Raw genomic sequence first — 57671 nt, 5'->3', positions numbered from 1 at the left:
CCATAAGGAGCTTGAAGAGGCCATTATTGAAGAAGTAATCAAGAAGGTAGTTGATCCAAAACATCTAAATGGCAATACCCAGTACTTCATCAACAGTACCGGAAGATTCGTAGTAGGTGGGCCACTTGCTGACTGTGGTATGACCGGTCGCAAGATCATAGTAGATACCTATGGTGGAAGAGGTCACCATGGAGGCGGGGCATTTTCTGGTAAAGATCCAACAAAAGTAGATAGAGGGCCTTCCTATATGGCTAGATATGTTGCTAAAAATATAGTTGCTGCAGGTCTGGCTAGAGAGTGTGAAGTTCAGGTCTCATATGCCATTGGAATAACCAAGCCCCTCGCTATCAATGTAAGAACCTATGGAACAGAGGCTATTCCACAGGAAAAGATAGTAGAGATCATTGAAAACAACTTCAGTTTCAAACCCAAAGATATCATTGATCACCTAGATCTTAGACGCCCCATATACAAAAAGACCGCAGCTTACGGACATTTTGGAAGGACAGAACCAGAATTTACCTGGGAACGCCTAGATATGGTAGAAAAACTAAAGTCTGATGCTGGGCTCTAAAACGGAAACTGAGAAAGGGAAAAAATTATGGATTATCATGTAAAATCGCTGGATCTTGCAGATAAGGGTAAACTCAGAATTGAGTGGGCATCCATGAGTATGCCCGTATTAAATAAGATTAAGGAACGATTTAGAAAAGAGCGCCCATTGGATGGAGTAGTACTTGGGGCATGTCTCCATGTTACTACAGAGACAGCGGCTCTCGTCCAGACTCTAAAGGCCGGAGGTGCTTCAGTATATCTTTGTGCCTCAAATCCTCTTAGCACTCAGGACGACGTTGCTGCAAGCCTCGTCAAACACGACGAGATCCCTGTATTTGCCATCAAAGGCGAAGACAACGAGACCTATTATGAACACCTGAGGGCAGTACTGGATGCGAAGCCAACCATCACCATGGATGATGGTGCTGACCTTGTATCTACCCTTCATAAAGAAAGAAAAGAACTCCTGGACAAAATCATAGGTGGAACTGAAGAGACCACTACCGGCGTTATAAGGCTTAAGGCCATGGCCGAAGACGGAGTACTACGCTACCCCATTATCGCTGTAAATGACGCCAATACAAAACACCTTTTTGACAACCGCTATGGCACGGGGCAATCAACTCTTGACGGCATAATCCGAGCCACAAACAGGCTCATAGCCGGAAGTATATTCGTTGTTTGCGGTTATGGATGGTGTGGCCGTGGCGTTGCCATGCGGGCAAAAGGCCTAGGAGCACGGGTTATAGTAACTGAGGTCGATCCTTTAAAGGCCCTAGAAGCGGTCATGGATGGCTATGAGGTCATGCCCTTAGAGGAGGCATCGCGCATCGGAGACTTCTTCTGCACTGTAACCGGGGATATTCACGTTATTAGGAAAGAACATTTCTTAAACATGAAAGATGGTGCAATTGTGGCAAATTCCGGTCATTTCAATGTTGAATTAGATCTTGAGGGACTAGAAGACGTTACCAAGGAAAAGCGCATCATCAGAGACTTTGTAGAAGAATATACCCTCAATAACGAAAGAAGGATCTATGTCTTAGGTCAAGGTCGCTTAGTAAACCTTGCTGCTGCAGAGGGACATCCTTCAAGCGTTATGGATATGAGTTTTGCCAACCAGGCCCTTTGTGCTGAATACATGGTGAAACAAGGAAGCGCCTTAGAGAAAAAAGTCTATGGTGTGCCCGAAGAAATCGATAAAGAGATTGCTCGGTTGAAACTAGAGAGTATGGGAATCAGAATTGATACCCTTACTGAAGAGCAAGCAAAATACCTTTCAAGTTGGGAGATGGGCACCTGAGGAAGAGTTTTGAGTGTTGAGTTTTGAGTTCAACAATTAGGAAGAAGGGACAAGAGTCACTACCTGCTCCCTTCTTCCTGCTTCCTATTGCCTTCTTCCTGCTCCCTTCAACTCAAAACTCAACACTTTCAGACCTCTTTCTTCCCCCTAAAAAAATTTATTCTTTAACTGAATATTTCATTTGAATTCAAAATCCGAATATCGAAACGATCACTTGTAGACATTCTGCTAAATTAAGTAAAAACAGATGTGAATTTGTTTCGGGTTTCGTGCTTCCCTTTTTCTTCTTCCTTCTCCCTTCTCCCTTAAAAAATCCTTGACACCGATACCAATATCCGATATGTAGTCCCACGCATTTAAAACAATACAATATCTTGTATTCATAAGAGGGGGAAATATGAAAAAAGACTCTATAAACGAATTGCCACAAACAAACCTTCCACTCACTGACAATGCACTGATTGTTCTCGCAAAAAGATATTTAAAAAAGGATAAACAAGGCAGGGTTGCTGAGAAACCAGAAGAGATGTTTGAACGAGTAGCAGGGGCCATTGCAGAGGCAGATCTTCTCTATGACAAAGGAGCTGACATTGAGAGTCTCAAAGAAAAATTCTATGAACTCATGACTACCTTTAAATTCATGCCAAACTCCCCCACCTTAATGAATGCAGGAAGGGAATTGGGTCAGCTATCAGCTTGCTTTGTACTCCCAATAGAAGACTCCATTGAAAGTATTTTCGAAGCGGTAAAACACACTGCAATGATCCACAAAAGTGGTGGAGGCACAGGATTTTCCTTTTCAAGAATCAGACCAGAGGGAGACAGGGTTAAGACTACTCATGGAGTAGCAAGTGGACCCATCTCCTTTATGACCATATTCGATGTGGCCACAGAGACAATCAAACAGGGTGGGACAAGACGTGGCGCCAATATGGGCATACTTAGAGTTGACCATCCAGACATAGAAAAATTCATTACTGCAAAGACCCAAACAGACCGGCTAAACAACTTTAATATTAGTGTTGCCCTCACTGAAAAGTTTATGGAAGCAGTGGAAAAAGGGGGGGACTACTCTCTCATTAATCCGCGTACAGGTGAAGAGGTAAAAAAGATTTCTGCTTCATACATATTTGACAAGATCGTAGCATCTGCATGGGCAAGCGGTGAGCCAGGTATAGTATTCCTTGACAGGATAAATCGGTCAAACCCAACGCCTCACCTTGGCGATATCGAAAGTACTAATCCTTGTGGCGAACAACCACTTCTTCCCTATGAGTCATGCAATCTCGGTTCCATCAACCTAGGACGTTTTGTCAATAATGGGGAAATTGACTACGAAGACCTTAAAGAAACTGTTTGGTATGCAGTTCACTTTTTAGACAACGTAATAGATGTAAACAAGTTCCCCATAAAAAAGATTGAAGAGATGACAAAAAGGACGAGAAAAATCGGCCTTGGTGTAATGGGCTTTGCCGATATGCTTATCAAGCTAGGTATCCCTTACAATTCAAAAGAAGCGGTTCAGGTGGCAGAAGAGGTAATGGATTTTATAGATAGGGAGTCTAAAGAGGCCTCAGCAGAGCTCGCAAAAATCAGGGGAAACTTTCCTGCCTATAAAGGGAGCATATATGACAATCCCGAAACTCCCTACATGCGTAATGCAACAACCACAACCATTGCTCCTACTGGGACCATAAGCATAATTGCTGGTGCATCTTCTGGAATTGAACCCCTGTTTGCAGTCTCTTTTATTAGAAGGGTCCTAGACGGGACTGAACTTATAGAGGCACATCCAGAATTCGTCAATGCATTGAAGGAACGAGGACTTTACAGCCATGAACTCATGGAAAAAATCGCTGGTTCTGGTTCACTGCAGGATATTGATGAAGTACCAGAGGATCTTAAAAAGATATTTGTAACCTCTATGGATGTATCTCCTAGGGAGCATATTGAAATTCAGGCAGCATTTCAACGACATACTGATAATGCCGTGTCAAAGACTATCAACTTCCCTGAAAAGGCTACTGAAGAAGACATTCGTACAGCATATATCCTAGCGTGGAAGGAAGGCCTCAAGGGGCTTACCATCTATCGCTACGGAAGTAGACCAGTACAGGTTCTCCAACTCAAAAAGAAGGAAGAAAAGGAAAAAGTATCTCACCCCCATGTGCATGGACCAAATGGTAAAATTGCACCAAGGCCAAGGCCAACGGTTACTCGTGGTGTAACCCAGAGGGTAAAGACAGGTTGTGGTAACCTATATGTGACTGTCAATTGGGATGACAGAGACATGTGTGAAGTGTTTGCCCAGATGGGTAAGGCTGGAGGATGCGCAGCCTGCCAGATGGAAGCAGAAAGTAGGCTTATTTCCCTGGCACTCCGTTCTGGAATAAGGGTTCAGGCAATAGTAAAACAATTAGCAGGCATCAGGTGTCCATCGCCAAGCTGGCAGGAAGGTGGTCAGATTCTGTCTTGCCCAGATGCCATGGCAAAAGTCCTTGCAAAGGCCGCAAATGTTGAGATAATTAAAGATGATAAGCAATATAGATCATGTCCAGAGTGTGGCGCAGTGCTCGAACCTGAAGGAGGTTGCTTTGTATGTCATTCATGTGGCTTTTCAAAGTGTGATTAAGCCATTACAGACTCCCTAGGAGGAACCGTATATGACTCCTACCCTATATACCTTTAATTATGTGTGCGCTCGATGTGGCATCAGCCCAAAGACATTAAGAAGATACATAAAAGAAGGGCTCATATCGCCCACGTACACTGAAGAAGGCACAATGGTGTTCGACGAAGTAGTCCTTGAACGACTGGAGATCATAAGAAGATTGAGGTGTGACCTTGGGGTAAATATCGCCGGCATTGATATAATATTGCGGCTAATCTCAAGGATTCGTGAACTTCAAGATGAGCTCGACCGTTCAGAAAAGGAGCTTCGTAAAAGGACAACCAGTGATAGAGATCATGAGGGTCATGGTATAACAATTATGGGTAAAGAGATAATCAGTATAGACATTTCACAGGGTTGAATTGGATCTACCCTATCTCATAGTCTATCTTTTTCCATTTCTTGGAGGAATACTCTGGGGGCTTAAAGGCCCCCTTTTATTTTCATTTCTCGCTGCTCTGGCCCCCTTATTTATAAGAATGTATGGGTTGACCTTCCCTTCAAAGGGCAACGGACCTTATAAATCATCGCCCCTATCTTCCCTATTCCAGGCCCTAATTGTATCAGGCATGTTCTTTTTCCTTGGACTGTTTCATGTAATTGCACATGATTTCCTGCTTAAACTTAAAAACAAAGGGCTTTTAGAGCTTTCTACCCAAAATGGCTCTGTAGTCCTCCAAGGGGTTATAGACAAGGTGCCTGTCCCATCAATAGACGGAATTAGAACGGAGATTGAAATCCATGGGCTAGGACGACTCTGCCTCTACATTAAAGGTGCAACAGAATCGGACTTCCCACCAGGAGAATTGATCCGTTTTTCCGCAAGACTAAGACCCATTGTGAATGTTAAAACACCTGGCACCTTTGACAGGGAGCTTTGGTGGAAACAACGAGGCATAATGTTTCAGGCATACACTGAATACCCACTAAAATGCATTTGTCTTGGAAAGATCCATCCAACCCCTATAGAGGATTTGAGAGTTATTGTACTTCATCGCCTACAAAAAATGATTGGAACGCAAAATGCCGGTATCGCAACTGCAATGGTCCTTGGTGAAAAGTCATGGATAGATTTTTCAACTAAAGAGGCATTTTTCAAGGCAGGCATTGGTCATATACTTGCAGTATCAGGCCTACACTTGGCAATCGTAGCAACTTTTTTCGGTATTTTAATCAAATATCTTCTCTCTTTTTCGGACCGGTTACTTCTAACATTACCTGTTAAAAAGATTTCAATTGCAGTTGGATGTGCTTTTGCACTTTTATACGTGGCCCTGGCCGGATTTTCTCCGTCAGCCCAAAGGGCCTTTTTAATGGTCTTTTCATTTGGATTGGCATTCTTTTTAAAAAGGGAACTCAGTGCAGTATGCGCCCTCAGTCTTTCAGCCTGGCTGATAGTCCTATTTAATCCATACTCGTTAAAAAATCCTGGTTTTTTACTTTCTTTTTTCGCCGTCTTCTTTCTCATCTGGTATTCACCCTGGATCAATACTGGTAACTCTTTTGAAAAGCTTATAAAACTTACTATTATTGCATGGCTTTCAACTGTTCCTCTCTCTTCTGTGTTCTTTCACCAGACATCCCTGATAGCAATCCCTTTAAATATCATAATTATTCCAGTGCTAGGGACGATCCTTTTACCTGGACTGATATTGACCCTTCTTTTGGACATTAGCCTGTGGTTGTTCAATTGTGCCCCGTCCTCAGTGATGTGGTATCCTATTTCTTTTTTGATCAACCTCTTGAACTCAGTGGTCCAGAATGCTTCAAAACTCGCCATAAGCACACTTCATATCTACAGTCCAACCTATTTTGAGGTCCTGTGCTTTTATCTCATACTATTTTTTATAGGCCTACTATTAAGAGGTGAACCAGAGAGGAGATTTTCAATAGGCGCTGTCACAGTTACCTTGATATTTATGTTATCGTTTCATTGGTATCAAGCATACCACGGGAAAGACATCGAATTTTACACATTAGATGTAGGCCAAGGACTGAGCCAAGTCATCTTCACTCCTAAAAAAGTCGTTTTAGTTGATGCAGGGGGTGGCACCTTTCCATATGACCGCGGTAGCTTTGTTGTAAGCCCGTTCCTTTTATCAAAAAATAGAGATGTGATAGACTATCTTATAATATCCCACTATGAGACAGACCATGCTGGTGGAGTCCTTGGAGTCTTAGAGAAGCTAAAGGTTAAAAAGGTCATCGGTCCAAAACCAGCTCATCACCAAAAAATCTTCAAACGGATCAAAAGTCTTCTTAATGAAAAAGGGATTCCGTTTAGGATCATAAATTCGTATGAAACCATTTCTCTTGGAGAAAACTCTATGCTTTTTATTTACCCAGGATCTACTTATAAAGATTTAACCAAGACAAATGACAAGGGGTTGGTAACTGTCTTTTGGTCCAAAGGCCGATCAATATTGATGCCTGCTGACATTGAAGAAAAAAGGGAAATGTGTCTGACAAAATCCTTTACACAAAATGTGGATCTATTGGTGGCACCGCATCACGGAAGTGTAACGTCGAGCAGCATAAATTTTGTAGAGAGCTTTAGACCGAAATTTGTAGTATTTTCTTATGGATTGGGAAATGGCTTTGGCCTACCAGACCCAAAGGTCAAAATGCGATATCTCCGAATTGGATCAACCATCCTGGAAACCCCTATTCATGGCACAATAAAGGCCTCCATTGACCAAAAGGGAAATTTTACAATAAGTACCTACGAAAATTAGCTATTAAACGCAACTTCTATGACGAATTTTCCTGCGTCGGTATCAAATGGTACTGCGATTTTGGGACCGTTGTGTATGTGGGTAATTGTGTGATTTGCTCCAGACACTATGGTTGGTGTCCCGGCCTGCAGATGGATATTTTCAGCTTCAAGCCTTCTCCTCGCATCTCCACAAATCATATTGGTTATTTCACCGACTGCATCTCTGACCTCGTCATTTATTTCTTCTATTGGCATACCAAACAAATTTTTTACAATGGCCTTAATACAGGAAGCAGAAAAAGAAATTGACATGGACCCCTGTGCATCACCAGTAATACCTATTATGCCTGACACATCACCATGGGCCAGATGATCCTTTTTTAAAAAGGCCTTACCTGGTTTGGGATCGACCATGGCCATAGTCTTCAAGACATTTATCGCTGCCTCAAGAAAGGGATTTATGATTTTGGCATCCATGGTCTTTTTTTTCATGCCCCACCTATCCTTTCAATATCTCATCTATCCAACCCATTATTGACTTATAAATTTCTTCTACCTCAGTTTCACTACATCCAGCCCCCCTAGCAACATTATACGCATATTCCCGACTCATAAAATCACCCGGTGCATGACCATCAGAGTTGATGACAAGCTTGGCTCCGGTTTTCCTAGCCATTTGTAGTACGTGGCCATTTGACAGGCTATGACCTTTCCTTCCAGATAATTCAAGAAATATCCCTCTCTCAGCAGCTTTTCTCGCCTCTTCTTCGCTGATTAAACCTGGATGCGCCAAAATATCTATATCAGCCTCCAGCGCAGCCTTATTGGTGCCTGGAGCAACAGGTTCCACTAAGGTTTCTCCATGGCATACTACAACCTTGGCCCCAAGCTCCCTTGCCTCCTTTGCTAGGGGCCCTATCAGTTCTGGATGAACGTGTGTAAGCTCTATCCCTGGAATGAGTTTAGTTGAGCTGTACTGATTTATCCTTTCTGCAGCCTTAATAATTCTCGGTATAATAAAATCCAGATTCGAGGCATCTGCATGATCCGTTATTGCCACTGCCCTATAGCCCTTGACCTCAAGACGTCTTACGAGCTCGGAGGGAATAAGCTCTCCGTCGCTCATAATGGAGTGACAATGAAGATCAATCATTACATCTTGTACTTGAGGCTCTGGGGATCCAATTCTTCCAAGAGTTCTGCCCATTTTTTCTTTTCCTTTGGTACATCTTCCTCGTAAATAGTCGTGGGTTCCTGAGGAACCGCACTATTCATAACCTCTTCAGATACAAATATTTGTGCTCCAGTCCTTAGAGCAATGGCGATGGCATCACTTGGCCTTGCATCTACCTCTACTTCTTCATCACCATTTTTCAAGGTTATAACCGCATAAAATGTATTGTCTTTAAGGTCTGTGACCGCAACACGGGTGACCTGTACACCCACTGCCTCCAGCAAATTAACTGTGAGATCATGGGTCATTGGACGCACAAAGCTAATTTTCTCCATCTCAGTAGCAATGGCTGTAGCCTCAAGAAGTCCTATCCAAATGGGCAGACTCCTCTCTCCCTGAGACTCCTTTAAAATCAAGACTGGAGAATTAGAGTCAGGATCCATCGTTATGGCATGGACCTTTACTTGCAAAAAATTCATCTATTACTTGATCCTCCCTCGCAAAGAATGGTAACAGGCACGTTCCACTACCACTTCAATAGTCTGTCCAATAAGATCTGGTGAGCCGCATAGATTGACCACATGGTTACCAGTTGTGCGGGCAATGAGCTCTCCCTGCCTAGATGGGTTTTCCGTCTCAACCAATACCTTAACCACTCTACCTTCAAAACGCGACAGGCGTTTGAGCCCAATTTCCTTTTGTAATTCTATAACGGCAGAAAGTCTCTCTTTCTTTAGTGTTTCATCTAGTTGATCAGAGAATGTAGCTGCCTTAGTATAGGGTCTTGGCGAATACTTAAAGGCAAATATCTGATCATATTGAACTTCTTTTATAAGCCTCAGAGTATCTTCAAAATCCTCATGCGTCTCGCCTGGGAATCCCACTATTATATCTGTTGTTATGCTGATCTCAGGCAGTCTTGAACGAACTTTTTCAACAATATCAAGATATTTTTCCCTGGTGTAACGTCGATTCATGCGTTCGAGCACACTATTTGACCCACTTTGAACTGGAAGATGTAAATGATCACAGATTGGAAGGCCTGAACACATGGCATCAATGACGTCGTCTGTAAAATCTTTTGGATGACTTGTAGTAAATCTAAGACGCTCAACTCCAGCTATCTTTGAAACCTCAATGAGGAGCTGAGAAAATGTCGTGCCATCTCCACGTTTTTTCCCATAAGAATTTACGTTTTGCCCCAAAAGGGTGATGTCCTTCACACCTGAATCCACTAGGGCCTTGACCTCTTTTAGTATATCATCTTTAGGTCTCGAGACTTCTCTGCCTCTTACATATGGAACTACACAATAGGTACAAAAGTTGTCGCAGCCCTGCATTATGGTGACAAAGGCCTTCACAGGACTTGGGGTAGGCATAGGAGAGTCCACAGGAGGGATATCAAAGGAATCTACCATTTCAGTACAAATGACTGGACCCTGCCCTTGTTCGATCTTTTTGATGGCTTCAGGTAATCTATAGATTCCTTGAGGGCCAAAAACAAGATCGAGATGAGGAAGTTTCTTTAATAGCCTTTCCCCTTCCTGCTGGGCCACACAGCCCCCAACCCCTATTATGAGCTCTGGTTTACGCCTTTTAAGAGACTTAAATCTCCCCACTAGGCTGTAAACCTTGTGTTCAGCCTTTTCCCTAATAGAACACGTATTTACAAGGATGAGATCTGCCAGATCAGGATTATCTACCCTGACATATTCAGGGTAGAGGATCTGTTCCATCCGTTTAGAATCGTATTCATTCATCTGACACCCAAAGGTGGCTATGTACAAATTTTTCTGGGTATTTTCCAACATGGCCTTTCCTGGAACTACCTCTTATTTCGTGTATTTTTTTTGCTGCGATGATTATAGGAATAATATAGATTTTGACAAGTCACGTTTTTCATTACTGGTAAAATACTAAAATTGTCCAATTTGTCCTTTTGCCTCAGGTTGGATAGCAGGGCTTGGGCCCTATCGTATCTTGATATTCAAGAAGGATCTTTAAAAGGATTCCTTCAGATCCCTTCATTGCAAGAACCCTGACAAGACCTAAATCTTGGTCTACAGTAGTCATTTGAAATTCATTATCATAGCCTTCAAATATAAACCTCAAAAAATGAGTTTTCGATGGATCTATACAAAACCAATACGCTCTAAAACATGCAGTATTACTCATAATTCAGTAGTCACTCCTGGATTTCAACAATGAAAACTTGATATTTTTCCTAATATGCAAAGATGGCATTGATCCATGTCAATTTCTCTATACATTGACATCAAGAGTTGCAGTTAGAAAAGCTACATATTTACATAATCCACCCTCAACAAGTAAGTGTCAAGGAGATGCGCACCTTTTCAATTATAATCACTCAATAAAAAACAACCATTCTTTGTTAGAAGATCCCCAATAGGCACTAGCACCTCAAACGCAGCTCTAAAAAGAATGTATGTCCTCTTATTGCTCACCCTTGAACAAGGCGCTGTAGCGTGCTAATTTAGCTAAAATGTTAAGCATTCAGAATCTACATGCACAATATGGGCCTATACCAATACTGAAAAACTGTTCCCTTCACATAGAACGGGGGGAAATAGTCACCCTCATTGGTGCAAATGGGGCTGGAAAATCTACCTTACTTTCTACCATATCTGGATTGCTCAGGCCTTCTAGTGGAAGTATACAGCTTGAAGGAAGTGAAATTGGCGGACTTTCTCCATCAAAAATAGTTTCACTTGGCATATGCCAAGTACCTGAAGGTAGAGAGATATTTAGTCCATTAACAGTAAAGGAGAATCTAGAACTCGGGGCCTTTTTGAGAAGGGGTAAAGACCAAAAAAAGAAGGTACAAGAGGACATGGACTATGTCCTACAGCTTTTTCCCAGACTAAAAGAACGATTCACTCAACCTGCAGGTACCCTTAGCGGTGGCGAACAACAAATGCTTGCCATAGGTAGGGCTATTATGGCAAGGCCCAAACTTCTTTTACTAGATGAGCCCAGCCTTGGATTAGCGCCAAAGCTCGTTAATGTAATCCTCGAGACCATAAAGGAACTCAATAAAGAGGGACTCACTATCTTACTTGTGGAACAAAATGCAAGAAAGGCCCTTGAGATAGCCCATAGGGGATATGTCATAGAGACCGGAAGGATAGTGCTTCAGGGTACCAGCTCCGAGCTCAAGGAAGATCCAGAGGTTAAGAGGGCCTACCTTGGCAAGGACTATAAAGAGATCTCAGAGAGGGCATAGGGATGGATCAAATAATCCAAATCCAGACTGAGCTACTGCAAAGTACTATTAATAGAGTCTATAAGAGGGTCCCTTTTTATAAAAATATCATGGACTCCGCCTGCTTGAGTCCTGAAGACATAAAGAGTATCGAGGACTTAAAAAAATTTCCATTCACCACTCGAGAGGTCCTTTCAGAAAACTATCCATATGGACTCTTTGCAGTCCCCCTACGAGACATCGTCAGAATCCACACGTTGAGGGGTATAAATGGTACACCGGTGGTTATTGGATATACTCGACAGGATGTAGAACACAGGGTCATGTTATCAAGACGCTTTCTAGAGGCCTGTTCAGTCTCCAGTGACGACATTGTTCAGATCTGTCTTGACCCGGGAATGAGTGTGGTGGGACAAGACCTTAAAGAAGGAGCTGAAGCCATAGGGGCTCTTGTAATTCCTCCTGATCCAATAAGTACAGAAGCTCGAATCAGGATACTTGTCGACTTTAAGACTACCACCCTCATCACTACTCCATCATATGGAGATTATCTCCTTTCAAAGATTAAGGAAGAAGGTCCACCAATTGCGGCCCTATCCCTAAAGCGGATGATTGTGGTTGGCGAGGCAGTGGATGTAAGTACTCGGGCAAAGTGGATGGAAGAATTTGGCATCGATACAAGGGCTGGCTACGGTATCACTGAGGTGATGGGCCCTGGAATGGCATATGAATGTGAGGCGCTATCAGGACTCCACATGGCACTTGATCATTTTATTGCCGAAATCATTGATCCTGATACTGGCGAGAATCTGGATATCGGAGAAGAAGGCGAACTGGTGGTAACCACCATTACCACCAGAGCAAATCCCCTTATTCGTTTTAGAACTGGCGACATTACGAAGATAATCCAAAAACCATGTCCATGCGGCCAGACCTTGTGGCGATTAGCCCCTGTAAAGAGTCGTTCAGATGATATGATCTCTATTCGAGGTGTAAAAATCGGCGAAAAGATCATTGAATACTTTTTAAAGGAACAATTAGGCAAAGTACCCTCATACTGTTTAAAGGTAAGGAAAGACAGGCCACTAGAACGACTCGAACTCAAGATTGCAATGAGCCCAGAGATCTTCACTGGCAGTCTTCCAGAACTACACGTTTTTTTAAGGCAACTCGAAGAGGCATTTCAAGAAAAAGTGGGCATTACTTGTTCAATCAGCCCAGGTGAAGAAAAGAGCCTTCAGGAACTTCTGCAAAGGGCTAAGGGACACATTCTGATTGAATAGAATATAGAAATTAACTTCAAATGTCTTAGACCCTTGAAGCCACAAGGGGCTCGCAATTTTACCGAATCTAATGTGTTGTAAAGGGCTTGAAGAATAGCAAGTACATCTGCGCCCCATCGGCCTTGCATCTTCTGCAAACTTTCAAGCTGCATAGGCTGGGATAAGAGCTCACCAGACAGCCCTTTTATTTTGCTGATGTGGCATCAACCTAGAGGGCTCCTGTGTGAGCTCTTACAGTAAATCTATTTTCATCCCTCTGCCCGCTCTGTCCGGTTAAAAATGTCAGTCTCTTGGGACCTCTAACATTCTCTCAACAGCTTTGAGGGCCTTTTTTCTTATATCTTCAGGGATGTGAGTTAGGGGAGATTCCTCTTTTAAGGCCCTAAGCACGTCTTCGAGCCGGGTCTTTTTCATTTCCTCACAGACCATCTCAGGGGATGCTGGATAAAAGCGTTTATCTGGATTCTGCTTCTCCAGTGGATAGATTAAGCCCACTTCTGTTGCTACAATAAATTCTTTTGCTGAAGACTCCTTTGCATATGCCAGCATTCCGCTTGTGCTCCTCACCACATCAGCTACCTCAATTACCTCTGGAGGACACTCTGGATGTGCCATTACCACAGCATCCGGATGTGCTGCCCTTGCCTCTTCTACTGCCTTTGTCGTCAATCTGTCATGGATCGGACAATAACCTGGCCAATATAGTATTTTCTTGTCAGTATGCCTTTCCACCCATTTGGCGAGGTTCTTATCAGGGGTCATTAAGACCGTATCAGATTCAAGGGACTGAACTACCTTTACTGCATTGGCAGACGTACAGCAGATGTCACTCTCTGCCTTTACTGCAGCAGTAGAATTGACATAGGTCACTACTGGGACCCCTGGATACTTCTCTTTTTCCTGTCGTAATTCGTCTGCATCTATCATATCAGCCATAGGGCATCCTGCGCCCTCTACCGACAATATTACCTTTTTATCAGGACAAACGATCTTTGCGGTCTCAGCCATAAAGCTGACTCCGCAAAATACTATCATATCTGCATCGGTTTTAGCTGCCTTCATACTAAGCTCTAGGGAATCTCCTGTAAGATCCGCTATCTCCTGAATCTCTGGCAGTTGATAATTGTGGGCCAATATAATGGCATTCTTTTCTTTTCTGAGCCTGTTTATCTCTTCAATTACTTTCTTCTGTTCCATCTTAATCCCCTCTTTTTCTAACAGTTATTCTTAATCCTGATAATAAACCTTAGCATCTTTAGGCACCTGGAATTGAAACATGCCCTCATCCAGATCCGGATTTATGACAACATCCTTAAATTCTATTTTGGTCTTTGTCCCCAGTACATCTTCAAATTCTATATCTTTTAGAAATCTTGAGTGGTCTGTAACTGTAAATTCAAATTCCTTTAAGGCACCTATGTTTTCTTTTGGTGTGCACTTGATTCTTACCATATCTTTAGTCTCTTCCACAATCTTCATGTTAAAATTCGCCTCTAATATTGAAACTGAGGGAAAAAACACCTTACCAAGTTCACCAGGAACAAATCTCTCTCTTTTAAACACCATAACCTGATTTGGCCGAACCTCCCACAGAAACACTGTTCTTCCATTTGCAATAATCAACTGCTTTTCAGGTTCTTTGTATTCCCAGCGCATGAAATTCGGCCTTTTAAACCAGGCTTCTCCCTGAGCTGAGACGGGATCCTTAATACCTTTTTTATAAATAGTCTGATAAAAATAAACCTTTATGCAATAAACATTTTTAATCTTATTTTCAAGCTCCTCTAAAACTGCCTTCAACTTGGAATCTTGCGCAGATACAGAGGATGCACCTACCAGTCGTGGCCAAAAGCTCCAGGAGCAAAAAAGAAATATTATGGATATGAACCAAAGTATTTTGAATCTCACAGGTTATCCTTCTTTTTTTTTAAAACGGCCTAATAGGCCGCTCAATTACATTCTTATTTTGGTATTGGTCTGGCATTGACGGGCTGAACAGGCCTGTTATTTGGATGGTGCATTACGTAACTAAACTTTTGTACCTGTTCATTCGACACCCCTACTGGTTCTTTCATAACAAGCCACCATACACCCTCACTACATGGGGTGTAGTAAGAGATCCATTAAATCTATAATAATCCTTACTCGCTGGCAATAGAAACAGAGGATTAATCTTTGAACCGTCAAGTTTCTCTTTTTCACCTGCATGAGCCGGCATGGACAAAATGGGCCTCCATTTTTATATTGGCGGTTTTCTTAATATGGTCTAAAATCACTTTCAACTCTCGAGGCTATTGAGTTTTCAATTTAGCAGGTTAAATTCACGGCTTATGGATGAATTTCTTTCAATTGTCGTACCAGCATATAATGAAAAGGAAAATCTCCCAATCCTGGTCCAGGAGATCAGAGAAGGAGCGAGTGCTACAGATCTGCCCTTTGAAATCATTATTGTAGATGACGGAAGTACAGATGGGACCACAGAAGAACTTTGTCGCCTAGCCAGGGAAATCCCAGAGCTAAAGGCAGTAATACTACGTAGAAACTTTGGCCAGACTGCCGCTATGAAGGCAGGATTCGATAAGGCCAAAGGTACCATTATATGTTCCATGGATGGTGATCTTCAAAATGATCCCAAAGACATACCGCTCCTGGTAAAAAAGATCCAAGAGGGCTATGATCTGGTTAGCGGTTGGCGAAAAGACAGAAAGGACCCTTTTTGGTCTAGGAAGCTACCTTCAAAAATAGCAAATTGGATTATTGGCCGGACAACAGGAGTGCTTCTCCATGACTATGGTTGTTCGCTAAAGGCCTATAGGCGAGATGTTGCCAAGAACCTCCTCCTCTATGGGGAATTACATAGGTTTATACCTGTCCTTGCTCAACAATATGGTGCCAAGATAACAGAGGTGCCTGTAAACCATAGACCAAGGATCAGGGGAAAGAGTAAATATGGAATAGGGCGCACTTACCGCGTTATTCTCGACTTACTCCTCATGCTTTTTTTCCAGAAATTCGCTACAAGACCACTCCAATTCTTTGGTCTAACTGGTGGATTAATGGCCATCCTTGGAGCAGGGCTTGAGGCCTATCTAGTATGGGTTAAGCTCGTCTCTGGAGAAGACATCGGCAATAGGCCCCTTTTAATATTTGGCATGTTATTCATAATCACTGGCGTTGTACTCTTAGGTATCGGCCTTTTAGCTGAACTAGTTATCAGGACATATTTTGAGGCCTCAGGGCGCTCCATTTACTCTGTCCGCGAAGAAATAGGTTAATCCCAAATGTCCAAAAGGGTTAAACGGTTCTCCAAATTTCTATTCCGCGTAGGAGTAAGTATTGCTCTCGTCTTTTGGCTCTTCACCCGTATGGATCCAAGCGCCATATTTTCTGCCTTTAAGGCCATCTCTTTAAAGGCATATTTAATAGCATTTTTAATGTACCTACTTTCTCAATTCATAAGCAGCCTTAGATGGTATATAATCTCAAAGTCCCTGGATTTTCCTGGGACTTTTTTAAAATATTTAAAGTATTATTTTGTGGGTATGTACTTTAATCTTTTTTTACCAACTGGAGTCGGAGGTGACCTTCTAAAAATTGTTTATCTCACAAAGGAAAAACCTCAGAAACTCAAAGCTACATATACAATTATTATGGATAGAACCCTCGGACTCGCAGCCATGTTTGTACTGGGAGGACTTTCTGTATACTTTATTCATCAAAGACTCCCTGGCCACATAGCACTATTTCTCAAATCCTCCGCAATTATAATCCTTTTGACTATACTAACTCTAAAGCCACTATATTATTTACTGAGAACTCTATTTTCAGATTTTGTCCTTAAGAATGAGACTCTTTTTTATTTTTTAAAAAACACCACTCCAACAATAAGTGCCTTTTCTCTATCTTTGATGCTCCAGGCCCTGGGTATGGGGGCTGTAGCTATACTTGGCAATGGGATGAATCTGGGTATTGAATCTAGCTACTATTTTTCAGTATTCCCCATTGTTGCCCTGGCCATAATACTGCCTATCAGCTTCAACGGTATAGGTGTAAGGGAAGGTGGTTTCATATACTTTTTAGGTCTAAGGGGCATCCCACAAGAAAAGGCCCTCACCCTAAGCCTGAGTTTTTTCAGCATCCAGGTCATTTCAAGTCTTCTGGGCGGCCTAGTTTATGGTCTTGGATTACATAAAAAGTAAGTCTTGATGAGGTTGCTTTGAGGCTAGATATGGTATTTAGGCAGCCAATTGTGCTATTAATCTTTATCATTGCATGTATAAGATTCGGTTTTCTCTTTGCATCACCTTTAGATCTCTCTCCTGATGAAGCCTATTACTGGGACTGGTCCAGGCAGCTTGCCTTTGGTTATTACAGTAAACCCCCTATGATTGCATGGATTATAAAGATTGGCACTACGCTCTTTGGTAATACGACCATTGGAGTAAGGCTTCCCGCAGCCATTCTCGGAACACTGAGCCTAATAATCGTTTACCTCTTTACAAAGGAAATTAAAGACAAAAACACTGCCCTCTGGGCCATAGGACTCACTGCCTTCAGTGTCGCCTCTAGCGTTGGTTCCTACATAATGACAATTGACTCTCCGTTGCTCTTTTTTTGGACACTTTCCATGTTTAGTTTCTGGAAGGCTATCAATAGTTCCAGGGATTCGGTAACTGCTTCAAGCCTTAAAGGCAATTACCAATCACATGATTGGTATTCAGCTGCATTTTGGTGGATACTTACAGGAATTTCTACGGGTCTGGGCTTGCTTAGTAAACAGACCATGATAGCCTTTCCAGCCTTAATATTTTTGTTTTTGGTTTATGAAAAAGGTGCGAGAAAACACCTTCTTACCCCATGGCCCTATTTTGCGTTTGCCATATCAATCTCCATGTTAATCCCTACATTAATATGGAATATGAACCATGATTGGATTACTCTCATCCATACTAAGCACCATTTTGAGCCAAATAAAAATGGTCTCATCGGAGGCCTAAAGACGTTTTTTGAGCTTTTTATTTCCCTCTTTGGTTTTCTCACCCCTTTAACATTTTGTCTGATACTCTGGAGTATGTTTCGAGGTATTAAGAGATTCTTTTTGCTTAGCCAAGAAGACAGATATCTATTCTTTCTGGGTTCTCTTCCACTTTTGATGATATTTCTTTTATCCTTTCATCAAAGAATTAATACCAACTGGCCAGCTCCATTTTTTGTAGGGGCCACTATACTCTGTGCAGCATGGGCAAAGGAAAATGCAAAGAGGCTCTTAAACAGTGCGATTTTGCTAGGGATTGTGATAACGACTATTGTTTACGCAAGCCCTTTTTTCTTTTCCAAACTCCCAATCGCTGGGACCAAACTAGATCCTTTTGTACGGCTTCGTGGCTGGAGTGAACTAGGGGCTGTGGTTGGAAAGATAGCTGCGGAATCTGGGTATCCAGAAGACATTAAATACATCATCTCCTATCCACGACAGACAGTAAGTGAACTTGCCTTTTATATGCCAGGGCAGCCTAGAGTGTACATGTTTAAGGCCTCAAAAAAGATAAAAAGCCAGTACGATCTTTGGGACACTCCCTGGGATTCTGATTCAGGGTGGAAAGCACTCATAGTAAAACCTGAGAATAAAAAGATCAAATTTTCTCAACTCAACTTGCTTGATGCCATTCATCCACTAAAACACATAGAAATCCCTGTTGGTGGATCGCATAAAAAGGGCTATTGGATCTTTATAGGGGAGCGACATAAAAAGGTGAGGACTCCCCAAGAGGAGTTGAGATAGTCTCGAACACTGGCGGACTTTATGAGGAATTTCATAGGAAGGAGTCTGTAACACCTTGAACCTGTTAGAGCTAGACAAAAAACTTTTTTTCCTAATAAACCATTCGAGGCACCCCGTTCTTGACCTCATAATGCCTTGGATGTCAGACTTTAAAACTATTTCTCCCATTTTATTCATATTCTTTATATGGCTATTAATTAAAGGCACTAAACGAGACAGGCTTTTCCTGATCTTTTTAATCATTGGGGTGATACTCACAGATGCAATATGTGCCAGGATCCTAAAACCACTTATTGGTAGACCAAGACCGTATCTTTCTCTAGATCATGTAATTCTCCTAAAACACGGGCTTTATAAGGTAACTAATGCAAAAACTGCCCTTGCCACTATGAAGATGAGCCTGTCATGGCCATCATGCCATTCATCTAATGTTTCATTTTTTGGCGTCTTTACAGCACTTGAATATAGATGGGCAGCTATTGCAGCTTGTATAGTCATATTTTTAGTAAGCTATTCACGAATTTATCTCGGTGCCCACTATCCATCAGATGTAATAGGAGGCATCCTTTTTGGAACTGCCTTTGCCTTTCTTCTTAGAAAAATTTTCACAAAAATCTCCTCCTAATCCCCTATCCTTCTTTCCCAACAATGGTATAATGGGACAGGCGAACTATTAAAGGAGGTGGGGAATTATGCCTAGGATTCCAAGATTATTGGTCCAGGGTGAAGAGGCAGTCTATCATGTAATTTCTAGGACTGCCTTAGAAGGCTTTGTGTTGGAGCCGGAGGAAAAGCAATATCTGCTCTTTTTAATGCAGTGGCTATCCAGAGTATTCTTCGTAGAAGTTTACGGTTTTTGCATTATGGATAACCACTTTCACATGCTACTCAAGATTCGACCTCAAGATCATTATTCTGATGAAGATGTCCTAAAAAGGGCAAGGCTCTACTATAGGTACATGGAGACAAAGAAAAAAGTAAATATCCATGAAATAGATAGATTCAGAAAAAAATTCTCTGGGCTTTCAGAGTACGTAAAGGAGATTAAACAAAGGTTTTCCAGATATTACAACAAGAAGCACGGCAGAAGAGGATATTTTTGGGGAGAGAGGTTTAAGAGTGTACTCATTGAAGAGGGAGAGTCATTGTTGAATTGTCTGGCCTATATAGAGCTAAACCCAGTAAGGGCCGGCATAGTAGAAAGGCCAGAGGACTACAGATGGTGTTCGTTAGGGTATCATGTTCAGTCTGGAAATAGAGGTGGATTCCTCTCTACAGAATTGTGTTTAAAGGAATTTTGTAATAGTGGAGGCTCAAGAGATTGGTTAAGACTACTTCGGGAATATGTTTATGAAAAGGGAGGTATAAAAAACAATAAGGGAAAAGAGATGAAAAAAGCGATATTAGATGAAGAGAGGAAAAGGATGTATCGCCTCCCAAGGCATGAACTCTTTTTAAAAAGAATACGCTACTTTACCGATTCTGGTATCTTGGGCTCAAAGGCCTTTGTCAGAAGGTGGTATAAAGAATTTAGAGACTACTTCACATCAAAAGACAAAATTCCCAAAAAGATACCTGGAATTTGCGGAATGTATTCACTAAAGAGGCTTCAAACATAAAGAGCCCACAACTGCTTTAAAAGACTTAAGTCCCTTGCCTTTCTTCAAATTTGGAGACAATCAGTGCACCTACGGAGTCACTAAATACATTTACAGATGTCCGAAGCATATCAAGCAATCTATCAACTGGCAAAATAATTGCCATGGCTTCAACTGGCAGCCCCACGGCCTTTAAGATGATGGCAATTGCAACCAAACTTGCAGCTGGAATCCCTGCTACCCCAATTGAGGTCAAAAGAGCAGTCCAAACCACCACAAATTGACTAAGAAAACTCATCTCAAAACCAAGGGCCTGGGCTATGAAAAGCGCAGCTACACACTCATAAAGTGCTGTGCCATCCATATTAATGGTAGCCCCAAGGGGAATTACGAAACCTGTAATCCTTTCACTCACTCCAAGGCGCTTTTCAAGACATTCCATTGTAATGGGGAGCGTTGCCGATGAACTCGCAGTGGAAAAAGCAGTCACAAGGGCTGGAGCCATGGCCCTAAAGTGACTTAATGGGCTGGCTTTTGCTATGTGGCGTATAGTCAAAAAGAGCGTAAAGAACACATGAATGAAAAGCCCTAGGAAGACAGTTAAGGCAAATAAGCCAAGTCCCTTTAAGAGCTCAACGATATTACTCCCTCCAGCTTCCGTTACCACCTTTGCCACAAGGCACAATATCCCTAACGGCGCAAACTTCATTACAAGCTCTGTAATGGCCATCATTATCTCATGAACGCCACGAACAAATTTAAAAAGTATTTCTGAATACTCATGACCTATTCTTGGGATAAAAAGTCCAAAAAGAAGGCTAAAACTTATTATGCCGAGCATCTGTCCTTCAGCTGCTGCCTTTATAATATTCGGCGGAACCATCTCGAGAAATACATTCAATACTGACTTAAACCCTGCCGCTCCAACCTTCTCTTCTACAATTCCAGTCCCTCCGGCGAACTCTTTTAACTCTAAAATAGTCGTCAAAGATTTTCCCTGTATCTCACCTGGAGTTAAGAGGTTGACCAGAATAAGACCAGTTATGACCGCCACAAGGCTCGTAACCATATAATAGGAAAAGGTTTTAAGACTAAGTCCTCTAAGATCTCTCGCCCCCCCAATTCCAGCAATGCCTGTAATAATAGATGAGGCAACCAATGGAACTATTATCATCTTAAGGGCGTTCAAGAAAAGGGAACCAAAAAAACTATAAGTCTCAAATAAATAACCACTTAAAGGCTGGGGGATCTCTGCAGATAAGGCCCCAAGGGCCAACCCCAAAATCAGTGCTATTATGATTTTCTTTGCATCAGCCAAGTCTCAAGGCCTCTGATGGATTAATTTTTGCCGCCTGCCTTGCAGGATAAATAGTAGCCAGAAGTGATAACACTAATGCACTAACAGCTATCACAACTACATCTGTCCAGTCTAGGAGTATTGGAAGTGAATCAGTAAAGTACACCTCCTTTGGTATCTTGATGAATTGATATTTTTTAAGTAGCTCACAGAGTCCAACTCCTCCTATTACGCCAAAAACAGTACCAAATAGTCCCACTGAGAATCCAGTATAAACAAAAATCCTGAGAATCTGAGAATCTGTTGCACCCATTGCCTTGAGGATCGCTATATCTTCTCTTTTTTCCATAACAAGCATGAATAGGGTACTTACAATATTGAATGCGGCAACAAGTATGATAAGGGTGAGCACAACAAACATAGCTATCTTCTCTAGCCTAAGGGCTGCAAACAGATTTCTGCTCATCCTCTTCCAGTCCATGGTCCAAAAAGGAAATCCAAGACGTCTCTGGAGCGTTTCTGCAATGGCATCAGCTCGATCCACATTGGATACCCTGAGCTCATAGGCGTGTATCTTATTCTTTAATCCGAGGAGTTCCTGTGCATCGCGAAGGGATATAAAGGCTACTGACGAATCATAATCATACATCCCAGTAGAAATCTTTCCTATTACCTTGAAGTCTCTGATTTTAGGCATAAACCCAAAGGGTGTTATAGTCCCACTGGGAAGGACGATCTGAAGTTCCTCGCCTACTCCTATTCCAAGATTTTTGAGCAATTCCTCTCCAGCAAGCAAAGGGGGGATCTTTGAAGAATTGTTTCCTAGGGCATCCAAGCCCTCACCTTCCACGACTTTGCCAATATCCAGCACTGATCCCACTGTTTTCGGGTCAACGCCTCTAATCAAGGCGCCACTGACGCCCCTATTAGAACTTAGTAGTCCCTGAATAAAACACATGGGGGTAATGGATGTAATCTTTGCCCTACTCCATCCTTGCTCTAAGGAGGTGGATAAAATCTTTTCCCTTAATCTTGGAGTGTCATCAAATGCACCATTGTAGTTCCTAACAACTATATGGGCATTTATCCCCAGAAACTTTTCTTTTAGATGGGATTGAAACCCCTCCATTACAGCAATGACCACAATAAGGGCCATTACCCCCACGAACACACCAATCATAGAAATAACTGTAATAAGAGAAATAAACGTATGCTTTCTCTTAGAAAATAAATACCTTAGAGCAACAAACCACTCAAATGGCAAATGCATGTTCATGAGTGCTCAGGCCTTAGTTGCGGGAACAGGATCACATCTCTGATAGATGGAGAATTGGTAAATAGCATTACCAACCTGTCGATCCCAATGCCCTCACCTGCCGCCGGAGGCATCCCTACCTCAAGCGCACGTATATAGTCATAGTCAACTTCCGGGGGTATTTCCTCATCATCTCCCCTATTGGCCACCTGTTCTTCAAATCGTGCCTTCTGGTCCCTAGGATCATTTAGTTCTGAAAAGGCATTGGCCATCTCCCTTCCAGCGATAAAAAGCTCAAACCGGTCTGTCACGCTTGGATCATCCTGGTTTCTACGGGCAAGCGGTGACACGTCCGTTGGATAATGGGTAATAAAAGTAGGTTGAATGAGCTTTGGTTCAACAAGGAGATCAAATAGTTTTGTCCATAGTTTTCCTAGCGGTTCCCCTTCCTTTTTAGGTGCCCCAAGTGCTTCCAGACGATTCATCAAGGCCTCTTTGTCATTGAGTTCCTCTTCGGACAGGCCACCAACCTCAATAAGAGAATCTTTTAAGGTAAGCCGCTTCCAAGGTGGAGTGAGATCAATCTCTTGTCCCTGGTATTCAATCTTTGTCTTACAGTACAATTCCTTTGCAATCAGTGAAAACAGTTCCTCTGTTCGAACTATCAAGTCTTCATAGGTGCTGTAGGCCTCATAGAATTCCAACATGGTAAACTCTGGATTGTGCTGCAGACTAATGCCTTCATTTCTAAAATTTCTATTGAGTTCAAATACCTTTTCAAATCCACCTACTAAAAGTCTTTTCAGGTATAATTCTGGAGCAATTCTGAGGTAGAGATCAATACCAAGGGCATTGTGATGGGTTACAAATGGCCTTGCTGTGGCCCCTCCGACAATGGGCTGCATCATTGGGGTCTCAACCTCAAGGAAGCCATTAGACAAAAAGTAATGCCTCACCACCTGGATAATCTTTGCTCTCTTTCTAAAGGTCTCTTTTACCTCTTCGTTTACGATGAGATCCACATAGCGTTGCCTGTACCTAAGCTCTTTGTCTTTAAGACCATGATATTTCTCTGGAAGTGGCCGCAGATTCTTGGTGACAAGCCTGATTTCCGTACAAGATATAGTAAGCTCTCCAGTCTTGGTCCTAAATAGCGGGCCTTTTACCTGAACTATGTCACCAATATCAAACTTCTTAAAAAGCTTGTATGCCTCCCCAAGCAGGTCTTTTCTGGCATGAACTTGGATCTTTCCACTCTCATCTTTTATATGAAAAAAGGCAGCCTTTCCAAAGCGTCTAAGCCCAATAATTCTCCCTGCAACCAGAAACTCCTGCTTGAGTCCTTCAAGCTCTTCATTTGCATAGTCTCCGTAGACCAGAGTGATGGCGCTAATCTTTTCTGGCCTAGGAAGCCTGTTGGGATAGGCCTCTACCCCGTTTGCCTCAAGCTCTTCTAATTTTTGCCAGCGATCCTTTATAACCTTACTTGTTTCACTCAAGGTTTATTCCTCCTTTTTTAGGACTAGACTTTTTCCACATGCAGGATTTAGCTTCATAGTGTAGAATAATATTGCAGTCAAGGTTGAATGGAAACAATGAATTTAGCTCTTGCACTTTCAATCATATGGGCCGGCATAATCTTTGGTGCATCTGCCATACCAGGCAGTAATTTACCTGAAATTGGAACGAGTGACACCGTTGCCCACTTTCTGGTGTATTTTATCTTTGGAATCTTATTGATGTGGTGGAGGATAAAACAGTTAAAGGGGGTCTTGGGCGCATCCATGCTACAGGCAGTCATCTTAGGATCTGTCTATGGCATCACAGATGAGTTTCATCAATATTTCGTTCCAGGTCGCACTCCAGATCCATCAGACTGGATAGCAGACACTGTTGGAGTTTTAGCCGGGGCAATTGTAATAACTTTCGGATATTTGATAGTCAACAGGAAATGACCTCACTAAACTAATGGCCATTCAAGTTAGTCGTTATTGTTCATGATTATGCATTGTTGATGGTTATTACCATTTGAGACCATGATCGTTTTAATTAATAACTAATTGAAATTAATAGCAAATCACTATAAATAACTATGAATAACAATCCAATATTAAATTGGCTCAAATATCAAAAGGAAAAGGGTGTCTCATATATTGCACGATCAGAAGGTATAGAGAGGCTTTTCAATGATCTCAAACTTCTTAAATTAGAAATAGAGACATGTACAAGGTGCCCCCTTTATAAGGTACGAAATCACGCAGTCTTTGGTGAAGGCCCTCTCAATGCCAGTCTTATAATAGTTGGGGAGGCCCCAGGACGAGAAGAGGACATAGAAGGACGGCCATTTTGTGGCCCAAGCGGAGAACTGCTAGATAGGATGCTCAAGGCAATCCACCTATCAAGAGAGGAAATTTTCATAACAAGTGTGGTAAAGTGCCGCCCTCCCCAGAACAGAGCGCCCCTTTCAAAGGAAATTAAGGCCTGTATCCCGTACCTTGAAACGCAAATTAAATCGATAAGACCCAAGGCCATACTTGCCTTGGGCGAAGTAGCAGGAAAGGCCCTTACAAAAGCGAATCTCCCGGTAAAAGAGCTCAGAGGCAAGATTCATCCCACAGACCACGGCCAAATAATAGTCACCTATCATCCTGCTTATATATTGAGGTTCAGTGGTTCACAACAGGAAAAAGCCATAAAAAAGGCTGCATGGGAAGATTTACAGCTCTTGGAGAAAGTGCTTTCAGGAGATTGAGATGTCCACAAGGCTAATTTCCTGTAATGGTTATAATACAGACCCAGTTTCAGCCTGTACGTAACCACTCTAATATAGATCAATATTATTTTCAAAGGAAGGGATATGAGAGGTCATAGCTCTAAGGCGGTGTTTTCAGTTACTCTTTTGATCTGTGTGCTCATAAACTGTCTGAGCGCAGGTCGCTGCCTGGCCGTAAAATCAACTGAATATAAGATTAAAAAAATTTTTATGCTTAAACTCTCAGGATCCATAAATCCAGGATCTAAAGAGGTATTCATCCGAGCCATTGAACAGGCTGATGCCACTCCGTCATCCCTTTTGGTCATACTCTTAAATACACCTGGAGGACTGGTGACGACCCTAAGAGAAATGGTTCAGGCCATGATGGACTCCGAGGCCCCCATTGCTGTATTCGTATACCCTCCTGGCGCCCAGGCAGCATCAGCAGGTACAATATTGACCATGGCCGCCCATATTGCTGCCATGGCTCCAGGGACAAATATTGGAGCTGCCCATCCCGTATCCATTGGTGTGCCCCAAACCGACTCCAAAAAAGATACAATGAGTGAAAAAGCGGAAAACGATATCGCTGCAATGGCAAGGAGTATTGCACAAGAAATGGGACGAAACGCCACTTGGGCAGAACGTGCAGTTAGAAAAAGTGTTTCCGCCACTGCAAAAGAGGCACTTGAGCTAGGAGTCGTTGATTTAATTTGTAAAGATCTTGAGGACCTTTTAAAATCTATAGATGGCAGAACCGTCAGGCTAAAAGGTAAGAGCTTAAAATTATCCCTGGATTCACCTATAATAGAAGAAATTAGTCCTACCTTCCGTGAAAAGGTATTGAATGTCATTGCAGACCCTAACGTGGCCTACATCCTCATGATGATAGGGATTGCCGGCCTCTATTTCGAACTGGCACAGCCTGGAGCCATATTCCCAGGAGCAATTGGCGCGGTTAGTCTCCTTTTAGGGCTCTATGCACTACAGGCGCTACCAGTTAGTGCGGTTGGTCTATTACTAATCGTCCTTGGCACTGTACTATTTGTATTGGAACTTTTGATAGTCAGCCAGGGTATACTGGGGCTGTTCGGATTCATTTCCCTTGTCCTTGGCTCTCTCATGCTCTTTAAGACCGATGAAGGCGCCCTTGGCATCTCTCTTTCAGTACTCGTTCCCACCCTTTTGGGCGTAGGAAGCATGCTCTTTGCCATAGTATTTGTGGCAGCAAAGGCAACTCTATCAAGACCAAAATCAGGCAAAGAAGCGCTTATTGGGGAAAAGGGCGTAATTAAAAAGAAAATTGCAGACAATGAGTGCCTCGTTTACCTTCATGGTGAACTCTGGCGAGCTACCTGCGACCAGGAAATCCGTGAAGGCCAAGAGGTCGTCGTAACGGGAATTGATGGGTTACGATTGAAGGTCAAATAAAGAAAACGAAAATAGGGAGGTCTATATGCCGATTTCATTTGTGTTCCTACTTTTTATCGTAATAAGCTTTCTTATCACTGCAATTAAGATCTTAAATGAGTATGAAAGAGGGGTTATCTTCAGGCTGGGAAGGGTAATCAAGGCAAAGGGGCCCGGACTCATAATCCTCATTCCGATCATTGATAAAATGAAGAAAGTTGATCTTAGGACTGTTACCTTAGATGTCCCCCCTCAAGACATCATCACTAGAGACAACGTCTCTGTAAAGGTCAGTGCAGTAGTCTATTTCAGGGTCCTCGATCCGGTAAAGGCAGTAGTTGAAGTGGAAAATTTCTTTTTTGCCACATCAGAACTTTCCCAGACAACCCTAAGAAGTGTATGCGGACAGGCTGAACTCGATGAACTACTGGCTGAACGAGATAAGATAAATGCTCGTATTCAGGAAATTTTGGACCTCGATACTGAACCCTGGGGCGTCAAGGTCAGCAAGGTCGAAGTAAAAGAGATAGACCTTCCAGATGAAATGAAACGGGCCATGGCAAAACAGGCAGAGGCAGAGAGAGAAAGACGCTCAAAGATTATTCATGCTGAAGGTGAATACCAGGCTGCAAGGAAGCTTCAAGAAGCTGCAGAGATAATAGAGGAAAGCCCTGCAGCTCTTCAGCTCAGATATCTTCAGACCCTTAGAGAGGTGGCTGCTGAAAATAACTCCACCACCCTCTTTCCTATACCCATAGATTTGTTCAAGCCCTTTGTGGAATTGACCCAAAAAGGAAAAGATAAGGAGTAACATTGATGATTCGCGAACTAAAAGAGATAAAAAAACTTCTTTCAATAGATTGGGCTAATCCCTCTATTCCAACAATGCCCTCTATAGGCTTAAAACTCATGGAGATGTTAAATTCAAAAGATGTATCATCCAAGGAAGTTGCTGAGCTAATATGCCAGGACCCAGCACTGACAGTGAAAGTCTTAAGAGCTGTAAACAGTGCCTTTTATGCCCTAAACACAGAGGTTACCAATATCAGACATGCAACTGTCTTACTTGGGACCCCAGAGGTATTAAAAATTGCCCTAACCTCAGTACTTGCCGAACGTTTTTTAGATGTACCTGCGTCAGCAAAAGCATCAGCCATGAAACTTTGGACCCACTCAGTGGCAGTAGCCGTACTCTCACAAGACTTCGACATTGAAGGAGTTGAAGAACCAGACCTCTATACCCTGGGGCTCCTTCATGATATTGGATGGCTCCTAATATTGTCTCAGATCCCCGATCTCTATGCTGAACTCTCCAAGGAGTCCGGTATAAGGCTTGATGAACTCGAAAAATCCTGGGGTGTAAATCATAGGGCATGGGGTGCAAAACTTTCGGAAATCTGGGAACTTCCAGAACCGTTTCAAGTCGTTACCCTAAAACACCACGATCCCCTCGACATAGTATCTCCACCTGATTACCTACTCTTTATTACATTGGCAAACCACCTTGCCCATAAAATTGGTTTTGCCCCTCTAGCGTATGATATTGAGCCTATTGATCCATGGCTTCTAGAGAAGATGAGGCTTGATAAAGAGGCATATTTAGAAATAGAAAAGGCTGCCTTTGAGGAAAAAGTGAAGATTGGAGCCCTTGTGAATCAACTCATTCATTAGAATTGAATAATCCTATCCCTACCACCAAATATTGGAGTCCAGAAGCAATGGTTACAGCAGCACAAAGATAAAACATCCATGGAAAAAATGCTCTTAAAAAAGAAAGCTGTGAATCTACGAGCATTAAAAAGATCGTGCCCAACTGGACCAATGTAGTAAATTTTCCCAAAATCGTAGGCCTTATTTCTACTCCACCTTTAAAGAGGAACAGGAGGAGAACACCAAGCAGGATCATTATATCCCTGCTGATTACGATTACAGACAGCCAAGGTGGTATCATACCTGTTACAGCAGTAACTACATAAGAGCTAGACAATAGGGCCTTATCTGCAATAGGATCCAGCACAGCCCCAATTCGAGTCTTTTGTTTGAGCCACCGTGCAATAACCCCGTCTAGGGCATCGGTAATGCCTGCACAGGTGAATGCCAAAAGTGCCCCCAAGTACTTCTCCTGAATCATGAAAATAACGAAAAGTGGAGTAAGTATAATGCGAATTATGGTCAAAAGATTTGGAATATTCATAATAAAGCTAAATTTAGCCTCTATCAATTTGTGTGGCAACACTGATTCTCTTTAGAAGTTTTATAACTCAAAACTCTTTTTCGTTGGGGCATTTTCGGGTAAAATTGAATTCTTCAACTCAGAACTCAAAACTCTTTTTCGTGGTGTATCATGTTTATGAAAAATCTAGTGTTTAAGACAATAATTCCATGTTTTTTCATTTCACTAATACTCACTCCCCCTATAGCCTATGGGGGCCAAACATCGTTTACCCTTGAATCTGCACTGGCAACAGCCATTAAAAACAATCCTAGTCTCAAGGCATTGCAACAGAGAATTAATGCCCAGATCCAACGCAAGCAGGCGGCCTCTTTAGACAAATGGGCCAAACTCTCCACAGGGTATCGATATACCTGGTACAAAGACGAACCATTTCTTCGTTTTAAGGACTTCCCTGGAGTCTCAAATATTCCTTTTGGGAAAAAGAGAGAAATTCTGTGGTATTTCCAAGTGAGCCAACCCATTTTTACAGGTTTCGCCCTTTCAACAAGGGAGTCCATGGAGGCCCTTGGAATTGATGTCAAAAGACTTGAATATGAAACAGGCCTATTGAGTTTAGAATTTGAGGTAAAAAAGGCATATTTTGAAATACTTGTATCCCAGGGTAGGCTGAGGGTAGCACAAGAAGAGGTCGATACCTTAAAGGCACACCTTGAAGACGCAAAGGCCATGTTCCATGAAGGGCTCATTGCAAGAAATGATCTTCTTCGCTCAGAAGTAGCCCTTAAAAGTGCCATGCAAAGACTAGAACACGCAAGGAGTGAGCTAGAGACAAAAAAGGCATATCTAAACATCTTATTGAATAGACCAGTTGATTCCAGCTTGGAGATAGAAGACAACCAGAACCTTCCAGAAATCTCATTATCCATAGACACTCTTATTGAATCCGCAATAGAACACCGCCCAGAGATTAAAGCCCTATCCCTTTCATTGAAACAGGCAAGGTTAAACGTAAAACTTCAAAAGAGTAGATATTATCCAAAAATCAACTTGATAGGACGATATGAACAGTCTGGAGACGACCTTCTGGCAACCAGAAACGACTTTAGAAATTCCCACAATACCTTGTTATTGCTCGAAGCCAATTGGTCGCTATTTGAATGGGGTAAGACCGGTCACGAGGTTGGAGAGGCAAAACATAAGGTCCTAGAACTTGAAGAAAGACTCAATCAATTGAAAAACCAGGTCTCTCTCGAGGTAAAAGAGGCGATAGAAGAGATAGAGGTCTTTAAAAAAAATATATCTACTGCCAAAAAGGCGCTTCAATTGGCGAAAGAAGATCTTAGGTTGACTGTCCTTCAATATAGGGAACAACTTGTCTCATCTTCCGAGGTACTTGATGCCAGGAGTTTCCTAACAGAGGCAGAGCAAAATCTCCTTTCCGCCATTTATGGATACAGAATAGCTATCTCCAAACTGGAACGGGCGGTTGGTACTAGACTTTATTACAAATCACAGGGGTCATAGGGTAAGAGTCATGGATGAACTCATAAGTATTCCAAGTATTTTTGTGACTAGCTTCATCCTCGCCCTAAGCGGTGCCCTTATGCCAGGCCCTCTTCTTACGGTAACTATTGCAGAATCCATTAAAAAGGGTTTTTGGGCAGGGCCACTCATTATTACTGGTCATAGCCTACTAGAACTCTGTCTAATAATACTTATTCTCCTGGGGCTTGGACCTTACCTCAAGATCCCTATGGTCATGGGTACCATTGCCTTCATTGGAGGAATAATGCTCCTTTGGATGGGCTATTCCATGTTCAAAGAGGCATCTAACCTCAGTCTTTCCTTTGCAGAGAAAAAACAAGAAGTTAGTAATCCAAACGGAAAAAACACCTTGCTACTTGGAATCATCTTCAGTATTTCCAATCCTTATTGGACGCTATGGTGGGTGACTATTGGCCTTGGATACTTAACCAGCGCCATCAAGTTCGGCTCTATTGGCATAATTTCGTTTTTTATTGGTCACATTGCTGCAGATTATACCTGGTATTCAATCGTAAGTTTTGGTACTAGCAAAGGTAGTGCCCTTATTGGGGACCACCACTACAGGACAATAATAAGATGTTGTGCCATTTGCCTTGTTTTATTTGGAAGCTGGTTTGTTGTGAGTGCGTATACTCATTTCAAGGCTTAATCCCAAATTGTGCACTGCGAAAGGGGGCAAAAATGATTTTTCTTTTTATATCAATTAATTACTTTATTGTAGCCTATTGCTTAATATTCACCTTCTTAATGTCGCAATATTCATGCTGTTTTTGCCCCCTTTGGCAGCCCTTCGGGATTGGCGATTTTGCCCAGGTCTCTTTGTTGCTTGGGGTTCGAAGTACCCAAGTACGTCTTCGCCCCTCTCGCCTCGCTATCAAAGGACAAACTCGCCAATTACATAATTTGGGTTAATTGAAAGGGGATCAGGATGGGAAAACGTGTTGCCACATTTATACTAATAATAGGTGTGTTGTGTCTGGTAACATTCACCATAATTTTCGTGGTCCACAGGATGCATTATGCCGTAACCGACGCAGTATTTGTCAGGACGGATAGCCTCATCAACCTTGGATTCGATCACGTATCTGGACGAATTATTGAGCTTAGTAAAAAAGAGGGAGATACCGTTAAAAAAGGTGAGGTAATTGCGAGACTCGATGACAGAAATTTTAAAAATCGACTGGATGCATTAAAGGCCAAACTCAGGGCCGAGCAAAAGAAAAAAGAGGAACTAGGACTCCGCCTGTTACGTGTAGAAAAGGAGCTGGAACTGAACCAACGTATTGCAAGGCAGTCAGTGGATGAATTGACCAAGAAAAAGGCCTCATTAGAAGAGCGTGCAAAGGCATTGGAGGTCGTCATCGAAGACCTAAAACGTGATAACGAACGCTACAGCAATCTATTTAAAAAAGGAGTAGTTCCTAAAAAAACACTAGAATCAATCACTACTAAGCTCAAAGCCCAAAAAAGGAAGTACCTTTCCACCTTAAAAGAAATTGATGCAATTAAGGCATCAATAAAAAAGGCTGAGGAGAATCTCGATCTCGCAAAAGTAAAAAGGGCTAAGACAAAAGAACTCCAAAAGGCCTTTGAAGCAGTTGAAGAGTCCATATCAGCCATAAAGGCTGAAATAAAAATCGCCCAAAAGGACCTCAATGAATGCACCTTAAGGAGCACCATTGATGGTAGGGTGGCCAAAAGATATGTGTCAGAAGGGGATGTGGTGCTTCCCGGCAGAACAATATACAGTCTAGTTGACCCAAAAGATGTGTATATCCTCGTCCTCCTCGAGGAGGGGAAAATCCATGGTGTAAAACCAGGCTCCCCTGCAACCATTCACATAGACGCCTATCCTGATGAAACCTTCAAGGGAGTAGTGGAGTCAGTGCTTCCTGCCTCGTCTGCTACCTTTGCCCTTATTCCAAGGGACGTATCTGCCGGTGAATTTACAAAAGTAGCCCAGAGGATCCCAATTAGGATCAAGATCACAGAAGGGAAACTCCATCTTTTAAAAGTTGGACTCGGAGGCGAGGTGGAGATCAAGAGGCTATGACCATTTCTCCACTCTACAGAACATTTTTGACCATCATTGTCATGACTGGCTCATTCATGGCCATTCTCGATACCACGGTAGTGGACGTAATCGTACCAAAGATGATGGGCCCGCTGTCTACTGACTTGTATGGAGTCCAATGGGTCATAACATCCTATATGATCGCCGCTGCAGTAGGACTCCTTCTAACTCATAACTTGGGAAGGGTTATTGGCCTTAAGTGGTTATTTTTGACCGGGCTATTTGTCTTCACCATCTCCAGCGCTTTTTGCGGTATGGCGGGTAGCCTTCCTGAGATGATAACGTCGAGAGTAACTCAGGGACTTGGCGAGGCATTTATCATGGCCAGTGCCCAGACTATCCTTTTTGCCATCTATCCACCGGAAAAACACGGACTCGCCATGGGCATCTATGCCATGGGTGTCAGCTTTGCCCCATCAATCGGGCCTACTGTTGGAGGCTGGATTACGGAACACCTCAGTTGGAGATGGGTTTTTTACATAAATTTGCCTGTGGGCATCCTCAATTTCGTGGCAGGGCTCTTTTACCTCCCAATGATTTCAAAACACAGGGAGAGGCTTAAATTCAATTTTTTGAGTTATGGCCTCCTAGGGGCATTTACAGTCCTTATCCTCGTAGTGTTGTCAAAAGGACAACAACTCGGCTGGACGCAGTCCACAAAGATAGTAGTCATGGCGCTGGCAGCATTGATATGTCTTTTGCTTTACCTTGTATCAGAAATCAACTCCAAGAATCCATTAATAGACTTTTCCATTTTCAAGGTAAAGGAATATGCCCTTTCAATGGGATTCTACTTTTTGATAATGGGGCTTTCTATCTACCAGGTCTTTTATCTTCTCCCCCTCTATTACGAGAACCTCAAGGGGCTTTCCACCTTTGATACTGGGGTGCACATGCTGGCCTTCGCCATATTCATAGCCATACTGTCCCCTGTGGCAGGTATCCTGAGTGACCGATTTGGCCCGTCTAAAGTAGTTACTGTAAGTACAATCATGTACCTCTATACTACTTTTTTCCTCATCCCAAGCCTCAATTTTTATACCCCATCTGTAAAGGCCGCTCTCATAACGATCCCATTGGGAATAGCACTCGGTTCATTCTTCGCCCCGGTTTCTGCAATGGCCCTAGGCCCTCTTGGCTCCAAAACAGACTTGGGGGTGAGTCTCATGCACTATTTGAGGTTTCTTGGTGGTTCTATTGGCACTGCCGTTGCCACAAATACCCTCGAAATGAGGCAGGCAATCCATTTTGAAGGCATTGGAGCAATGCAGAACCTGGAGATAGGCAAGGAGTTTATCTCCAACGTATCTGGTCTTCTCGGTCAATTTATGTCACCAGACCTTGCCTACATCAGGGCAAGAGGCCTACTTACATGGGCCCAAGGGATACATGCACTGAGTCATGGATTTAAAGATACGTTCAGAGAGTCCTTTGTCTTTGGAGCAATAGGGAGTATCTTCCTGATTTTATTGATATTGATGCGCACCCAAAGAAAATAGTCGTATTTGCTCACATGGCACCGCATCTACTGCGTTGTAGGACATTCGCCGTACAGGGAGTACGCCTTCATGCCCTCTGCCTTGTATCTACGGCACCCTGTAAGCAAATACAAATTGGCATGTTATCCCAAATTATGCAATTGACGAGTTTGCCCAAGATTCGAGGCGCGAGGGGCGAAGACGTACTTAGGTACTTCAAGCCCCGAGCAACAAAGAAGATTGGGCAAAAACGCCAATCCTGAAGGGATGAGAAAGAGGGCAAAAACAGCATGAATTTTGCGGCACCAAAAAGGTGAATGTCCTGCCCTGTACAGACACTGTACAGGGTCAGCAATAGGTTGCAATGAGGCAATTAGTTGATATAGAAAGAAAATTTATTTTTGCCCTCTTTCGCAGTGCATAATTTGGGGTTATACATTTCTTGCGGCTCAGTGCCCTGAGAGGGGTTACAAATAAAATAATCTCATCCAGGTCTTGCCAGGTACCTTAAGGCGGACTTTATAACCTCGCTTATCTCAGTAGGCCCTTGCCCCTTGCCCAACTCTTGACTCACCCTGCTCAAGGCCTTCCTAATCTCTCCTGGTTTGTATCCCAGGTTTATTAGGGCAGAATAGGCCTCATGCCATGTGTTGCCATCCTCTGCATCCACCTTGGCATTGTCTGTTTGAGAAGAGATTGAATCATCAAGCCCCCTTATAGAGAGCATCTTTTTGGCCTTCTCTTTCAAGTCCACGCAAAGCCTTGCCGCGGTCTTTTTCCCCACACCGCTAATCACCTGCAGTTTCTTTGTATCTCCAGAGCTCAAGGCCCTCAATAGATCTAGTGGACCAAGAACAGAAAGGCAGTTTAAGGCCATTTTGGGTCCCACTCCTGAGACCTGGATGAGCATTCTAAACATCTCACGGTCTTCTCTGTTTAAAAAACCGTATAGGGTTACTCCGTCCTCTTTCCAGGAAAGGTGCGTATAGAGTGTAATCTCTTCTCCGAGTCGAGGAAGTTTTGAAAGATATGAATCAGGGACTACTACCTCGTAACCCACACCATTACAGTTTATGAGGACAGTATCATGAAATTTTTCTTCTATCGTACCTCTTAAAAGACCTATCATGACATTAAAAGGCTGAGTAATTACAACTATTCAAATGACATATTGCTACAGCAAGGGCATCTGCCGCATCCTGAGGGACCCTTTCTCTAATCCCTAATATTACCCTTACCATGTCCTGTACCTGGCATTTCTGAGCCCTACCGTATCCTACCACTGCCTTTTTCACCTCCAATGGGGAATATTCAAAAAGATCTAGGCCTTGATTTCTGGCCGCCAGCATACTCACACCCCTAGCATGACCAAGAACCAGACTCGATCTAGGATTTTTCGCATTAAAAACTGTCTCAATTGCACAAAAAGACGGTCTTTCTGCCTGAATAATACTAGTAAGTTCACTAAATATCCTCAAAAGTCTATCAGCCAAGGAGGTGTTCGGCCTGGATCTGATAACACCAAACAATTTGGCCTTTAGGCCATTACCACACATCTCAACAATGCCAAAACCTGTGGCATTTGTGCCAGGATCGATTCCTAATACAGAATTTCGACTGTTATTGTTGTTCATTGTTGTTCGGTTGTAGCTTCAAATTACGTCAAAGGCCATTTTAGACATTTAGCCACAGACCAACAGGGACAAACACAGACATTTTCCTCTCTGGACAGGGCCAGAGAGGAAAACAATTCAAATGTCTGTGAGATGATCATTAAGGATATAGAAAAAATTGGCATGCTCATGCATTAAAATGCCTAAGTAGTTAGGCTACAATCAAATTATTTCATCTTCTCAAGCACTTCATCAGGGATGTCGAAATTTGCATAGACGTTTTGTACATCATCATTGTCTTCAAGTGCATCCATGAGCTTGAGAATCTTTTCTGCCACTTGAGGGTCTGTAACCTCTACGAGGTTTTGAGGCACCATATCGAGTTTTGCCTGGCTAATGGAAATACCTGCCTCTTCTATAGCATTTTTTACTGCCTCATACACTTGAGGATCAGTGTGTACCTCCCATGTATCTCCCTGATCTACCAGATCTTCTGCCCCTGCCTCCAAGGCGATATCCATCAATTTATCTTCTTCGATCTCTTCCTTTTCCACAATAATCACGCCCTTTTTCTCAAACATCCAGGCAACACTACCTGGTTCTCCAAGGTTCCCGCCTCTTTTGGCAAATATGTGACGGACATCTGCAACAGTCCTCTGTCTGTTGTCAGTCATGGCCTCCACCAAAACTGCAACGCCACCAGGTCCGTATCCTTCGTAGGTCACCTCTTCATAGGAGACTCCTTCAAGCTCGCCAGTCCCCTTTTTTATAGCGCGCTCAATATTGTCTTTAGGCATATTGGCGCTTTTTGCAGCATCTATAGCCGCTCTAAGCCTGGGATTACCTGCCGGATCTCCACCGCCAATCCTTGCTGCAACCATTATTTCTCTGATGAGCTTAGTGAATAGCTTGCCCCTCTTTGCATCTTGGGCACTCTTTTTGTGTTTAATCTGACTCCACTTAGAATGTCCTGCCATAATCCACTCCTCTTCTTAAAGAATTCTACTTCCCTAGTGATTTTTTAGCGGGAAGGTGGTCCAATCAACTCAAACATTCTCTGTAAATCTTGTTCAAGAAACTTATTCACCCTTGAGAAGGCCTTTTCATGCCGCATCCAAATGAGCCTTGGAGCCTGAAGTTTAACAAGCTCGACAACCTTGGTCTTCGCCTTCTTCCAAAGGTCTTTTTTAAAAGTAGTGTCAAGGTCAATAAACCCCTCTGGTTCTTCAATTGCGCGCCTTATGTGGCGCGGAAACAGCAATCGCTGAAGGTAAAGGGTAAAAAGGGTTATGACAAGTACGGCATTTACGATTGGAAATATAAAATTAGACAGATCCATATGGCCTTGGAGGAGAGAAGTCAAAAAGGGAGTGTCTGGGAAACCTATTAATAGGTTTGAAAGCACGTCTCCAACAAAAAAGGCAAGTATTGAACTCAAAATTCCTACCTTTATGGTGGGCATGACCTTTTCCCAAAAAGATGCCTTAAAGTTCTTCATAAATTCAGTTACTATACCTAGTTCTCTAATAGCCCTGTCAGCATCCTGTAAAATGTGGCTAAGCCTCATCCTTGGAGCTGTCTTTATAGTAGATATGAGCTCATCCCTCTCATTGTCCCAGGACGTCACATCTATGTCCTTTTGTACTGCATGGGAAGAAGAATAGGTAAGATATATCCTGGGCATGTCTTTTCTCCCTGTCATCTGAGACAAATTCCAGCAAAGGGCCCCGTATGAACGCACAAGGTCCTGGATATTGTCACATTCATCTATTCTATTAAGGCAGTAGATAATTCGATCTTCTCCAGTAGCCCCTGGAAGTGTACTCCTTATTGCCTCATAGGTCTCTTTTATGGTCCCTGCTTTGTGGGGATCAAACATTAAGACAATACAGTCAGCCAACCTTGAAAACTCTCCAATCACTCCCAAATAATCGTATCCTCTATCTTTCTCAGTAACGGAATCGAGCATTCCAGGAGTATCAATTATGGCAAAGTCCTTTAGAACATCACTTTTTACCTTCTTTAACCACAGGTGAGAGATAAGGCTTTGACCATATGATCTTAGATGCTCAAAGGGAAGCGTTGGATCATTGACTACAGTGCTTCCTGGAATAATTTCTTCTTCCTCATCCGGCCCGGCATAGCTGAGAATGGTAAAACTATCATCTGTTGGGGCCTGACCAGTTCTCTGGATGTCTCTTTCTATTAGTTCATTGATGAAGGTGGATTTGCCAGAAGAATAGTTGCCTACAATGAGCACCAACGGCTTCCACTTCATAGGAGTGAGCACCTTTTCCACATCAAAATGGTAACGTTCAAAGGTGCGCCCTAGGCCCTTTAATATGGCCTTTTTTAAATCTTCTAGTATCTTATCTTCACTGGTTATTGCCATTTTTTACCCCCCACATACGCCCCTCTTCCCCAACATCTTCTCATAATAGGTCCGAAGAATCAAAAGGGAAAGCATAATGGAGCTAAAAATCTCTATCCAAAAGGGAACCAACTCATTTATTTTGTAATCACGGGCCAAATTTAATTCCTCTACAACAAAATCTAACAAGGCCCCAAAAACAAGGGCAGTAGTGCACACTGTCACAAGATAGATTAAAAGATTTCTTTTTCCAAAAATATTGTAGATTGCACTTATCTGTGCAGTATTTGTCACAGGACCTGTCATAAGAAACACAAATGCAGCCCCTGGAGTTGCCCCTTTCAACAAAAAGGCCAGTGCAATAGGGATTGAGGATGTTGCACAAACATACATAGGTATCCCCAGTATTAGAGCAAGAAATAAACCAGTAACCCCGGGTCTGAGGACCATTTCCACTAAATCATTTGGGACTAGGGCCTCGATCAATCCTCCTATAAATATTCCCAATAAAAGGGGCCCGCAAATCTCCCTGGGCAATTCCTTAAAAGCATAATCAATCATTAATTTTAGTCTGTTGGGTTCATTTTGAGTACACGAACACCCTTGGGATTCAAAGTGGACACATCCCAACTCACATTTTACGTCGCTCTCTCCACGTGGGATCTCCCTCTTTTTATAACCGCTTACATTGCTCCACCTTGCAAAAATATCAAGTATCGTACCACCAATGAGACCGCTTACGAATGCGGCAATGGCTCGGAATATGGCAAAAATGGCCCCTAAAAAACTCCATGTAACAACAATACTGTCTAAGCCAGTTTGTGGCGTAGAGATTAAAAACGACCCTACCGCACCAATTCCCGCCCCTTGTCTTTTCAAGGATACGGCTATTGGTAGGACGCTACAGGAACACAAGGGTAAAGGTATTCCGTAGAGTGCTCCCTTTAGTACTGGGGAAAACCCATTTCCTCCTAGTCTTCGCTTAACAAACTCTGGTGAAAGAAATGCATAGGAAAGACCTGCAAGAACAAATCCAAGCATTAGATACGGTGCCATCTCTGAATAAATGTTCCAACTGTGCTTCAAGATCTCTCCAACAAGCAAAGGAGGGCCTCCTCTGAAAATTTCGGATTTATCCCGAACCTCGTGAGCACGAAGTCATACCTTACTGGGTCTTCGGGACAAATCTTCTTAAAGCAAGAAGTTACTTCCATTGCAGCTTTAAGGTCGGGAACCCTTCTTTTAGTGAATCCAAGGGCCTTTGATACCTTAAACAGATGGGTATCGAGGGGGATGATGAGATCTTCTGGAGAAAAAAGACCGTGCCAACATCCCAAATCCACTTCATCTTTTCTTATCATCCATCTGAGATATAAAAAAAGCCTCTTACTGGCACTACCTCTTGAGGGATTTGGAAACATAAATCCCCCTCTACCACCCTGCACGAGCCTATCTACAAACCAACTCGCTCCCTTGATAAAGTCCCCTTGATGGGTATCTATTCCATATCTTAGCGCCCTTCCCAATGTGCCGTAAATATCTATAAGTTTCCTTACATTCAATAAGAGGGTTGCGCAGTCTTCCCCCTTGTGGAATCTGTGCTTAAATCCAGAATAGAGCCTTAAAAGCCCTTTGTCTTCCAGGCCTAAAAGTGTTTCTCTAGGACAATCCCCAAGCGGATGCAGAATGCGCTCTACACTCGTTAAAATCTGCTTGACTCTTCCGTAAGCAAGGGTTGCAGCAATAATGCCTACGATTTCCTGATCCAACGGATCGTGATAATTATAAAGAAATTGAAGAGGATCTGGCTTAACAAATTCCCTTTTATTATAGGAAGCGTAAAGTGCTTCAAGGGTATCTTTAAGCCAGACCTCGTAATCCCGGCCAATTTTTAGCGAACTCACATTTATTTGGCCTTTTCCTTCTTTTTCTTTTGCTTTTCTTTGGCTTCTTCAAGGAGCTTTTCTTTCAAGGCCTGGGTAGCATTAATTACGTTTCTCACCAGTTTCTCAAAGGCCTCAGCAGTATGGCTGTTAGGATAAGTGGCAATAATCGGCTTACCAGCATCTCCGGTGGTCACAACCCTTGGATCAACAGGAATTCTTCCCAAAAATGGGACCCCTAATTCTTCCGCAAGCTTCATTCCTCCACCGCGCTTAAAGACGTCAATAGTCTTTCCACAGTGAGGACAGAGCATGCCACTCATATTTTCAACTATTCCGAGTATGGGCATCCCAACCTGATTACAAAAGCTAATGGACTTTCTTACATCTAAGAGAGAGACTTCCTGAGGAGTAGTCACCACCACTGCAAAGGCATCGGGTATGGTCTGAGCAACAGTCATTGGTTCATCTCCGGTGCCTGGAGGTGCATCGATTACGAGATAATCAAGCTTTCCCCATTCTATGTCGTAAATAAACTGCCTGATGGCGCTCATTTTTAATGGACCGCGCCACATAACTGCAGAGTCTTTTTCTGGCAAAAGTGGCTCAACAGACATAAATTTGAGGTTTGGAGAGTAGTATACTGGACCAACTGTGCCGTCTGGCCTGCGTTGAAGTTCTCCCCTCTCCACACCGAGCATCTTAGGTACATTTGGTCCGTGGAGATCCACATCCAGTAGACCAACATAGAAATTTTCAAGGGAAAGCCCAATGGCTAAGTTTATTGAAACTGTGCTCTTACCAACCCCTCCCTTCCCGCTCATTACCATTATCTTGTTTTCAATCTGGCTGAGCTTTTTCTGTATCTTTTCCTCCTGTTCCTTTAAAACAGGATTCTTCTTTATATCTTCCTTTTGATCCAAGTTTGCGTCCATTGATATCATCCTCCTGTTGATTTTGTTTCTTACCAAGATACTACCTGCAAGAACTTACCTTTTTTATATACATATCTCAAGGTCTACAATCTAGGTAGAAGGTAGAAGGTAGAAGGAAGAAGCAAGCCCTGCCTGTACAATAGCCAGAGGCTGGAGCACGAAGCTCTCATAAAAAGTTCAAGGTGCAAAGTTCTCTTCCTTCAACTCAACACTCAAAACTCAAAACTCAAAACTTCCAAAGCTCTTTTCCTTCAACTCAAAACTCAACACTCAAAACTCAACACTTTTATCCGGGGGTGACGAACTCGTTCGTCATGAAAGTTTGGATTCAAGCTGCCCTCCTATATCCTAACTGGACAATAGAAATAAAAATAGATTCTTAGCGAACCTTGGACTACGATATTATGAGATTGACACTATGTATGTAGTTTAGTAGTTTTTTGAGAAAATAGTGCGATATAGCGAAGGAAATTTTAGTGCCAAAAAAATTTTGTCGACCTAACAAATAAAGCTACAACAAACCATGTACTCATCTTCAACACATGTGAAAAACGCCAGGCTGCGATGATCCCATAAAAAGGATTGAAAGCCGATTCAAGGTACGCTTTATTTAAGGTCAATTCCAAGCCAGGCAAAATCTCTTCAATAAGAGAATAACAAGCGGATGACATTTTTTTAGACGGTATACCATGGTGGCGGTCTCTGATTCCATAACAAAAAAAATTTCTATTTCACTTAGACTCAAGCAAGCAGTTGGCCTTTATTTTGAGGAACAAAATCTGTCTTCCCTCCTTCCAGAGCTGAGACTCCAGGCCAATCGCTCCAAAGAGCTCATGCAGTCCATTGGACTAACCTCGGTTTGTATTCGCTGCGCTAAAGTCAACCAGGGGAGTGGATGTTGTTCAAGGGCAATTGAACAATGGTATGAAATACCAACACTTATCTTAAATCTATTGTTGGGTTGCACTCTCCCCCAAAGGCATAGAGATCCGTCAACTTGTATTTTTTTAGGGGAAACAGGCTGTACGCTCCTTGTTAGATATCACTTTTGCGTTAATTATCTTTGCGAACACATCAAAAATGAGATACCCCCAAAAGACCTCGAGCGCCTTCGACGGCAATATGGACGGGAACTCTACATTTCGTGGAAGCTGGAAAAGGAGATATGGAAATACTTCAATATGAATTCATGCAAAGAGCCTTCATTGCCGGAGGCCTTTTAGCCGTAACATCGAGCGTACTTGGAGTCTTCATGGTTTTGAGGCGCGAAGCCATGATTGGCCACGGTCTTTCCCACGCTACCTTTGCCGGTGTTGCATTGGGGCTCTTAATGGGATATGAACCAATGCTCTTGGCCCTATTGGTTGCGGCCATAGGGGCAGTATTCATGATACGGTTGAAAGAAGATTCAGGACTTGGGGGTGACACTGGTATAGGCATATTAAGTAGCATTGGAATGGCTCTCGGTGTAGTGATTGCAACCATTGCCGGAGACTTTAACGCAGACCTTTTAAGTTATCTTTTTGGTAGCATCCTTACCATCCAACCCCATGAAGTGATCATATCCGGTTTTTTGGCCGCATTTACCATTGGCTTGTTTTGCTGGTTCTATCAGGATCTTATATATATAACATTTGACAAAGAGTGCGCTAAGGCCTCTGGGATATCGGCACATAGGCTAGAGGTAATACTGGGAATTATTACGGCAGTGACGGTGGTTGTTGGAATGCGGATCGTTGGACTCCTCTTGGTGACGGCGTTAATGGTAATTCCAGGGGCTAGTGCCTTATTGATTTCAAAGAGCGTAAAATCAGCAATACTCCTGTCTGTACTCATAGGAGTAACTACCGTGATCCTCGGCCTAATAGTGTCGTATTACCTCAACTTTCCAGCCTCAGGGAGCATTGTCATACTCGAAGGTATAGTTCTTGGAGGGGCTCTTGTGGAACACAACTATTCTCGCATAGGGTAGGAGGCCATGATTTCTAAAAAGCCTCAGAGAAGGCCTTACACAGAAGGCCTTAGCCAGAGTAGCTTGAAAGAGATCTCGATAGACACCGATAAAATTCTGTTTGTAACCCCAACGAGGCTCGAGGCATCGATACTGGACTCCTGCCAAGGTGTTGAAAACCTTTTGATCACCGGCATAGGGCCAGTAAATATGGGGATAAATTTATGTGAGTGCCTACTAAAAAATCCTACTCCTCAGCTTATCATCCTATTTGGCCTATGTGGCCTTTTTAAAGAGGTGAGCCATGACTTCCGTATTGGAGAGGTGGTTCTGGCCAAAAAAGAAAAATTTGGAGACCTAGGACGATGTGGAGACTCAATCTCACATATTGAAATAAAAGGAGATGCCATTGATTATGAAATCACTGCCCCGGACTTCGAATCTTTACCCATTATTGGTAAGACACTAAAATCTCTATCTTTAAAGGTAGCTGATATGGCCACATGTATGTGTACAAGCGCTTCCCATGAGAGGGCCTCAAACATATACCATTTCACTAATGCACAGTGTGAAAACATGGAGGGGGCAGCCTTCTTTTTGGTCTCAAGGAAATTTAATATCCCCTTTTTGGAAGTTCGTTCTATAAGTAACATTGCAGGAGACAGTCGCGAACATTGGAGGATTGATTTGGCGCTAGATTCACTGAAATCCTTTTTTGAGAGGCTATTCAAATGAATAAAAAACTAACCCTTGGCATATCTTCCTGCCCAAATGATACATTCATGTTTTACGCACTACTACATAACAAGGTAGCACACCCCTTTGACCTTGAAGTAACCATTAGGGATGTAGAAGAACTCAACCAATTGGTGCTTAGACAAGAGCTAGATGTAAGCAAGGTATCCTATCACCTGGCAGGACTTGTACAGAATAATTACCAAATACTCGATGCTGGAAGCGCGCTCGGCTGGGGATGCGGACCACTTGTAGTTACAAGAAAGGATTCTAATTTTGAAGAATTAAAAGGTAAGAAAGTGGCCATACCTGGTGAATACACCACTGCTAATCTACTTTTAAAACTCTTTGAGCCCAATATTAAGGAGACAGTCCCCATTTTATTTTCGAAGATCCCCAAAAAGGTACAAATGGGAGAGTTTGACGCTGGGCTCATAATACACGAAACTAGATTTACATATGAGGACCTAGGCCTAAGATTACTAGTTGACCTTGGAAAATGGTGGGAAGATTCGACTCATCTCCCTATACCCCTGGGCGGTATAGTCTTAAAAAGACGTTTTCAACCTGAGGTAAAGTCAATGTTTGAAAAAGCCTTGAGGCAGAGCATAGTATATGCCTGGGACAACGTAGACGAGGTCATGCCTTTCATGAAAAAATGGGCAAGGGAGCTAGACGATGAAGTTATCTTGAATCATGTCCGCCTGTATGTAAACGACTATTCAGTCTCCCTTGGCACAGATGGTAAAAAGGCAGTTGAATTTCTCTTCTCACTTGGTATCGAAAAAGGAATATTTTCAGAAAGGAACTAGTAAATATTATGAATAACATAACCATCCTAAATATCATCTTGTCTGCCAGTATTTTGGTTAAATTTGTACTCCTTGTCCTGATTGTCTTTTCAGTCGCCTGTTGGGGAATCATCATTGCCAAATCGAGAAAGTTTAAAAGGGCCCTAACAGAAGATGACCGTTTCCAGGAAGTATTTTGGCAAACCAGCTCCCTTCAAGATCTCTACAATTTTTCCAAAACCATTGAACTGTCTCCAATGGCAGGGGTATTTCAGGAAGGCTATAGGGAATACGAAAGGCTCCAATCAGAGATAAAAGGGCCAAGGGCCATGAAGGCCTGGCTTGACAATGTGGAAAGGGCTATTGATAAAGGTATCGTGATCCAACTTTGGGACCTTGAAAACGGGATAAGCTGGCTTGCAACCATAGGCAATGCGTCACCGTTTATCGGACTCTTTGGTACTGTGTGGGGCATCATGAGAAGCTTCCATGAAATTGGAGTCAGGGGATCTGCCACCCTTGCAACAGTGGCACCTGGCATTTCAGAGGCGTTAATTGCCACTGCAGTAGGCCTTGGGGCTGCAATTCCTGCAGTAATAGCCTATAACTGGTTCACAGGACGGATTTCTGAAGTAGAGGGCAATCTCAATTGTTTCAAAAACGATTTTTTGAACCTTGTTGAACGACAACTGGCTGCTGAGGCACTGGCGCTAAAAGCTGTCGATAACAACAAACAAGAGAAAGGGTAATCGCTCACAGGGTGCCCTCCCCCTGCCCCCTCCCTTTGGGAGCTGGGCTTAGCACACACTTGACACCGTGGTTTTTTGTTGGAGGCTAAAAGAGAAGGAAATGCCCCTAAGAGATGCAAGAAGAGCAGTGAGTGGAAATGGAGTGCTATGGGATAGGAATGGACGGGATGGGCGGCGCCCCCCCCGTGGGACATGGTCTCAGTCTTCGGACATGCTCCGCTTGGCCGACCTAGTCGGCATCCCTGCCGACAAGGTCGGGGCATGCGTCCATGCATGCCCCCTCAGCCCCTTCGGGGCTTCGGGCCTATTTGCGCTCCGCATGTCCTGTTCGACCAAACCGTCCCCCAGGGGTTGCGCTGCCCTTCTGGCCGTCTCCTACTTTGTGCTGTACACCCACTGTTTCTTTAAATGGGCTTTTGTTGTAAAGGCGCAAGTTGCAGCCCATACCGACTTTGAAGGCAGCATGAATAATTCCCCCCTTTGGGGCTGGCTCTTGTACACACTTGACACCGTCATGAATTTTTTTTTAGCAAACGAGGTTAACGTATGAAAATAAAGGAAAAACCCATTATGGCCTTTTGATCAGCGGTTTGGTAAAAAGGCGGAGGGCATGAAGGCGTACTCCCCGTACGTCGAATGCCCGACAACGCAGTAGATGGGGTGCCCTGTAAGCAAATACGAGAAAGGACAGCAGCAATGATGACACATGGCCACGGAGCTAGAAATAGCAGAAGACGATATGCAGCAGAGATCAATGTTACCCCTCTCGTTGATGTAGTACTGGTCTTACTTATTATTTTCATGATCACTGCACCAATGATGACAAGGGGTATTAAAGTGGATCTACCCGAAACTACTGCCAAGGCCCTGCCACAAAAAGAGAGGCCTCAGACTGTTACTGTGGACAAAAACGGAAGACTGTACCTTAATTCAATTTCGCTAGATAAGCGGGCATTGAAGGCAAAGCTTCGGCTAATGAAAAAAAAGGATCCAAAGCTCAAGGTACTCCTAAAAGCAGACAAAGAGGTTCCTTATGGGCTTGTGGCAGGCATCATGGCCGATCTTAAAGAGGCCGGAATAGAAGAAATTGGCCTGGTAACCAGACCATCAAAGAGAAAAGGTGGCTTCTAAGGATTCCTATCTCAAAAACAAGGGGGCTCGGAATGAAAAGGCCGTAGCCCTTTTAATGTCTTTTTTACTCCATCTAATAGTGGGGACTGTCCTTTTTTTCGTAGCTCCCCTCTTTGAAAAAAAGGACAAACTTCCAGAGGTCTATACAGTTAAGCTCTTTTTCCCTGAAGAGAAAAAGACGCCCACGCCAAAGGCCCCTAAATCGCCTCCAAAAACCACTAAGGAAAAGACAAAAAAGTCTCTAAAGGCAAAACAAAAACCAAAGCCTAAACCTGAACCTAAGGTTAAACCAAAACCAAAGCCCAAAGTTAAACCAAAACCAAAACGAAAGCCTCCTCAAAAGCCTAAGCCAGTTGAAAAAAAGACTAAACCACTGTCTACCAAATCAGTGCCTCCCTCCAAAAAGAGGACTACAAAGAAAATAGATAAGGAAACAGTGAAGAAAATAGATGAGGAACGCCTCCTAAGGGAGCGAATAGAGAGATTAAAAAGGCGAGTGGAGGAAAAGAGAGAAGAAGAGTATCTAAAAAAGCGTCTAAGCGAGATAAAGGCAAAGAAAAAACACAAGGAAACCACACACATCTCTTCTAGGGGAAGCAGCGGAGACTCTGGAGAAAATGAGGTCTTACGTCGCTACTTTACAAAGATATGGGAGATTATCCGTTCCAACTGGGTACTTCCCCAAGGACTCTTAGATAAAAAAGAGCTCGAGGCCGTCATAGTCCTAACCATTTCAAAAGATGGAAAGATCCTGCTAAGCCACTTTGAAAAGAGGTCTGGAGAAGCACTTTTTGATCAATCTGCACAAAGGGCGATAGAGGCTGTTGATTCATTTCCACCGATTCCAAAAGAACTTGGCCAAGGGCCTTTAGAAATAGGGGTGAGATTTAAACCAGAAGACTGAACTGTCCACCCTACTGCCAGGACTATGTCAAAGTCGTTGGTAAGGTCCTTAAAAGAATTACCTTTGTGCAAGGAACCGCCGTGTAGGCCGACCTTGACCACTTTTTTCTTCCTTCAACTCAAAACTCAACACTCAAAACTCAAAACTTTGACATAGCCCTGACCCTACTAGCTTGCCTCTTGATCAAACTCAGTTTAAAGTGCCAAAGAGAGTATCGTCACAGGAGAATTCCATGTTCAGGTCAAAGAATCTTTTGGTCTTCTTATTCCTGCTCTTTACCCTATTAGAGGCAAAGGCCGGACAAGCAAGGCTTTACATCGACATTACGGCACCAATATTGAGATCTATTCCCATTGAAATAAAGGCATTTGAGACGTCACCTTCGACCTTTGAAAATCGTGAACTCTCAAAAAAGATCCAAAAGATTTTAAAAAACGATTTGGACTTCCACGGTTTTTTTAAAATTATAGACCAACCGCCTAATGAAGATTATGAAACGGTCATTGAATACATAATTACTGGGAAACTTGTCAGGATGAATGACAAAATAAACGTGGAGTTGAGACTTTTTGATGCAAGAGAGAAGCGTATGATCACAGGGCGGAGATACAGGGGATCAAAGGATGCCTACACAATACGAAAAATCGCCCATAGATTCACTGATCTAGTAGTAAGAGAGATTACTGGAGAGGGTGGCGTAAGTCTAAGCAAGATCACATTCGTAGGATCTGATAAGAAGAATAAATCTATATTTATTGCTGATTTTGATGGCTTCAATCTCGAAAGGCTAATAAATGGACCAGCAATCAAAATTAGCCCAAGGATATCCCCAGATGGCAAATGGATAGTCTACACCTCTTACGGTTCCGGAAAACCCCATCTATATCTTCAGGACCTAAAAAACCGTAGCATCAGAAAACTCGCTACCTATGCAGGTATAAATATTTCTCCGTCGTGGCATCCTAGTGGGGATAAATTGGCTGTTACTCTAAGTAAAGACGGCAATCCCGATCTTTACATCATTGATCTAAACGGCAGGGTCATTGAGCGACTTACCCGTGGCCCTGGCATAAACTGTTCACCCAGTTGGTCGCCCGATGGGAAAAAGCTGGTTTTTGTATCTGACAGATACGGTACTCCACAGCTCTTTATCATGGATGTCGAGACAAAGAAGGTAAGGCGCTTAACTTATGAGGGGAAATATAATACTGATCCCCAGTGGTCACCCCGTGGAACGCGCATAGTCTATGTTGGAAGGTCAAACGGTATGTTTCAAATATTCACCATTTCTCCCCAGGGAGGAGATCCAGTACAACTTACCTATTCAGGGAATAACGAAAATCCTTCCTGGTCACCTGATGGCAGACAGATACTCTTCTCCTCAGACCGACTTGGAAAAAAGTCCATTTATGTTATGGATGCAAATGGAAGACGTCAAAGACGCCTTATAACCTTAAAAAAACAAGAGGCACTCACCCCTTTCTGGGGGCCAAACACGTTTAAATAAGGAGGTCAACATGAATAAGAGCGCTGCTCTGATAGTCTGCATAGTCTTGGGACTGAGTGCCTGTGCGCCCCAAGAGCAGGTAACTTTTCTAGAAAGACGTATCTATAGCCTTTCACAAAAAAACCAGGAATTGGAAAAAGCTGTCTTAGAGTTAAAGCAGCAGGTTCAAGCCTTGAAAAAGGCCCAAGAACAATTCGGGGAATCCAGCCTTCTCGAGGTGCGAAGCAGACAGGCAGTTTTCCAAAACAAACTCGACGAAGTAAATGCTGAACTACTGAGGATTAGTGGAATGATCGAAGAAATGAAGCATACCTATTCCTCTGATAGGGAAAAGAATCAGGAAGTCGTAGCCGCACTCCAACAAGATATCGTAAAATTAAGACAAGAGCTTAGACTCCTAGGTACAGTAAAAGAAAAACAAAATAAGGTTGCACATAAGGCAAAAAAGACGAAAAAGACTGGAATTGATATCTATCAAAAGGGCCTTGACTTTATCAAGGAAAAAAAGTTTAAAGAGGCCAGAACCACCCTTGAAAAATATGTAAAAGAATTTCCAAAAGGTGCACTTGTTCCCAATGCCCACTTCTGGATAGGAGAATGCGAATACAATTTGAATCGTTTTGAAGAGGCCATACTGGCCTATGAAAAGGTGATTAAAGACTACCCCAAAAGCAACAAGGTTCCAGCTGCCCTCTTAAAAGAGGGAATGGCCTTTTTCAAACTTGGGGATCCAGAGAGTGCTAAAATAATTTGGAAAAAACTTATAAAGCTTTATCCAAAGTCTTCACAGGCAAGGCTTGCGAAAAAACAGATTGAGAGACTTGGTTAAAAAATTCCTTAGATCAATCCTCATTTTTTTAATTTTTTCTACCTTTTTCCTGAAACCGGCCTATTCGGGCCCCAAACCAATCAAGGTTGGGGCCCTATTAGACCTTTCTGGCCCGAATAAAGACCTGGGTAATGCGATGCTCATTGGGGCCAAAAAGGCCATCAAAATGCTCAATCCCAGACTTGAAAAACTTGGCTATCAATTTGATCTCCTAGTAGTCGATACAAGTGGCCAAGAGGGAAGACTCCTTTTAGGTGCCATGCGATTACAGAAAAACGAGGGAGTAATGGCGATAATCGGCCCAACGGAGTCCCACCTTTCAAGGACCTTGAGAGCATTCTCAGAGATACACGAACTCCTCTTGATTCTTACCTCTGGGACCTATCCCCTCAGACCGACTCCATGGGACAAATATACTAAATGGACCTTTAGTGTGTTTCCAGATATAGGGATAATGATAAAATCCTTCTACTATTCTGTAAGAAAAATGGGGCTCAAGAAGGTGGGAATACTGGTAGAGACAAACTCCAAGTGGGAAAAAGACATTACGTGGCTTAAGGCATATGCCCCTGAATTCGGTATAAAAATTACCAGCGTAGAGGGATTCGGAAAGTATGATACTGACTGCTCCTCTCAGTTAAAATACCTCAAAGACCTTGAAACCGACATAATACTCTTTAGAGGGGATGAACGATTCCTTGCTACCCTGTTCAAATCCTTAAGGAATAATCCTATAAAATTGGCCTTTTTAATGGATACCCCAGTTGATGTACCTGTCATAAGGAATTATCTCCAAAATGGCACAGTCTTTTTACAAAATCCAATGGTCCTTCATAAAAAGGTCTCTGACGAAGATAATTTGCTAAACATAATTCGATTTAAAAATGCCATTTCAGAAAGTACTATTAGGACTAGAGACAAAGTAATTGCCGCTTCCCTTTCCTGGGACGCCATAGGCCTTTTGGCTGAGGCCTTTTTTAATGAGGCTATTCCAACAAAGGAAGGACTTTTAGAGACCCTAAACCATACCACATACCACGGTATTATTGGCACCTTTACAATTAAAGAATACGACCATAACGGTCTGGATCAGAAATCTCTGACCCTTAGTCCTGTCTTGAATTAACTAGCACCTAAATTCTACACGGCAAAAGGGGACAAAATCGGATTTGGAAGAGATTCTCTATTTTTTCTTGCTATTTCCCTACATTTTGGATACCTATAACACCAATACTGTCTGGGGAGAAAAGAATGCGAACTTCGTTTTTTTTAAATATCATTCTCGTTATTTTTACACTCTGCATAGCTTCATGTACTGTCAACCCAAGGCAATTTCTAGCTATAGACACATCCTACATTCACCAGGGTCAACCAATGGAAGAGGTAGAGGCTATAATGGGCCCGCCAGATGCAAGGCGAAAGATAGACCACCAGCGGGAGGCATGGTATTATTACCATCAAAGAAAACACTTCTACCAGTATATACCTTTTGTCGGAAGCCATATAGGAAAGGTGAAAATGGAAGTAGTGGAGGTCAAATTCTTTTCTAATAGGGTGGAAAAGGCAACCTTTTATGTGTCCGATATCCAGAAATAATTCCTCAGACCAGTATAAAATCGCCCGCGAGCGAATGGTAAAGAACCAACTTATGGCACGCGGCATCACAGATAATTTGGTACTAGATGCAATGAATAAAGTACCTAGGCATCTGTTTGTAGACGAGGCCTTGACAGATCAGGCCTATCAGGACCATCCCCTGCCAATAGGCTATGGCCAAACTATATCCCAACCATATATAGTTGCTCTAATGACCCAGGCCTTAGAACTCAAAGGCCATGAAAAGGTATTGGAGATCGGTACTGGCTCAGGATATCAGGCAGCCGTATTAGCGGAGATTGCAGATAAGGTCTATAGCGTTGAAAGGGTCCCGCAACTCCTGTCCAAGACCAGACGATTGCTCGACTCCCTAGGTTATACGAACTGCTTTTTAAAGCTAGACGACGGTAGTTGGGGATGGGAGGAGTTTGCCCCTTATGATGCCATAATCGTCACTGCTGCCTCGCCAAACGTGCCAGATCCTTTACTGAAACAACTAAAGGATCCAGGGATACTGCTGATACCGGTTGGTGACGAGTTCAGTCAGAATCTCATAAGGGTACGCAAAATTAACGGTAAATATATCAGAGAAGACCTTGAGGCAGTGCGATTTGTGAAGCTGATTGGGGACCACGGATGGAAGCAGTAATTGTGAGGAGGCTCTATGACCGGATATTGTCCCTCGCAGACCATCCCAGGGCAGGACTTTGGCTATTTGTGCTCGCCTTTGCCGAATCTTCTTTTTTCCCCATACCGCCAGATGTCCTCTTAATAACACTGAGTATTTCAAAACCCCAAAAGTCCTTTTACTGGGCACTAATATGCCTTGTGGGCTCTGTCATGGGAGGTGTATTTGGTTACTTTATCGGGGTCCAGTTCATGGAAATTATTGGAGATAAAATACTTTCCTTGTACCACCTCCAGGAAAAATACCTCGTGGTCCAAGACCTTTACAGGCGTTATGATGCCTGGGCAGTCGCCGCTGGTGGATTCACTCCCCTACCCTATAAGCTATTCACCATCACTGCCGGGGCCTTTCACATCAATTTTTTCACATTTATTATTGCATCGATCCTGTCGCGGGGGGGTAGATTTTTTCTTGTGAGCGGACTCATTTATCTCGTCGGCCCACGGGTAAGGTATTTTATTGAAAAATATTTCAATCTTTTTACCTTAATTTTTGCTCTACTCCTTGTGGCAGGCTATATTGTAATAAAATGGGTGATAAAATGAGGCGAATAGGCGTAATCGGTGCAGGACTCTGCGATGATAGAATATACGAACTCGCCTATACAGTGGGCCAGATGGTTGCAGAGCGTGGGGCCATTCTCTACTGTGGTGGTCTGGGAGGCGTCATGGAGGCCAGTGCAAAGGGCGCCTGCTCAAAAGGTGGGCTCACAGTGGGCATCATTCCAGGGGTGAAGGCGAGTGAGGCAAACGACTACATAAAAATTCCCATTGTGACGGGTATGGGACACGCAAGAAACGTAATACTGGTTCGCTCCTGCGAGGCATTAATTGCCATATCAGGTTCCCACGGTACGCTTTCTGAAATCGCCCTAGCCCTAAAGATGTGGAAGCCTGTTATAGGCCTTCATACATGGAAGGACATCCCTGAAGTCCACTATGTAGAGACAGCAAAGGACGCGGTAGAAAAGGCATTTAGCCTACTTCCCTGAACGTAAATATTTGGTCAATATTTTTCCTATAAACTATCATGACGACGGAATTCGTCACCCGCGTGGATGAAAATAGAAATAGGAAGAAGGTAGAAGCTTTTTAAAAGTGTTGAGTTTTGAGTTTTGAGTGTTGAGTTAAAGGAAGTGAGCTTTGTACATTGAACTTTTTATAACGTCTTCGCCCTAATGTAGAGGTTAGATGAACTCATCCAAGGCCCTCTTTAACCTCGAAAACAGTTCCTTTTCGTCAATGGTCTTGAGCGCAAACTCTTCCATCAATATCCGGCCACCACATATTACGTCTGAAACATCTCCCTGGCCAGCACAATAGACCACCTGAGATACTGGGTTATAACATGGTCTGAGATGAGGAGAATCCAGCTCTATAATGACAACATCTGCAGGAGCACCAGGTTTTAATGTTCCAAGGCCATCAACTCCAAGGCTCTCACCTGAAAGCGTAGTGGCCATCTTCATGACCAGTTTGGCAGGTAGGGCAGTGGGGTCCTGGACTACACCTTTGGCTATCTTCGCTGCTGTACTCATCTCTTCTAACATATTGAGATTATTATTACTTGCTGCCCCATCAGTACCAATAAGTACTTTGATGCCTTTTTCTATCATATCCTTTACAGGTGAGATACCTGAAGCGAGCTTGAGATTACTTTCTGGGCAGTGCACAACTCGGACACCTCTTTCCCCTAACAGCGAAATATCCTCTTCAGTTGGGTGTACTACGTGAACGGCAATAGTACGCTCTCCAAGGAGTCCTAGATTATCAAGATGTTTTGCAGGGGTACAACCATATCTCTTTTTTATCTCCATGTCTTCCCAAAGGGTTTCAGCTAGATGGATCACAACATAGGCGCCAGTATGTTCCTGGAGTTTTCGTGCCGCCCTAAGGAGCTCCGGGCTACAGGTGTAGGGAGTATGGGGATCAATGGTAATGGTTATAAATGGGTTATCACCCCATTTTTCAATAAGCCTTTCAGTCTCTTTGAGGGCATCAAAACCAGATGGAAAGGCAGGAGATGGAAAGTCGAACAGTCCTTCACCCAGCCACGCCCTCATCCCGACCCTATTTACGACCTCACAAATAGTGTCCTCAAATAGGTACATATCAATGAAAGAGGTCGTTCCCGATCTAATCATTTCTGCACAGGCAAGTTCTGCTCCTATGGAAACCAGTTCAGGTGTTAGCTTCGCCTCCCTGGGGAAAATGTGCTCCTCTAGCCAGGTCTTCAATGGAAGGTCATCTGCTAATCCCCTGAACAGGGTCATCGGGACATGGGTATGGGCGTTAACAAGCCCTGGTATGATAAGACCGGTGGGACGCTCAATTATTTTTTCAGCAGTATATCCCCCAAGAATCTCTTCCCTTGGGCCCACAGATTCTATTCTATCTCCTGAAACCACTATAGCTCCGTCCATGATTGGAGGAGCATCTGGCTCCACTACAACAAACTCACCTGTTAAGATAAGGTCAACTCTTTTCAAGGATCCCTCTCTTAAATATTTCTAATACAAGCCTAGTAAGGGCCTCTTCTGCCCGTCTTGCCCCCTCGATGACGTCTTCGATACGAATTGGCTCAAAGGCATCTGGATTGTTGACATTGGCTATAACGGAAATGCCAAGCACCTCCATACCGGCGTGGACAGCAACTATTACCTCAGGGACAAGACTCATGGCCACTGCATCTGCACCAATTATCCTCAAGAATCTCGTCTCAGAAGGGGTTTCTAGGCTGGGCCCTGGCACAGCCACGAATACGCCCTCCCTTATCGGTATCCCTAAATCTTTCCCCACTTTCTTAGCCAAATCCCTTAGCCTCTTAGAATAGGCCTTACTCATATCCGGGAATCTCTCTCCCCAGGAATCCACGTTAGGTCCTCTAAGGGGATTGTCAGGAATCAGGTTAATGTGATCCTTGATGAGCATAAGGTCACCTGGAGAATAACTCAGATCAAGCCCGCCAGCTGCATTGGATGCTATGAGCACCTTTGTCCCAAGAAGTGCCATCACTCGAAGGGGAAGAGTGAGTTCCCTTGTGGAATAGCCTTCATAGAAGTGGAAGCGGCCTTCAAACAGGGCCACTGTATGGCCATGGATCTCACCAATATGTAATACCCCCCGATGCTCTGGAGAGGTAGAGACTGGAAAATTGGGGATCTCTTCATAGGGAAAGGAGGTGGAACCCATCAGGGCCTTCGATACCCCTCCAAGTCCCGTGCCCAGCATTACAACTGCCTCAGGGGGGCTAGATAATCTTTCCTCAAAAAATGACCTGGTTTCCTCGATTTTCTCTATGTATTTGTCCATCTCCCTTTACTTCAACTGCTTGCAGATCTATTCAGTGAATGGCATTTTTCTCTACCATACACTGCCAGTCCTATAGCGTAAACAATGTACCATGTACTGTATTTATCAGTTTTCCACCAGTAGATGGAAGCGATTGTCAAGTTTCCAGAACCAGACTGCGATTTGCTGTTGGAACAGAAATGCCAGTGCCACCATCATTGCAGTCTGGGAATTAAAGGCAGTGATAGCTAATCCAATGGATATTGCCAGATTGCGCAAAATACTATTGAGAAAAAGCGTCATTCCATCCCTACGATTGAAAAATAACCTAGCTATTATGACGACCACTAAGAAGACCAGAAAATAAAAGAGAAAAAGACCTCCTATGGCCTGCAGTAGTAGTCCTGGATATCCAAATATCATACGTGATTTCAGACTGATACTGGTAAAAATAATATAAACTAGCCCCCAAGCACTCAGCCCAGGTAAAAGCGGTTTTATTTCCTTTTGAAAAGTCTCTTCTGAATAGCGCTTCATGAGTAATTTATATGTAAGGATACCCATAACAAGGGGAAGAAACACTACCATAATAATGGTTTGAAAAACTTGGACAACATTTATGGGTACCAGCTTACCTACCAAGACATACAGATAAACAGGCACCAAAAAGGAGCCCAGAAGCAGATTAGTAGCGGACAATTTCAGTGAAGCACTGAGATTGCCCTTAAACATCATTGTAAAGGCAACCACCATATTTCCGCCAGGAACAACAGATATAATTACAAGACCAGTAAACAAGTCGGGATGGTTATGAAGAAAGAGTTTTCCTATGAGAACGGCGATGAGGGGTAAAACCAGAAAGTTTACCACAAGATTTACCCCCATCAGCCTCTTTTCCGTAAATTTTGTCAATTCACCCAGGCGAAAACCGATCATTGCAGGATATACCATCAATATGGAGACCGGCAAAATCAAAGTCTTAAGGGGTGAGGTATCCACATAATAGCCTGTAATTAGGCCAGAAATTAACATGACAGGTATTACAAATACGAGATTTCTTGCAGGAAAGGTAAGTAATTGTCTTGTGTTCATCTATTTAAGACCTGATAGAAATAATTTAGTAGATTAAATTATGCTACTGTCCCGGATTAGATTGTCAAGAGTTATAGTTGACTAATCCAAAAGGTAATGCCCAACTCCAGTTCATTTTCGCCCAGTTTACCTACCACATTTCCATTAGATTAAAGCTTATCGTGATTAATCAATCCTGCCTGCAAAGCAATCTCTCTTCATATTGCAGAAATCTTTCGGCAGTAGTGGCCAAAGACAAAAAATACGGGATATTGGTATTTTTCTTAACATCCTGAAAAAATCTCTGGGCCCATCGGCCGAGATGCTTCCTAAAAAAGTCCCTCTGTTCAGTCATAGAAGTGTCATGTTTTTCAATGGACTTTTCAATGAGTATGGCCATAAAATCAAGTTCTAGAGCGATATGGTCGGCAAGTAAGTAGGAATGTTTTTCGCTCACCGAAAGACCATATTGTTCATATAATTCCTGTAATTGCAGAGTGCTTGTACCCATTACCATCCCCTCCAAATAAACTGATTCATAAGGGGAAACAGGGTCTTTGAGGGGATTGTTGATGAAGAGAGCAGTGTGCTCCACTAGGATCTGTTCAGTGTCCATATTCCTTATATATCTAGCCAGAATATTAATTTCATCAGAGACATCAATGGCCAGAATCCTGGTATTTTCCTCCAATACCGATGGAAGTATCTCAAGATACTCCTCCCAATCCAAATCTTTAGGGTAAAGGTATGCCAGGCTGAGGACCCGGTAGAGTCCCAGCCTGGCATAGTGTTGGGCATCCAGGCCTTGGGGCCGACCTGGAGCCGGAGCCGGATGCCTTTTATCCGGCTCAGAGGACGTTACAGTGATATGTGAGCGAGTCATAGTCTGTCTCACATCAAAAAGGAGGTTATTGTATGCCTTTCAGTTTTCTATACCAAAGCGGATGATGTGACTTGATCACATGTTCATCCAATTCACCATTTCCAAACATGGCCTTTAGACCAGGCCGATTTATAGGATGGAGCCCAAAATACATGTGACCCAATAGTGTAGGTATCAGGATCACAAAGCTCAATACATGGATAAACCTGGCCTTATCCCAAGTTTCCGGAGAAAAATCCCCACGGAACCAAAGGATGTAACCAGAAATCGCAAGGAACGATATTGTTACTATAAATATGAATGCGGCAATCTTCTGTCCGGCATTGTACTTTCCCTGGACTGCATGACGAAAGTCAATGTAGCTGGTCTTCAAGCCTTTGAATCCCTCTGCCCCTGATTCAGGCCATATCTGCCAGTTGCTAATATTCTTCAGTTGCACAAGTACAAAA

The 57671-nt window shown here is 43.0% G+C and carries 58 protein-coding genes and 1 pseudogene (1 of these 59 running past the window's edge); 35 read left to right on the top strand and 24 right to left on the bottom strand.

Annotated features, from left to right (window positions below):
• The 5 genes from metK to DBT_RS10310 all read left to right on the top strand — a co-directional run.
• A protein-coding gene (gene metK / locus DBT_RS10330; RefSeq protein ID WP_341843849.1) for a methionine adenosyltransferase crosses the window boundary here: on the top strand, positions 1 to 574 show its 3' end. It extends 578 nt beyond the left edge of the window; 574 of the gene's 1152 nt are visible here — the last part of the coding sequence; its start codon lies beyond the left edge, outside the window; its stop codon occupies positions 572 to 574.
• A gap of 27 nt (positions 575 to 601) precedes the next feature.
• Positions 602 to 1858 carry an adenosylhomocysteinase gene (ahcY, locus tag DBT_RS10325; protein WP_067620164.1) on the top strand — a complete coding sequence of 419 codons (1257 nt, stop codon included), beginning with the start codon at positions 602 to 604 and terminating at the stop codon, positions 1856 to 1858.
• Between the two features lie 397 nt (positions 1859 to 2255).
• On the top strand, positions 2256 to 4490 hold the full coding sequence (locus DBT_RS10320) for a vitamin B12-dependent ribonucleotide reductase (protein WP_067620161.1): 2235 nt from the start codon (positions 2256 to 2258) through the stop codon (positions 4488 to 4490).
• A 31-nt stretch (positions 4491 to 4521) separates the two neighbouring features.
• Positions 4522 to 4890 (top strand): chaperone modulator CbpM, encoded by a 369-nt coding sequence (locus DBT_RS10315; protein ID WP_067620158.1) that lies wholly within the window; start codon positions 4522 to 4524, stop codon positions 4888 to 4890.
• A gap of 1 nt (position 4891) precedes the next feature.
• Entirely contained in the window at positions 4892 to 7264 is a 2373-nt protein-coding gene (locus DBT_RS10310; protein WP_067620157.1) for a DNA internalization-related competence protein ComEC/Rec2, read from the top strand.
• On the opposite strand, the gene DBT_RS10305 is transcribed toward DBT_RS10310, so the two are convergent.
• The 5 genes from DBT_RS10305 to DBT_RS10285 all read right to left on the bottom strand — a co-directional run bounded on the left by DBT_RS10305 (position 7261) and on the right by DBT_RS10285 (position 10594).
• Positions 7261 to 7737 (bottom strand): chemotaxis protein CheX, encoded by a 477-nt coding sequence (locus DBT_RS10305; RefSeq protein ID WP_279614889.1) that lies wholly within the window; start codon positions 7735 to 7737, stop codon positions 7261 to 7263. The genes DBT_RS10310 and DBT_RS10305 overlap by 4 nt on opposite strands.
• A 7-nt stretch (positions 7738 to 7744) precedes the next feature.
• Positions 7745 to 8398 (bottom strand): histidinol phosphate phosphatase domain-containing protein, encoded by a 654-nt coding sequence (locus DBT_RS10300; protein WP_067620155.1) that lies wholly within the window; start codon positions 8396 to 8398, stop codon positions 7745 to 7747.
• A complete protein-coding gene (locus DBT_RS10295) occupies positions 8398 to 8898 on the bottom strand; it encodes a bifunctional nuclease family protein (RefSeq protein ID WP_067620152.1) in 501 nt (166 codons plus the stop codon). Before DBT_RS10295 ends, DBT_RS10300 begins: the two co-directional genes overlap by 1 nt.
• 3 nt (positions 8899 to 8901) lie before the next feature.
• Positions 8902 to 10230 (bottom strand): tRNA (N6-isopentenyl adenosine(37)-C2)-methylthiotransferase MiaB, encoded by a 1329-nt coding sequence (gene miaB, locus DBT_RS10290; protein ID WP_067620149.1) that lies wholly within the window; start codon positions 10228 to 10230, stop codon positions 8902 to 8904.
• A 133-nt stretch (positions 10231 to 10363) separates the two neighbouring features.
• Positions 10364 to 10594: a DUF4911 domain-containing protein gene (locus DBT_RS10285; protein ID WP_067620146.1), complete on the bottom strand. Its 231-nt coding sequence runs from the start codon at positions 10592 to 10594 to the stop codon at positions 10364 to 10366.
• A gap of 328 nt (positions 10595 to 10922) precedes the next feature.
• Here DBT_RS10285 and DBT_RS10280 point away from each other — a divergent pair, with 328 nt between their 5' ends.
• Both DBT_RS10280 and DBT_RS10275 read left to right on the top strand, forming a co-directional pair.
• A complete protein-coding gene (locus tag DBT_RS10280) occupies positions 10923 to 11663 on the top strand; it encodes an ABC transporter ATP-binding protein (protein ID WP_067620144.1) in 741 nt (246 codons plus the stop codon).
• Between the two features lie 2 nt (positions 11664 to 11665).
• Entirely contained in the window at positions 11666 to 12925 is a 1260-nt protein-coding gene (locus tag DBT_RS10275; RefSeq protein ID WP_067620141.1) for a phenylacetate--CoA ligase family protein, read from the top strand.
• A gap of 282 nt (positions 12926 to 13207) precedes the next feature.
• On the opposite strand, the gene nadA is transcribed toward DBT_RS10275, so the two are convergent.
• The 3 genes and pseudogenes from nadA to DBT_RS12915 form a co-directional block, all read right to left on the bottom strand.
• Entirely contained in the window at positions 13208 to 14122 is a 915-nt protein-coding gene (gene nadA, locus DBT_RS10270) for a quinolinate synthase NadA (RefSeq protein ID WP_067620138.1), read from the bottom strand.
• A 30-nt stretch (positions 14123 to 14152) separates the two neighbouring features.
• Positions 14153 to 14833, bottom strand: coding sequence for an outer membrane lipoprotein periplasmic chaperone LolA (gene lolA / locus DBT_RS10265; protein WP_067620136.1), 681 nt, complete (start codon positions 14831 to 14833; stop codon positions 14153 to 14155).
• A gap of 53 nt (positions 14834 to 14886) precedes the next feature.
• Positions 14887 to 15146 (bottom strand): annotated as a pseudogene (locus tag DBT_RS12915) (carbonic anhydrase family protein); the annotation flags it as partial.
• 109 nt (positions 15147 to 15255) lie between these two features.
• Here DBT_RS12915 and DBT_RS10260 point away from each other — a divergent pair.
• The 5 genes from DBT_RS10260 (at position 15256) to DBT_RS10240 (ending at position 20326) form a co-directional block, all read left to right on the top strand.
• Positions 15256 to 16200 (top strand): glycosyltransferase family 2 protein, encoded by a 945-nt coding sequence (locus DBT_RS10260; protein ID WP_067620134.1) that lies wholly within the window; start codon positions 15256 to 15258, stop codon positions 16198 to 16200.
• 6 nt (positions 16201 to 16206) lie between these two features.
• Positions 16207 to 17124 carry a lysylphosphatidylglycerol synthase transmembrane domain-containing protein gene (locus DBT_RS10255; protein WP_083186774.1) on the top strand — a complete coding sequence of 306 codons (918 nt, stop codon included), beginning with the start codon at positions 16207 to 16209 and terminating at the stop codon, positions 17122 to 17124.
• Positions 17125 to 17153: 29 nt separating this feature from the next.
• Positions 17154 to 18707 (top strand): ArnT family glycosyltransferase, encoded by a 1554-nt coding sequence (locus DBT_RS10250; protein ID WP_141674280.1) that lies wholly within the window; start codon positions 17154 to 17156, stop codon positions 18705 to 18707.
• Between the two features lie 55 nt (positions 18708 to 18762).
• Positions 18763 to 19332 carry a phosphatase PAP2 family protein gene (locus DBT_RS10245; RefSeq protein WP_067620130.1) on the top strand — a complete coding sequence of 190 codons (570 nt, stop codon included), beginning with the start codon at positions 18763 to 18765 and terminating at the stop codon, positions 19330 to 19332.
• Between the two features lie 67 nt (positions 19333 to 19399).
• Positions 19400 to 20326 (top strand): transposase, encoded by a 927-nt coding sequence (locus DBT_RS10240; RefSeq protein ID WP_067620127.1) that lies wholly within the window; start codon positions 19400 to 19402, stop codon positions 20324 to 20326.
• A gap of 25 nt (positions 20327 to 20351) precedes the next feature.
• Here the strand turns inward: DBT_RS10240 and DBT_RS10235 are convergent, their stop codons facing one another.
• The 3 genes from DBT_RS10235 to lysS are packed head-to-tail and all read right to left on the bottom strand — an operon-like array spanning position 20352 to position 24356.
• Positions 20352 to 21623, bottom strand: a complete 1272-nt coding sequence (locus tag DBT_RS10235; protein WP_067620124.1) for a dicarboxylate/amino acid:cation symporter — start codon at positions 21621 to 21623, stop codon at positions 20352 to 20354.
• Positions 21616 to 22878, bottom strand: a complete 1263-nt coding sequence (locus DBT_RS10230; RefSeq protein ID WP_083186773.1) for a lipoprotein-releasing ABC transporter permease subunit — start codon at positions 22876 to 22878, stop codon at positions 21616 to 21618. Before DBT_RS10230 ends, DBT_RS10235 begins: the two co-directional genes overlap by 8 nt.
• On the bottom strand, positions 22875 to 24356 hold the full coding sequence (lysS, locus tag DBT_RS10225; protein ID WP_067620121.1) for a lysine--tRNA ligase: 1482 nt from the start codon (positions 24354 to 24356) through the stop codon (positions 22875 to 22877). Before lysS ends, DBT_RS10230 begins: the two co-directional genes overlap by 4 nt.
• 96 nt (positions 24357 to 24452) lie before the next feature.
• On the opposite strand from lysS, the gene DBT_RS10220 reads away from it, so the two are divergent.
• The 5 genes from DBT_RS10220 (at position 24453) to DBT_RS10200 (ending at position 28693) form a co-directional block, all read left to right on the top strand.
• The gene (locus DBT_RS10220; protein ID WP_067620118.1) at positions 24453 to 24812 is read left to right on the top strand and encodes a VanZ family protein; all 360 of its coding nucleotides are present in this window, start codon (positions 24453 to 24455) and stop codon (positions 24810 to 24812) included.
• Between the two features lie 137 nt (positions 24813 to 24949).
• Positions 24950 to 25609 (top strand): uracil-DNA glycosylase, encoded by a 660-nt coding sequence (locus DBT_RS10215; RefSeq protein ID WP_083186771.1) that lies wholly within the window; start codon positions 24950 to 24952, stop codon positions 25607 to 25609.
• A gap of 105 nt (positions 25610 to 25714) precedes the next feature.
• Positions 25715 to 27043 carry an NfeD family protein gene (locus DBT_RS10210; protein WP_083186770.1) on the top strand — a complete coding sequence of 443 codons (1329 nt, stop codon included), beginning with the start codon at positions 25715 to 25717 and terminating at the stop codon, positions 27041 to 27043.
• A 25-nt stretch (positions 27044 to 27068) separates the two neighbouring features.
• A complete protein-coding gene (locus DBT_RS10205; RefSeq protein WP_067620115.1) occupies positions 27069 to 27833 on the top strand; it encodes a slipin family protein in 765 nt (254 codons plus the stop codon).
• A 5-nt stretch (positions 27834 to 27838) separates the two neighbouring features.
• Complete coding sequence (locus DBT_RS10200) at positions 27839 to 28693, top strand: HDOD domain-containing protein (protein ID WP_067620112.1); 855 nt, start codon at positions 27839 to 27841, stop codon at positions 28691 to 28693.
• Here DBT_RS10200 and DBT_RS10195 read toward each other — a convergent pair.
• The gene (locus DBT_RS10195; RefSeq protein ID WP_067620193.1) at positions 28683 to 29216 is read right to left on the bottom strand and encodes a CDP-alcohol phosphatidyltransferase family protein; all 534 of its coding nucleotides are present in this window, start codon (positions 29214 to 29216) and stop codon (positions 28683 to 28685) included. The two genes, DBT_RS10200 and DBT_RS10195, sit on opposite strands and share 11 nt — an antisense overlap.
• A 156-nt stretch (positions 29217 to 29372) precedes the next feature.
• Between DBT_RS10195 and DBT_RS10190 the strand changes: the two genes are divergently transcribed.
• The 4 genes from DBT_RS10190 (at position 29373) to DBT_RS10175 (ending at position 34316) form a co-directional block, all read left to right on the top strand.
• Entirely contained in the window at positions 29373 to 30722 is a 1350-nt protein-coding gene (locus tag DBT_RS10190) for a TolC family protein (RefSeq protein ID WP_067620109.1), read from the top strand.
• 10 nt (positions 30723 to 30732) lie between these two features.
• Positions 30733 to 31392 (top strand): LysE family transporter, encoded by a 660-nt coding sequence (locus DBT_RS10185; RefSeq protein WP_083186768.1) that lies wholly within the window; start codon positions 30733 to 30735, stop codon positions 31390 to 31392.
• A gap of 279 nt (positions 31393 to 31671) precedes the next feature.
• Positions 31672 to 32796 (top strand): HlyD family secretion protein, encoded by a 1125-nt coding sequence (locus tag DBT_RS10180; protein ID WP_067620106.1) that lies wholly within the window; start codon positions 31672 to 31674, stop codon positions 32794 to 32796.
• The gene (locus DBT_RS10175; protein ID WP_067620103.1) at positions 32793 to 34316 is read left to right on the top strand and encodes a DHA2 family efflux MFS transporter permease subunit; all 1524 of its coding nucleotides are present in this window, start codon (positions 32793 to 32795) and stop codon (positions 34314 to 34316) included. Before DBT_RS10180 ends, DBT_RS10175 begins: the two co-directional genes overlap by 4 nt.
• A 463-nt stretch (positions 34317 to 34779) precedes the next feature.
• On the opposite strand, the gene ruvA is transcribed toward DBT_RS10175, so the two are convergent.
• The 7 genes from ruvA to DBT_RS10140 all read right to left on the bottom strand — a co-directional run bounded on the left by ruvA (position 34780) and on the right by DBT_RS10140 (position 41097).
• Positions 34780 to 35424 carry a Holliday junction branch migration protein RuvA gene (gene ruvA, locus DBT_RS10170; protein WP_067620100.1) on the bottom strand — a complete coding sequence of 215 codons (645 nt, stop codon included), beginning with the start codon at positions 35422 to 35424 and terminating at the stop codon, positions 34780 to 34782.
• Positions 35425 to 35428: 4 nt separating this feature from the next.
• Positions 35429 to 35929 (bottom strand): crossover junction endodeoxyribonuclease RuvC, encoded by a 501-nt coding sequence (ruvC, locus tag DBT_RS10165; protein ID WP_067620097.1) that lies wholly within the window; start codon positions 35927 to 35929, stop codon positions 35429 to 35431.
• A 206-nt stretch (positions 35930 to 36135) separates the two neighbouring features.
• Positions 36136 to 36885, bottom strand: coding sequence for a YebC/PmpR family DNA-binding transcriptional regulator (locus tag DBT_RS10160; RefSeq protein ID WP_067620094.1), 750 nt, complete (start codon positions 36883 to 36885; stop codon positions 36136 to 36138).
• Positions 36886 to 36929: 44 nt separating this feature from the next.
• The gene (locus DBT_RS10155; RefSeq protein WP_067620089.1) at positions 36930 to 38300 is read right to left on the bottom strand and encodes a dynamin family protein; all 1371 of its coding nucleotides are present in this window, start codon (positions 38298 to 38300) and stop codon (positions 36930 to 36932) included.
• Positions 38301 to 38303: 3 nt separating this feature from the next.
• Complete coding sequence (locus tag DBT_RS10150) at positions 38304 to 39383, bottom strand: SO_0444 family Cu/Zn efflux transporter (RefSeq protein ID WP_083186767.1); 1080 nt, start codon at positions 39381 to 39383, stop codon at positions 38304 to 38306.
• Complete coding sequence (locus DBT_RS10145; protein WP_161939963.1) at positions 39362 to 40183, bottom strand: TIGR02757 family protein; 822 nt, start codon at positions 40181 to 40183, stop codon at positions 39362 to 39364. The genes DBT_RS10150 and DBT_RS10145 overlap by 22 nt, the downstream gene beginning before the upstream one ends.
• A 2-nt stretch (positions 40184 to 40185) precedes the next feature.
• Positions 40186 to 41097, bottom strand: a complete 912-nt coding sequence (locus DBT_RS10140; protein ID WP_067620084.1) for an Mrp/NBP35 family ATP-binding protein — start codon at positions 41095 to 41097, stop codon at positions 40186 to 40188.
• A gap of 689 nt (positions 41098 to 41786) precedes the next feature.
• Here DBT_RS10140 and DBT_RS10135 point away from each other — a divergent pair.
• From DBT_RS10135 to DBT_RS10065, 14 genes are all read left to right on the top strand, one after another.
• Positions 41787 to 42320: a hypothetical protein gene (locus tag DBT_RS10135; RefSeq protein ID WP_067620081.1), complete on the top strand. Its 534-nt coding sequence runs from the start codon at positions 41787 to 41789 to the stop codon at positions 42318 to 42320.
• Complete coding sequence (locus DBT_RS10130) at positions 42287 to 43069, top strand: metal ABC transporter permease (protein WP_161939962.1); 783 nt, start codon at positions 42287 to 42289, stop codon at positions 43067 to 43069. The genes DBT_RS10135 and DBT_RS10130 overlap by 34 nt, the downstream gene beginning before the upstream one ends.
• 6 nt (positions 43070 to 43075) lie before the next feature.
• Complete coding sequence (locus DBT_RS10125) at positions 43076 to 43783, top strand: phosphorylase family protein (RefSeq protein ID WP_067620076.1); 708 nt, start codon at positions 43076 to 43078, stop codon at positions 43781 to 43783.
• Entirely contained in the window at positions 43780 to 44595 is an 816-nt protein-coding gene (locus tag DBT_RS10120; protein ID WP_067620073.1) for a 1,4-dihydroxy-6-naphtoate synthase, read from the top strand. Before DBT_RS10125 ends, DBT_RS10120 begins: the two co-directional genes overlap by 4 nt.
• An 8-nt stretch (positions 44596 to 44603) precedes the next feature.
• On the top strand, positions 44604 to 45323 hold the full coding sequence (tolQ, locus tag DBT_RS10115) for a protein TolQ (RefSeq protein WP_067620070.1): 720 nt from the start codon (positions 44604 to 44606) through the stop codon (positions 45321 to 45323).
• Between the two features lie 636 nt (positions 45324 to 45959).
• Positions 45960 to 46454, top strand: a complete 495-nt coding sequence (gene tolR, locus DBT_RS10105; protein WP_244155352.1) for a protein TolR — start codon at positions 45960 to 45962, stop codon at positions 46452 to 46454.
• Positions 46444 to 47358 (top strand): energy transducer TonB, encoded by a 915-nt coding sequence (locus DBT_RS10100; RefSeq protein ID WP_067620064.1) that lies wholly within the window; start codon positions 46444 to 46446, stop codon positions 47356 to 47358. The genes tolR and DBT_RS10100 overlap by 11 nt, the downstream gene beginning before the upstream one ends.
• 232 nt (positions 47359 to 47590) lie before the next feature.
• A complete protein-coding gene (gene tolB / locus DBT_RS10095) occupies positions 47591 to 48865 on the top strand; it encodes a Tol-Pal system beta propeller repeat protein TolB (RefSeq protein WP_067620061.1) in 1275 nt (424 codons plus the stop codon).
• Positions 48866 to 48875: 10 nt separating this feature from the next.
• Positions 48876 to 49694 (top strand): tol-pal system protein YbgF, encoded by an 819-nt coding sequence (gene ybgF / locus DBT_RS10090; RefSeq protein WP_067620058.1) that lies wholly within the window; start codon positions 48876 to 48878, stop codon positions 49692 to 49694.
• Positions 49687 to 50820 (top strand): ABC transporter substrate-binding protein, encoded by a 1134-nt coding sequence (locus DBT_RS10085; RefSeq protein ID WP_067620056.1) that lies wholly within the window; start codon positions 49687 to 49689, stop codon positions 50818 to 50820. The genes ybgF and DBT_RS10085 overlap by 8 nt, the downstream gene beginning before the upstream one ends.
• A gap of 125 nt (positions 50821 to 50945) precedes the next feature.
• Positions 50946 to 51290 (top strand): hypothetical protein, encoded by a 345-nt coding sequence (locus DBT_RS10080; RefSeq protein ID WP_067620054.1) that lies wholly within the window; start codon positions 50946 to 50948, stop codon positions 51288 to 51290.
• The gene (locus tag DBT_RS10075) at positions 51268 to 51939 is read left to right on the top strand and encodes a protein-L-isoaspartate(D-aspartate) O-methyltransferase (RefSeq protein WP_067620053.1); all 672 of its coding nucleotides are present in this window, start codon (positions 51268 to 51270) and stop codon (positions 51937 to 51939) included. Before DBT_RS10080 ends, DBT_RS10075 begins: the two co-directional genes overlap by 23 nt.
• Positions 51927 to 52523, top strand: a complete 597-nt coding sequence (locus tag DBT_RS10070; protein WP_067620052.1) for a YqaA family protein — start codon at positions 51927 to 51929, stop codon at positions 52521 to 52523. The genes DBT_RS10075 and DBT_RS10070 overlap by 13 nt, the downstream gene beginning before the upstream one ends.
• Entirely contained in the window at positions 52520 to 52969 is a 450-nt protein-coding gene (locus DBT_RS10065; RefSeq protein WP_244155351.1) for a TIGR00725 family protein, read from the top strand. Before DBT_RS10070 ends, DBT_RS10065 begins: the two co-directional genes overlap by 4 nt.
• Before the next feature lie 195 nt (positions 52970 to 53164).
• Here the strand turns inward: DBT_RS10065 and DBT_RS10060 are convergent, their stop codons facing one another.
• The 5 genes from DBT_RS10060 to DBT_RS10040 form a co-directional block, all read right to left on the bottom strand.
• Positions 53165 to 54466 (bottom strand): amidohydrolase, encoded by a 1302-nt coding sequence (locus DBT_RS10060; protein ID WP_067620050.1) that lies wholly within the window; start codon positions 54464 to 54466, stop codon positions 53165 to 53167.
• Positions 54453 to 55289, bottom strand: coding sequence for a purine-nucleoside phosphorylase (locus DBT_RS10055; protein WP_067620047.1), 837 nt, complete (start codon positions 55287 to 55289; stop codon positions 54453 to 54455). Before DBT_RS10055 ends, DBT_RS10060 begins: the two co-directional genes overlap by 14 nt.
• Before the next feature lie 105 nt (positions 55290 to 55394).
• The gene (locus DBT_RS10050) at positions 55395 to 56360 is read right to left on the bottom strand and encodes an arsenic resistance protein (RefSeq protein WP_067620045.1); all 966 of its coding nucleotides are present in this window, start codon (positions 56358 to 56360) and stop codon (positions 55395 to 55397) included.
• 169 nt (positions 56361 to 56529) lie between these two features.
• On the bottom strand, positions 56530 to 57222 hold the full coding sequence (locus DBT_RS10045) for a TorD/DmsD family molecular chaperone (RefSeq protein WP_067620044.1): 693 nt from the start codon (positions 57220 to 57222) through the stop codon (positions 56530 to 56532).
• Between the two features lie 25 nt (positions 57223 to 57247).
• On the bottom strand, positions 57248 to 57671 hold a 424-nt coding region (locus DBT_RS10040), incomplete at its 5' end, for a cytochrome b/b6 domain-containing protein (RefSeq protein ID WP_208600910.1).

It is taken from the genome of Dissulfuribacter thermophilus, from assembly GCF_001687335.1.
GTDB lineage: Bacteria > Desulfobacterota > Dissulfuribacteria > Dissulfuribacterales > Dissulfuribacteraceae > Dissulfuribacter > Dissulfuribacter thermophilus.
Note: the sequence above shows the minus strand (reverse complement) of the source record. Positions and strands in the feature narration are given on the sequence as shown.

Bases quoted from the DNA above. Each gene is read 5' to 3' on its own strand.
- DBT_RS10160 (WP_067620094.1), bottom strand. From the start codon at position 36,885: ATGGCAGGACATTCTAAGTGGAGTCAGATTAAACACAAAAAGAGTGCC.
- DBT_RS10295 (WP_067620152.1), bottom strand. From the start codon at position 8,898: ATGAATTTTTTGCAAGTAAAGGTCCATGCCATAACGATGGATCCTGAC.
- ybgF (WP_067620058.1), top strand. From the start codon at position 48,876: ATGAATAAGAGCGCTGCTCTGATAGTCTGCATAGTCTTGGGACTGAGT.
- DBT_RS10285 (WP_067620146.1), bottom strand. From the start codon at position 10,594: ATGAGTAATACTGCATGTTTTAGAGCGTATTGGTTTTGTATAGATCCA.
- tolB (WP_067620061.1), top strand. From the start codon at position 47,591: ATGTTCAGGTCAAAGAATCTTTTGGTCTTCTTATTCCTGCTCTTTACC.
- DBT_RS10300 (WP_067620155.1), bottom strand. From the start codon at position 8,398: ATGATTGATCTTCATTGTCACTCCATTATGAGCGACGGAGAGCTTATT.
- DBT_RS10080 (WP_067620054.1), top strand. From the start codon at position 50,946: ATGCGAACTTCGTTTTTTTTAAATATCATTCTCGTTATTTTTACACTC.
- miaB (WP_067620149.1), bottom strand. From the start codon at position 10,230: ATGTTGGAAAATACCCAGAAAAATTTGTACATAGCCACCTTTGGGTGT.
- DBT_RS10250 (WP_141674280.1), top strand. From the start codon at position 17,154: ATGGTATTTAGGCAGCCAATTGTGCTATTAATCTTTATCATTGCATGT.
- DBT_RS10255 (WP_083186774.1), top strand. From the start codon at position 16,207: ATGTCCAAAAGGGTTAAACGGTTCTCCAAATTTCTATTCCGCGTAGGA.
- DBT_RS10315 (WP_067620158.1), top strand. From the start codon at position 4,522: ATGACTCCTACCCTATATACCTTTAATTATGTGTGCGCTCGATGTGGC.
- DBT_RS10220 (WP_067620118.1), top strand. From the start codon at position 24,453: ATGAATTTAGCTCTTGCACTTTCAATCATATGGGCCGGCATAATCTTT.
- DBT_RS10200 (WP_067620112.1), top strand. From the start codon at position 27,839: ATGATTCGCGAACTAAAAGAGATAAAAAAACTTCTTTCAATAGATTGG.
- DBT_RS10230 (WP_083186773.1), bottom strand. From the start codon at position 22,878: ATGAACATGCATTTGCCATTTGAGTGGTTTGTTGCTCTAAGGTATTTA.
- DBT_RS10240 (WP_067620127.1), top strand. From the start codon at position 19,400: ATGCCTAGGATTCCAAGATTATTGGTCCAGGGTGAAGAGGCAGTCTAT.
- DBT_RS10070 (WP_067620052.1), top strand. From the start codon at position 51,927: ATGGAAGCAGTAATTGTGAGGAGGCTCTATGACCGGATATTGTCCCTC.
- DBT_RS10125 (WP_067620076.1), top strand. From the start codon at position 43,076: ATGATTTCTAAAAAGCCTCAGAGAAGGCCTTACACAGAAGGCCTTAGC.
- DBT_RS10130 (WP_161939962.1), top strand. From the start codon at position 42,287: ATGCAAAGAGCCTTCATTGCCGGAGGCCTTTTAGCCGTAACATCGAGC.
- DBT_RS10210 (WP_083186770.1), top strand. From the start codon at position 25,715: ATGAGAGGTCATAGCTCTAAGGCGGTGTTTTCAGTTACTCTTTTGATC.
- DBT_RS10275 (WP_067620141.1), top strand. From the start codon at position 11,666: ATGGATCAAATAATCCAAATCCAGACTGAGCTACTGCAAAGTACTATT.
- DBT_RS10065 (WP_244155351.1), top strand. From the start codon at position 52,520: ATGAGGCGAATAGGCGTAATCGGTGCAGGACTCTGCGATGATAGAATA.
- DBT_RS10175 (WP_067620103.1), top strand. From the start codon at position 32,793: ATGACCATTTCTCCACTCTACAGAACATTTTTGACCATCATTGTCATG.
- DBT_RS10205 (WP_067620115.1), top strand. From the start codon at position 27,069: ATGCCGATTTCATTTGTGTTCCTACTTTTTATCGTAATAAGCTTTCTT.
- tolR (WP_244155352.1), top strand. From the start codon at position 45,960: ATGCCCGACAACGCAGTAGATGGGGTGCCCTGTAAGCAAATACGAGAA.
- DBT_RS10135 (WP_067620081.1), top strand. From the start codon at position 41,787: ATGGTGGCGGTCTCTGATTCCATAACAAAAAAAATTTCTATTTCACTT.
- nadA (WP_067620138.1), bottom strand. From the start codon at position 14,122: ATGGAACAGAAGAAAGTAATTGAAGAGATAAACAGGCTCAGAAAAGAA.
- DBT_RS10120 (WP_067620073.1), top strand. From the start codon at position 43,780: ATGAATAAAAAACTAACCCTTGGCATATCTTCCTGCCCAAATGATACA.
- DBT_RS10215 (WP_083186771.1), top strand. From the start codon at position 24,950: ATGAATAACAATCCAATATTAAATTGGCTCAAATATCAAAAGGAAAAG.
- DBT_RS10185 (WP_083186768.1), top strand. From the start codon at position 30,733: ATGGATGAACTCATAAGTATTCCAAGTATTTTTGTGACTAGCTTCATC.
- DBT_RS10280 (WP_067620144.1), top strand. From the start codon at position 10,923: ATGTTAAGCATTCAGAATCTACATGCACAATATGGGCCTATACCAATA.
- DBT_RS10045 (WP_067620044.1), bottom strand. From the start codon at position 57,222: ATGACTCGCTCACATATCACTGTAACGTCCTCTGAGCCGGATAAAAGG.
- DBT_RS10260 (WP_067620134.1), top strand. From the start codon at position 15,256: ATGGATGAATTTCTTTCAATTGTCGTACCAGCATATAATGAAAAGGAA.
- tolQ (WP_067620070.1), top strand. From the start codon at position 44,604: ATGAATAACATAACCATCCTAAATATCATCTTGTCTGCCAGTATTTTG.
- DBT_RS10055 (WP_067620047.1), bottom strand. From the start codon at position 55,289: ATGGACAAATACATAGAGAAAATCGAGGAAACCAGGTCATTTTTTGAG.
- DBT_RS10050 (WP_067620045.1), bottom strand. From the start codon at position 56,360: ATGAACACAAGACAATTACTTACCTTTCCTGCAAGAAATCTCGTATTT.
- DBT_RS10075 (WP_067620053.1), top strand. From the start codon at position 51,268: ATGTGTCCGATATCCAGAAATAATTCCTCAGACCAGTATAAAATCGCC.
- DBT_RS10140 (WP_067620084.1), bottom strand. From the start codon at position 41,097: ATGGACGCAAACTTGGATCAAAAGGAAGATATAAAGAAGAATCCTGTT.
- DBT_RS10155 (WP_067620089.1), bottom strand. From the start codon at position 38,300: ATGGCAATAACCAGTGAAGATAAGATACTAGAAGATTTAAAAAAGGCC.
- ruvA (WP_067620100.1), bottom strand. From the start codon at position 35,424: ATGATAGGTCTTTTAAGAGGTACGATAGAAGAAAAATTTCATGATACT.
- ahcY (WP_067620164.1), top strand. From the start codon at position 602: ATGGATTATCATGTAAAATCGCTGGATCTTGCAGATAAGGGTAAACTC.
- DBT_RS10180 (WP_067620106.1), top strand. From the start codon at position 31,672: ATGGGAAAACGTGTTGCCACATTTATACTAATAATAGGTGTGTTGTGT.
- DBT_RS10305 (WP_279614889.1), bottom strand. From the start codon at position 7,737: ATGAAAAAAAAGACCATGGATGCCAAAATCATAAATCCCTTTCTTGAG.
- DBT_RS10320 (WP_067620161.1), top strand. From the start codon at position 2,256: ATGAAAAAAGACTCTATAAACGAATTGCCACAAACAAACCTTCCACTC.
- DBT_RS10190 (WP_067620109.1), top strand. From the start codon at position 29,373: ATGAAAAATCTAGTGTTTAAGACAATAATTCCATGTTTTTTCATTTCA.
- ruvC (WP_067620097.1), bottom strand. From the start codon at position 35,929: ATGAACAACAATAACAGTCGAAATTCTGTATTAGGAATCGATCCTGGC.
- DBT_RS10195 (WP_067620193.1), bottom strand. From the start codon at position 29,216: ATGAATATTCCAAATCTTTTGACCATAATTCGCATTATACTTACTCCA.